The sequence below is a fragment of the Shinella sp. genome (assembly GCF_052438155.1).
GTDB lineage: Bacteria > Pseudomonadota > Alphaproteobacteria > Rhizobiales > Rhizobiaceae > Shinella.
The window spans coordinates 173,429-228,175 of sequence record NZ_JBQVPI010000005.1; the positions used below are offsets into that span (position 1 = coordinate 173,429).

Below are 54,747 nucleotides of genomic sequence, written 5' to 3' on the forward strand. Positions count from 1 at the left end.
GGCACTGCCCGCCGTCTTCCGCCCGGTGCTGATCGACGGCCGCGTGATGATTGACGGCGGCCTGTGGAACCCGGTGCCCTTCGATCATCTGAGAGGCCACGCGGATATCACCATCGGCGTCGACGTGATCGGCCACCCGCCGGCCGGCACCGCGGGCCTCCCGAACAGCATCGACAGCCTCTACGGCGCGACTCAGCTCACCATGCGCTCCATCGTCACGCTGAAGCTGGAAAAAGGCGCACCCGACATCTTCCTGCAGCCCGATGTCGGCCGTTTTCGCGTACTCGATTTCGCCAAGGCCGAGGAGGTGCTCGCCGTCTCCGCCGGTATCCGCGATGAATTGAAGCGGGCGCTCGACGCAAAGCTTTCCGCTTTGGCCTAGCCCAAAATGTAATTTGCTAGCCGAGCTGACGGCCGGCCAAGGCCCGCAAGGTCGATGACGCAGCCCTCTACTCTTCTGTGATTGTCGGAGGGGCCACGCTCAACACTTCAAGGCATTCGTTGTCACTTGCGACCACGAACGACCATCCGTCCGTGACCAGGAAAGAAAGCAGGCTTTCACGGGTCCAGGCATGATTGCGAACACGGAATGTCGTTTGGCCGGGGCGGCTCCCAAGTTCTTTTGTTTTTCCCCAGAATTCCAGTAATCCGCCTTCATCAAGCAACCTCATTGCCGAAACCCAAGGAAAGGCGACGCGGTAAATCTTGTTCGCATCGTATGAATAGATCCGGGCGACGAGATCGCTGTCATCGTGCTCACGCAGCAGGGAGTTTGTACGATAATGCGGGAGTTGGTTTGCCGGCCAAGGCCGTCTCGGGGCATAGGCAACTTCGAGTATTTCAATGCTAGCGTCGGTGAATGGTGTAGCCCATTCGCCGAACTCAAATTCGCCGGATCCGAAGATAAGTTCCGGAGCATCTCTTTCAGAATCATTCATTTGGCATCACTCGCTGAAGTTAGGCGCTTTCTTCCTCGTCGACTTCGGCCTGCGTCTTGTTCTTCGGCTTGACCAGCGGCTCCGGCTTGACGGGCTTGAAGTGCAGCATGTGCCGGCCGGCCGTAAGACCCTCGACGGCCTGGAGTTCCAGCCGTGCGACGTCGCGCCGGCGGATGTCGTCGCCGATCGCCAGTGCATCTTCCGGCTCGACGCCGAGTTCTTCCAGCGTTTCGCGGCCGAAGAGCAACGCCGATTCGAAGGTCTCGCGCACGTCGTGCTGCACGCCGCGGGCGCGGAGCGACAGCGTGTGCACCCGGTCGTAGGACCGGGCGAAGATCGTGGCATTCGGGTACTCCGATTGCACGAGATCAACGATGCGGTCCGTGGTCGCCTTGCCCTGCGTGCAGATGGCGACGATCTTGGCGCGCTCGATGCCAGCGGCGCGCAACACGTCCTTGCGTGTGCCGTCGCCGAAATAGATGCGGAAGCCGAAACTCGCCGCCTGGCGTACGCGGTCGGTCGAATGGTCGATGACGGTCACCTCGCGCCCGCCGGCCAGCAGGATCTGCGCGGCGATCTGGCCGAAGCGCGAAAAGCCGATCATCAGCACGTCGGCACCGGCCCCCTCGAAATCCTCCTCCATCTCCTCCTCGATATCCTCGACCAGCAGGAAGCGGGACAGTGCTGCCGCAATCGGCGTCAGCGCCATGGAAATGGTGACGATGGCGACGAGCAGCGAGGCGAGCCCGCCGGAGAAGATGCCGGCGGCAGAGGCTGCCGTGAACAGCACGAAGCCGAATTCACCGCCCTGCGGTAGGACGAGCGCGATGCGCACCGCATCATTGTGCGAGGAGCCGGTGAACCGGCAGAGGCCGTAGATCACGAAACTCTTCACCAGCATGACGGCCGGCGTGGCGATGAGGATGGTCAGCCAGCCGGAAAAGATGACGTCGAGATGCAGCGACAGGCCGACGGCCATGAAGAACAGCCCAAGCAGGATGCCGCGGAACGGCTCCACATCCGCCTGCAACTCATGGCGATAGGAGGAATCGGCAAGCAGCACGCCGGCCAGGAACGCGCCCATCGCCATGGAGAGGCCGGCCATCTGCAGCAGCATGGCGGCGGCGAGCACGACGAAGAGAGCCGCCGCAATCATCGCTTCGCGTGCGCCGGTGCGGGCGATGATCTGGAACAGCGGGTTGAGCAGGTAGCGGCCGGCCACCAGCAGCGCGGTGATGGCGGAAAGGGCGATCATGAAGTCCTGGAAGGCGGTTGTCGTGTCCTCCGGCGCCTGCTCCGCCAGAAGCGGGATCAGCGCCAATAGCGGCACGATGGCAAGATCCTGGAAAAGCAGCATGGAGAAGGCACGCTGGCCATAGCGCGTGTTGGTGTCGCCCTTCTCGTCGAGGATCTGCATGGCGAAGGCGGTGGAGGAAAGTGCCAGGCCGAAACCGATGATGAGCGCCCCGTCCCAGTGTTCCATGCCTGTCACGAAGGTCAGCCCGGCCAGCACGAGCCCGGTGATGACGACCTGCGCCAGGCCGAGCCCGAAAATATCATGTCGCATCGCCCACAGGCGGGACGGTTTCAACTCCAGCCCGATGAGGAACAGCAGGAAGACGACGCCCAATTCGGCAACACCCAGAAGCTCTTCGCCGTCGCGGATCTGGTGTAGGATCGGGCCGATCACCACGCCCGCGGCGAGGTAGCCGAGGATGGTGCCAAGCCCCAGCCGCTTGAAGATCGGCGCGGCGAGAAGCGCGCCGCCGAGCATCAGCAGGACCTCGTTATAGGGGCTGTGGGTATAGGGCATGCGGAGGGCTTTCTTCGAGGGGCGAGGGTCCACCGGGCAAAAAAGGGGCGGCTGCCCTTGATGCCTGTGCTACTGCACAATAAATGGGGCAGCAAAGAAAGGCCAAGTCATGTCAGAGACGATCGATTCCGCAAGCCTTCTCGCGCGCGCCGGCGAACTTATCGACCGCGCCATCCAGGCGGGGGCGGATGCGGCCGATGCTGTCGTCGTTCGCGGCCGCTCCTCGTCCGTCAGTGTGCGCCTCGGCAAGGTCGAAGGCACCGAAGCCTCGGAGGGCGATGACTTCTCGCTGCGCGTCTTCGTCGGCAAGCGCGTCGCCAGCGTCTCGGCCAATCCCGGCTTCGATCTGAAGGTGCTCGCCGAGCGCGCTGTCGCCATGGCGAAAGCCTCGCCGGAAGATCCCTATGCGACGCTTGCCGATGAGGCCGACCTCGCGCGCGACTGGCCGGACCTCGAACTCTATGACCCGACCGAAGTCTCCGTCGAGCAACTGACCGAGGCAGCGCTTGCCGCCGAAGCTGCGGCCCTTGCCGTCTCCGGCATCACCAACTCTGGAGGCGGCGGCGCCTCCGCCGGCATGGGCGGCCTCGTGCTTGCCACGTCGCACGGCTTTTCCGGTGCCTACAGCGCCAGCCGTTTCGGTCACTCCGTCAGCGTCATCGCCGGCGAGGGCACGAAGATGGAGCGCGACTACGATTTCGATTCGAGCCTCTATTACGCCGATCTGCGCGACGCGGAAGACATCGGCCGTGAGGCGGCAGCCCGTGCCGTGCGTCGGCTGAACCCGCGCCAGGTGCCGACGGCGAAGAATGTCACGGTCATCTTTGACCCACGCGTGGCGCGGGGCATTGCCGGCCACATCGCCGGCGCGATCAACGGTGCCTCCGTCGCCCGCAAGACGAGCTTTCTGCGCGACCGCATGGGCAAGCAGGTCCTGAAGGCCGGTCTCACCGTTACCGATGACCCGCTGATCGTGCGCGGCTCGTCCTCCCGTCCGTTCGATGGCGAAGGCATCACCGGCAAGCGCCTTGCCATGATCGAGGACGGCGTGTTGCAGCACTGGTTCCTCTCGACCTCCACCGCCAACGAACTCGGCCTCAAGACCAACGGCCGCGGCGCGCGTGGTGGCACCTCGGTCAATCCGGCCTCCACCAATCTCGCGCTGGAGCCGGGCGAGATTTCGCCGGAAGACCTGATCCGCTCCGTCGGCGACGGCTTTTACATCACCGAGCTGATCGGCCAGGGCGTCAACATGGTGACGGGCGAATACAGCCGCGGCGCCTCCGGTTACTGGATCGAGAACGGCGAGCTGACTTTCGCGGTCTCGGAAGTCACTATCGCCTCCAACCTCGTCGACATGTTCATGCGCATTACACCTGCGAATGACATCGATCGCTCGTTCGGCGTTGCCGCGCCGACGCTTGCCATCGAAGGCATGACGCTTGCCGGGACGTGAGGCCATGACAAGCCCCGCCAACGACTGGAAAGCCGATCTCAAGCTTCTCACCGCCGCCGCAAAGCTTGCCGGCGCGCGGGCGCTGGAATTCTTTCGCAAGGAGCCGGAAGTCTGGTGGAAGAACGGCGGCCATTCGCCGGTGAGTGCCGCCGACTTCGCGGCAAACGACATCCTCAAGAAGGAGTTGCTTTCCGTCCGGCCGAATTATGGCTGGCTCTCGGAAGAGACCGACGACGATAGTGCGCGGCTCGGTTGCGAGACGGTCTTCGTCATCGACCCGATCGACGGCACGCGCGCCTTCATAGCCGGCAAGGACATCTGGTGCGTCAGCGCCGCCGTCGTGCACAAGGGCCGCCCCGTTGCCGGCGTGCTCTTCGCGCCGTCGCTCGATGAACTGTTCACCGCGGCCGCCGATGGCGTGGCTCTGAAGAACGGCCAGCCGATCAGGGTGACGGAAGCGGATGTCGGCCGCCCGACCCGCATGGCCGTGCCGGAAGACATGCTGCGTGACCTCGACAAGCGCGTGGCCGGCGGCGTGCACCGCATCTCGCATGTGCCCTCGCTTGCCTACCGGCTTGCCATGGTCGCTGACGGGCGGATCGATGCGACCTTGGTGAAGCGCAATGCCCATGATTGGGATCTCGCCGCCGCCGACCTCATCCTGGCGCGGGCCGGCGGATCGCTCGTCACGCTCGATGGCGAGCCGCTTTCCTACAACCGGCCAAACGTCACCCACGAGACGCTGGCCGCGGCCGGTTTATCCCGGCTTTCCAGCCTTGTGGACGCCTCCCGCCGCTTTGCCGGCCATTGACCTTTGGTGCGGAATACCGCAAACCGTGTGCCAAAATCCGACAAGAAAAAGAGAGAAGTCATGACCGAAACCACCGAATCGAAACAGCTCCTCCATCTGGTGTTCGGCGGCGAACTGACCACGCTGACGGACATGCAGTTCCGTGATCTCGACAATCTCGATATCGTCGGAATCTTCCCCGATTATGCGACCGCGCTCACAGCCTGGAAATCCAAGGCCCAGCAGACCGTCGACAATGCGCATATGCGCTATTTCATCGTGCACATGCACCGGCTTCTGGACCCGCAGAACGGCTGAGACGCGTTTCCTGACACCGTTTCGCGCGGGTGAGCCCGCGCTGGACAGAAAGACCGGACATTCCATGACCCCCACCAGCCCGAAAGCCGTAACGAAGGTGCCCTGCTTATGAGCAGACGGCTCGCCCGTTTCGCGCTTTCGCTGTATCGCTGGGGCGGCGTCGCGCTCTATCCGATCGTCGGTCCCTATCTGGCGCTGCGGGTGGCCAAGGGCAAGGAAGAGCGTTCCCGTCGCCGCGAGCGTTATGGATTTGCGAGTGTCGAGCGCCCGGCGGGGCCGCTCGTCTGGTTCCATGCGGCAAGCGTCGGCGAGACCAATGCGGTGCTGCCGCTCATCAAGGAAGTGCGCCGCCGCGGCATCGCCGTCCTGCTCACCACAGGCACCATCACCTCCGCCAAGGTCGTGCGCGACAGGCTCGGCACGGACGTCATCCATCAATATGTGCCGCTCGACCTGAAGCCGGCGATCAGCCGTTTCCTGGAATATTGGCATCCCGATCTCGCCATCATGGCGGAGTCGGAAATCTGGCCGATGACCATCCTGGAGCTTAGCAAACGCCATATCCCGCAGGTTCTGGTGAACGGTCGTATTTCGGACCGCTCCTTCCCGCGCTGGAAGCGTCGCATGTCGATCGCCGACGCCCTCTTCGAGAATTTCGCCCTGGTCATCGCGCAGTCGGATGTGGATGCGGAGCGCTTCCGCACACTCGGTGCGCTCCCGGTCATGGTCTCCGGCAATCTCAAGGTCGATACGGATGCGCCGCCGGCCGATGCCGCCGTGCTGAAAACCTATCTCGACCAGATCAAGGGCCGTCGCACATGGGCGGCAATCTCGACCTTCGAGGGCGAGGAGGCGGCCGCCGGCAATGTGCACCGCGTGTTGAAGGAGCGCACACCAGGCCTCCTCACCATCATCGTGCCGCGCCATCCCGAGCGCAGCGATGCCATCGCCGACATGTTGACGGCGCGCGGCCTGAACGTCGCCCGTCGCACATTGAACGACCCGTTGACGCCGGAAACCGATATCTTCCTCGGCGATACGATCGGCGAGATGGGGCTTTACCTGCGCATGACGGAAATCGCCTTCGTTGGCCGTTCGCTGTTTGCGGAAGGCGGACAGAACCCGCTGGAGCCGGCCATGCTTGGCTGCGCGATCCTATCCGGCAGCAACGTGCAGAATTTCCGCGAGGCCTACCAGCAGCTCGCCCGCAACGGCAGCGCCAAGATGGTGCGCGACGTCGAGATGCTGGCCAAGGGCGTGCACTACCTCCTGAGCAACGACGAGATGCGCAAGCAGATGATCGAGGCCGGGCAGGAGACCGTGCAGGAAATGCGAGGTGCCTTGCGCGCCACGATCAAGGGGCTGGAGCCCTATATCAATCCGCTTACCGTGAAGGCGCGCCTCCACCCGCGCCAGACCTCCTGAAAGGACGGCACATGACCAAGGCAGCGACGATTTCCGGCATCCTCTTCGACAAGGACGGAACGCTGCTCGACTATGCCAGGAGCTGGGTGCCGGTGAACTACGAACTCGCCCGCGTTGCCGCTCTCGGCGACGAGGATCTGGCGCGCAAGCTGCTCGTGGCGGGCGGCATGGACCCGGACACCGGCCATGTCATGCCTGATAGCCTGCTTGCCGCCGGCAACACGGTGGAAATCGCCGAGGGCTTCGTTGCGGCCGGCGCACCCTTCACCGTGGAGGCGCTGACAATCCATTTCGACGGGCTCTTCGCCAATTCCGCGCAGCTTGCCGTCGCGGTCACCGATCTTGCCGACTTTTTCGCCACCATGCACGCCCGTGGCTACTGGCTGGGCGTTGCCTCCAGCGACAACGAGGCCTCGATCCGCGCAACGGCAAAGCGCTTCGGCTTCGAAAACTACCTCCACTACGTCGCCGGTTATGACAGCGGCTTCGGCATCAAGCCGGAACCCGGCATGGTGCTCGGCTTCTGCGCCGCGACCGGCCTCGAGCCGCACCAGGTCGCCGTCGTCGGCGACAACAATCACGACATGCATATGGGCCGCAATGCCGGCGCCGGCCTCACCGTGGCTGTGCTGACCGGCACGGGCTCGCGGGAATCGCTGGCGGACGCCTCCGATTACTGCCTCAACGATATCACCGAACTCGTGCCGCTTTTTTCCGAAGCGGCCGCCGCACGTCCGGCAGCGTGAGACGCCGCAACCGTCTTGCCGGGCGAACCGTCTCTCATGGTTGATTTTCCGCGCCTTCTCGCGTTTCTTGACGCAATGACCGGGCAGAAGGCCCGCTGGGGAGCCGCATGGTAAGTGAAGCACCGCCTTTCTGGTGGACGAAACCGGACTGGCGGGCCTATGCGCTCTGGCCCGTCTCGCGCCTCTATGGCCTGGTCGCCGGCCAGCGCATGCGCAAGAAGCGGCGCGGGGAAGTGCCGGTCCCGGTCATCTGCGTCGGCAACTTCACCGTCGGCGGTGCCGGCAAGACGCCGACGGCGATCGCCATTGCCCGTGCGGCCAAGGCGCGCGGCCTCAAACCCGGTTTTCTCTCGCGTGGTTACGGCGGTTCGCTCGACGTGACCACCGTCGTCGATCCACCCCACCACTATGCCCGCGCCGTCGGGGACGAGCCGCTGCTGCTTGCCCGCGAGGCGTTGACGGTCATTGCCCGCAAGCGGATCAAAGGTGCGAAAAAGCTGGTGGAGGAGGGCGCCGACCTCATCATCATGGATGACGGCTTCCAGAGCGCGCAACTGACCTTCGATTATGCGCTGCTGGTCATCGACACCCGTCGCGGCATCGGCAACGGCCACCTCGTGCCGAGCGGGCCGGTGCGCGCGCCGATTGCCGAACAGATGCGCCAGGCGAGCGCGCTTCTGGCGATCGGCGATGGCAACGCGGCCGACCGGCTGATCCGCCAGGCGGCGCGTGCCGGCAAGGCGGTCCACTCCGCCACGCTCGTCACCGTCGGTGCGGAGGATCTGGAGGGGCAGGTCGTCATGGCCTGGTCGGGCATTGCCGACAACGAAAAATTCTTTCGCACCGTCAACGAGACCGGCGCGCATCTCTACGTGACCCGCAGCTTCCCCGACCACCACTACCTGAGCGACGACGAGGTGGAGGAAATCCTCGACCACGCCGAAGGGCTCAGCTACCAGCTCGTCACGACATCCAAGGACAGTGTGCGCCTTGCCGGCGGGCACGGCCGTTCGGAGGAGCTGAAGGAGAAAAGCCGGGTGATCGAGGTGGAAATCCGCTTCGATGACCCGAAGGGACCGGACGCGATCATCGACGCGGCGATCGCGAATGCAAGGCGGCGGAAATTGAAGACGTCGGGTGCGGGTAAGGCCTAGCGCTTCTGGTTGGGCAGTGCGCCGGCGCGTTTCTCCGCGTCCAGTGAGGCGGCGCAGCTGACATAGGCTTCCTGCCGCGCGACGCTCCAATAGCGCAACTCGTCGACCGGGATCGTCTCGCCGGTCATCGCGCAGGTGACGTGCGAGCCAGGCATCAGGATCTGGAAATCGCCGTCGAGATAGCGGATCTTCGCTTCGCGGTTGCCGCGTCCTTCAAGACGGTTCATCATCGATCTCAATATCCGTGTCATCTGGTCGTCATGCTGCCATATCGCGGCAAGGGTGAAATTTCCAGCATTTTCGCTGTTGTCAGCTGCGTCCGAACAACCGTTCGATGTCCGAAAGCTTCAGTTCGATATAGGTCGGCCGTCCATGGTTGCACTGGCCGGAGCCGGGGGTCGCCTCCATCTGGCGCAGCAATGCGTTCATCTCTTCCGGCCGCATGCGCCGGCCGGAGCGCACAGAGCCGTGGCAGGCCATGGTGGCGGCGAGGTATTCGAGCTTGGCCTTGAGGCCGCTCGCCGTGTCCCATTCCGCCAGTTCATCGGCAAGCTGCCGGATGAGGCCGCTCGCGTCCATCTCGCCGAGCATGGCGGGGGTCTCGCGCACCGCGACCGCGCCGGGGCCGAAGCGCTCGATGCCGAGGCCGAGCTTTGCGAATTCCTCGGCATGCGAGACGAGTCGGTCGCAATCATCCTCCGGCAGGTCGACGATCTCGGGAATGAGCAGCACCTGCGCCGGCACGGAACGGGAATGCAGGGCATTGCGCATCGCTTCGAAAACCAGGCGCTCGTGCGCCGCGTGCTGGTCGACGATCACCAGCCCATCCTCGGTCTGCGCGACGATGTAGTTTTCGTGCAGTTGCGCGCGCGCCGCGCCGAGCGGATGGCGTTGCGGCTGTTCTTCCTCGCGAGCGGTGGAAGGCGTGAAAGCGGGCTCGCTGCGCGCCGACGGCGTTGCAAATTCCGCAAAACCCGCCTGCCGTTCCCGAAGTGGGACCGGGGAGGCGGTAGCCTCGAAGGGGCGGTAGGGTGAGGCGGACGCTGTCCAGGGTGCTGTGGGTTGGGGCGCTTCGGGCCGGAAGGCGCGCATCAGGCCGCTAGCGCCCGTGGTTGCAGCGCGGTCGCCCTCGCGAGCGAGCGCCTCGCGGATCGCGCCGATGATCAGGCCACGCACCAGCCCCGGGTCGCGGAAGCGCACGTCGGATTTGGCCGGATGCACGTTGACGTCGACCAGCGCCGGGTCGATGTCGATCGCCAGCACCGCCACGGGATAGCGGCCATGCGGGATCGTTTCGGCATAGGCGGCGCGTAATGCCGTCCAGACCAGCTTGTCCTGCACCGGGCGGCCGTTGACGAAGGCGAACTGGTTGAGGCTGTTGCCGCGGTTGAAGGTCGGCACGCCGGCAAAGCCGGTGAGCCGCACGCCCTCGCGCGCCGCATCGATCTCGATGGCATTGTCGCGGAAATCGCGGCCGAGCACCTGGGCGATGCGGGCGAGCCGATCCGTGCCGGTCGCCGGAAACTCCAGCGTCGTGCGGTCGGAACCCGACAGCACGAAACGCACATGCGGGAAGGCGATCGCCATGCGGCGCACCACGTCGGAAATCGCCGACGCCTCCGCCTTCTCGCTCTTCAGGAATTTCAGCCGCGCCGGTGTTGCGAAGAACAGGTCGCGCACCTCGACGACAGTGCCGCGGTTGGCGGCGGCGGGGCGCACCGGCACCACCTTGCCGCCCGCCACGGTGATTTCCGCCCCTTCACTGGCATCGGCGGTACGGCTGAGCAGCGAGAGTTTCGCGACGGAGCCGATCGAGGGCAGGGCCTCGCCGCGGAAGCCGAGCGTGCGGATATCGAGGAGGTCTTTGTCGAGCTTGGAGGTGCAGTGCCGGCGGATCGCCAGTTCCAGATCGGCGGGCGCCATGCCGCTGCCATTGTCGGTGATGCGCAAGAGCGTCTTGCCGCCGCCGGCGGTCGCGATCTCGATGCGCGTCGCGCCGGCATCCAGCGCGTTCTCGATCAGCTCCTTGGCGGCACTCGCCGGCCGTTCGATCACTTCGCCGGCGGCAATCTGGTTGATGAGGGTCTCGGAAAGCTGCCTGATGGTCATGGTGCTATTTTCGCGGATTCGGCCGGGCCTTGCCAGTGGCAAGTTGCCTTATCCCGCATCGTACACAGCAACGGCCTGAAATCGTTTAATCAGGCTTTAATAAAATGCTGCGAACGTGCCCGAACGCTCGTATGAACACGAGCCGGCCGGTTTCCCGGTGGACAAATTTCAGCGTCGCTGGCCGCTGTCATTCCCTCACGTCCAAGGTGCGACGAGCACCGATCAGCATGTTTCCGGGGAATGCCAGACAGGCGAGGACTGCCACAATGAATGATGTAGCGTCGCCTGACGCGAACATCCGGCTGGGAATGTTTGAGGCCGCGTGCGATATCCTCGCCGCCGCCGTAATTGTCTATGACAAGAACGACTGCCTCGTCTTCGCCAGTCGCCAGGTCCTGCGCTACTTTCCGATCCCGCCCGACACGCTGAAGCCCGGCACCCGGCTGCGTGACGTGCTCGGTGCGATCTTCGACAGCGGCGTGCGCTATGGCATAGCGCCGGAGCAGCGTCACAAGGCGGTCAACCGCGAGGAATGGATCTCCGCCCGCATCTCCGCGCACTGGCGCGAACAGCATGATGCCGTCGAGCGGCTTGGCCGCGACCGCTGGATCCATTTCCGCAAGCGCCGCCTGCCGAGCGGCTACAATGTCACGACGCTGGTCGACGTTTCCGAGCAGAAGAAGCAGGAAGAGCAGTGGCGCGTCGATCTCGAGCGTATCGCGCTGACCGAGGCAATCCTGGAGAGCCTGCCGTCGCCGGTGGTCATCAAGGACCGCAACCTCACCTATATCGCCGCCAACAAGGCTTTCTGCACCATCTATGACACCAGTGCCGACAGCATTGTCGGCCGCTCGATCTGGACGCTTGCCGATGCCGAGAGCGCCGAGCGTATCGAGAGCAGCGACCGCGCCGTGCTGGAGACAGGCGAGCCCTATACGCTTGCGGAACATGTCATCCGCGCTGACGGGTCTGATCTCTACGCCATTACCCGCAAGTACCGCATCGGCGCGCCGGGGCACCATGCCCTGGTGACACTCATGGAGGATGTGACGGCCTTCGTGACGGGTGAACGGGCCGTGACGGATGCCGACGATGCGGTGCTGCGCGTACCGGGCGGCTTCGTGGAGGCACAGAACTGCTTCGACCCCGTGCGCGATGCGGAGCGCCGCCTGTTGCTGGACCAGTTCAATCCCGAGGAACTGAGGCTCGCCGCCGGCAAGCGTATCCTCGTCGTCACCCCCAATCCGCATATCGAGGACATCCTTGTTGCGGAATTCAAGGCACGTGGCAGCGATTGCTGCGCCGTCAGCAGCGCGCGGGAATATGATGCCTTTCTTGCCCTTGCCGCAAGGCAGGGGCTGACGATCGATCTCCTCGTCATCGACGACAACATGTCAGGCCACGGCGCCATCTTGGAGAACGGCCGCGGCATCGCCACGCGGCTGATCAGCCCCGACGGCATCGGCCCGGATTTCATGCGCGCGCTCGTCGAAGAGCATGAGCTGTTGTCGGAAGACGGCTCGCCGCTCGGCGACATCATCACGCCCGCCTCGTTTTCCGACGACTGGTACATCGCCACCGACATCTCGACCATGCTGCCGGCCGCCGTCGGCGACATCGAGGTCCTGGTCGCCGAGGACAATCAGATCAACCAGTTCGTTTTCTCGCAGATTCTCGAAGGCATGGGCATTTCGCACCGTATCGCCGAGAATGGCGAGGAGGCGGTCATGTTATGGCGCAAGCACCTGCCGCGCCTCGTGCTGATGGATATTTCCATGCCCGTCATGAACGGCATCGATGCCGCGATGGAAATCCGCGAGGCGGAGAAACTGACGGGCACCCGCACGCCAATCGTCGCCGTTACCGCCCAGGCGCTCAATGTCGACATGCAGAACTGCATGGATGCGGGCATGGACGACTACATCACCAAGCCGGTGAGCCCGGACATGATCGAGGCCATCTATCGGCGCTATGCCGCCGCCAAACCGGAGAAGATAGTCGCGTAAGTTGAAAAGGGGCGGTCAACTCCCCAGAAATGGGGAGGCACGTGGGGAGGACTGAGGATCGCTTGCTATGCATTTGTTAACGATCATGCCCCATCGTGGATCGGTCGGCGGAGATCGGGCGCAAGTACGGGAAATCATTGATGAAGTCTGCTGAACACGCGGCGCTGGATGTTTCCCAGACTGACCTCCATGCCATGGCTTATACCGACCCGTTGACCGGGCTCGGCAACCTTTACCGGCTGCGCGACAAGGTGCGCCAGATCGCCAAGGAGCGCGAGGAGGACCCGGCCCCCTTCGCCATCGGCATGGCCAATCTCGACGGCTTCAAACCGATCAACGACCTTTTTGGCCCGCGTGCCGGCGACGAGATCCTCTGCCAGGTCGCCCACCGCCTGAAGGCCTGCATCCCGGACGGCGCAACCGTTACCCGCCACGGCGGCGACGAGTTCGCCTTCGTGCTGCCGCTGGTCTTCGAGCGCAAGGGCGCGGAAAAGATCGGCCAGATGCTGCGCGAGGTGCTGTCGGCGCCGTTCGATCTCGGCGATCGCAATGTGCGGCTTTCCGCCTCCTTCGGCTTTGCCATCTATCCCTTTGCCGGGGAGGATTTCACGGAGCTTCTGAAGAGCGCCGATACCGCGCTCTACCGTTCGAAGCGTCGCGGCCGTGGCCAGATCACCGTCTATTCGCAGGAAATCGCCCAGGAGATGAAGCGCGCGACGCAGCTCGAACAGGCGCTGCGCAATGCCATCATCGCCAACGAAGTGGACGTGCATTTCCAGCCGATCGTCAGCCTGCGTGACGATACGGTGCTCGGTTTCGAGGCGCTCGCGCGCTGGTGCGACGCGGACCTCGGCTACGTCTCGCCCGCCGTCTTCGTGCCGCTTGCCGAAGAGCGTGGTTTCATCGATGCGCTGTCGGACACCTTGCTGCGCAAGGCCGCCGAAACCGCCTTGTCCTGGCCGAAGGAACTTTTCCTCTCGTTCAATCTTTCATCCGCCCAGTTGATGGACCCGAAGACGGCCTTCAACACGCTGGCCATTCTTAACCGCGTCGGTCTCGATCCGCGCCGGCTGGAACTCGAAATCACCGAAACGGCGATGATGACAGACGCGGACACCGCGCAGAAGATCGTCGGCGAGTTGCGTGGCGCCGGCGTGCGCATCTCGCTCGATGATTTCGGCACCGGCCAGTCGAGCCTGGGACGCCTTCGCGATTTCACCTTCGACAAGGTGAAGATCGACCGCGCCTTCGTCTCGCGCATCTCCAACGACAAGGCGTCCGAACATATCATCAAGGCGATTGTCACGATGTGCGAGGGCCTGGACCTTGCGGTGGTCGCGGAAGGCATCGAGGATTTCTCCGAGGCGCTGAAGCTCAAGGCGCTCGGCTGCGGCATGGGGCAGGGCTATTTCTACGGCAAGCCGGCGGATGCCGTCGCCACCATGCGTTTTCTCGCCGACCGCTATGTCAGCATCGACGGCCGCGCCGCGTCCGCCTGAAAATCGTCCCTGAATAAACCAGTTCGCTAAAATTGCATGTTTCGGTTTAGCCGGACTGCAAACACTCGCCGGTATGGTGACTGCATAGAAGAGGTTCAGGGGATGGAGCCAGGAATGTCGAACATCAAGGATATGCCCGTCAGGACGACCGATCGTTCAAGAGTCCGGATTTTCGCCACCGTGCACGTCATGCACCAATCGACACGCGGCCGGGTGGTCGACCTGTCGCCGAGCGGCATGGCGCTCGATCTGGAAAAGCCGGTGCAGGCGATACCCGGCCAGATGGTAACCATCGAGAGCGAGGAACTGGGCCGTCTCAGCGGCACGATCCGCTGGCTCAGCAATGGCCGCCTTGGCATCCAGTACAAGCTGTCGACCAATGCGCTGGCGCAGATCACCTCATACTTCCGCTTCTTCCACGAGGAAGTGCGGCCGGTCCTCCGCCGCTAGAGGTCAGGGCTCCTCGGTCCGGCCCACCCGGCCTTCCTCGACGAGCCAGTCGCGCACGCGCCGTGCCGGGCCGTTGAGTTCGCGCGACCGCGGCCAGACGACGTAGAAGGCATCGTCCATGCGCAGCACATGGCCGCCGACGGTGACGAGTGCGCCGGAGCGCACCTGCCGCTCGATCAGGTGCTGCCAGCCGAGTGCCACACCTTCCCCCGCCAGCACCGCCTGGATCACCAGCACATAGTCGTTGATGGAGAGCCGCCGCGCCTGTGCCGGATAGCGAAGGCCGGCGCTGGCAAACCATTCCGGCCAGTCGCAGGCCGAGCGCACTGGCTCCTCCAGATGGATGAGCGGCAGTTTCAACAATTCCGCCGGCGTTGCCGGATGCCCCCGGCTTTCCACGAAGGCGGGGCTGGCCACGGCGGTGATCACCTCCGGTGCCAGGAGAGCGGCGTGATAGCGCGGCCATTTCCCCGGATTGCCGCCGCGAATGCCGAGCGGGATCGGCTCTTCGTCGAGATCGAGGTCGCGCACGCTGGTCTGGATGCGAAGGTCGATGTCCGGCAGATCGGCCCGGAGCTTGGCAAGCCGCGGCAGCATCCACATCGAGGCGAAGGCAGTGGAGGCGGCGAGCGTCACATTTGCCTCGCGCCCCTTGGCGCGAATGTCCTCCGCCGATTTCTGGATGCGCGAGAGGCCGAGCGTCACATCGACGTGGAAGCGCTCGCCCGCATCGGTCAGTTCCACCGCGCGGTGGACGCGGTGGAAGAGCGCCACGCCCAGCTGTTCCTCCAGATTGCGCACCGCATAGGAGACGGCAGCCTGCGTCATGCCGAGTTCGCTGGCGGCACGGGTAAAATTCTGGTGCCGTCCGGCGGCCTCGAAGATGATGAGGCTGGAGGCGGAGGGAAGCAGGCGGCGGAGCGTTTCCATAAACTCAGCTTATAGTGTCGAATAGATTTTTCCAGCGTTACAACCGGCCTTTTCGCGCTTAGCCTCGCTCCAAATTATGGAGGAATGCATGGCCGAGGCAGCGACGATCGAGGCGCCGGTACGGCGCAGCAGAGGCACACGGCGGGACAACGCGGCAAAGCCGCTCGGCGTGCCCTATATCGTGCGCGGCATCCCGACCTACGACGTGCTCTCGGAAGAAAATCTGCAGAAGATCGAGCGGGTGGCGGATCGCATCCTTGCCGAAGTCGGCATCGAGTTTCGCGACGACCCGGCCACGCTCGACCACTGGAAGCGCGCGGGCGCCAAGGTCGATGGCGTGCTGGTCCGCTTCGAGCCGGGCATGCTGCGCGAGATCGTCTCCTCCGCGCCCGCCGAATTCACCCAATATGCCCGCAATCCCGCAAACAATGTGCAGATCGGCGGCAACAAGGTGGTCTTTTCTCCCGCCTATGGTTCGCCCTTCGTCATGGACCTCGACAAGGGACGGCGCTACGGCACGCTGGAGGATGTTCGCAACTTCATCAAGCTCGCCCAGTCGAGCCCCTGGCTGCATCATTCCGGCGGCACGATCTGCGAGCCGGTCGACGTCCCGGTGAACAAGCGCCACCTCGACATGGTCTACAGCCATATGAAATATTCCGATCGCCCCTTCATGGGGTCGATCACGGCGGAAGACCGCGCCGAGGATTCCATCGACATGGCGCGTATCCTGTTCGGTGCCGACTTCGTCGACCAAAACTGCGTCATCCTCGGCAATGTCAACGTCAACTCGCCGCTCGTCTGGGATGGCACCATGACGAAGTCGCTGCGCGCCTATGCCCGCGCCAACCAGGCCGCCGTCATCGTGCCCTTCATCCTCGGCGGCGCCATGGGTCCCGTCACCAATGCCGGCGCCATCGCGCAGTCCTTTGCCGAAACGCTCGCCGGCTGCGCGCTGACCCAGCTGGAGCGCAAGGGTGCGCCGGTCATCTTCGGCAACTTCCTGTCCTCCATGTCGCTGCGCTCCGGCTCGCCGACCTTCGGCACGCCGGAACCCGCCATCGGCTCCATGGTCGTCGGCCAGCTCGCCCGCCGCCTCAAGCTGCCGCTGCGCTGCGCCGGCAATTTTTCCAACTCCAAGCTGCCGGACGGGCAGGCGATGCAGGAAGGGCTGATGTCGATGCTGTCGGCCGTGCATTGCGGCGCGAATTTCATCCTGCATTCGGCCGGCTTCCTCGATGGCCTGCTCGCCATGTCCTACGAGAAGTTCGTGATGGATGCGGATCTCTGCGGCGCGCTGCATTCCTATCTTGCCGGCGTCGTCGTCGACGACAACACGCTCGCCATGGATGCCTTCCTGCAGGTCGGCCCCGGCAGCCATTTTCTCGGCTGCGATCACACGATGCGCAACTACCAGACCGCCTTCTGGGACTCGACGCTTTCCGACAACGAACCCTTCGAGAAATGGAGCGAGGAGGGCGGCTCGACCGACATGGCGACACGCGCCAATCGGCAATGGAAGAAGACGCTCGCCGAATACGAAGCACCGCCGCTCGATGTCGCCATCGACGAGGCGCTTTGCGACTACATGGATCGCAAGAAGGCCGCGATGGCCGACGCCTGGTACTGACGCTTTTCGGATTCCGAACAAAGAAAAACCCGATGGCGCAGGGACGCCATCGGGCTGGAGGTCAGAAGTACCCGCCGGTTTATTCGACCGGCTGGGTCGTGGCCGGAGCCGTGCCCGTATCTGTCGTCGACGAGGTGGTCGAGGTATCGACCGGCGTCGTGGCCTGGCGTTCGGCGACCTGCTGCGACTTGGTCTTGAATTCCGGCGCAGCCTGCAGGCTTTCGGCGGTTTCGCTCGTCGTCAGCTTGACGTCGTCCGAATCCGGGGTCTGCGTGATCGAGACCTTCTCGAACGGAACGGCGACCCACTTTTCACCGATGCCCAGGAAGCCACCGACACCGACGACAGCAGCGGTGATACCGCCGTCCTTTTCCATGATCAGGTCGGAGATCTTGCCGATGCTTTCATCGGCGCTGTTGTAGACCGCCTGACCGATATAGGTGTTGGCGCTGATCTGCTCGTCCGACTGGGCGGTCAGATAGTCACCACCGGCGGCCGGAGCCTGGGCGGTGTCTTCGCTCGGCGTGGTGGCCGGGGTCTGAGCCGTATCTTCGGTCGGCGTCGTGCTCGGGTTTGCGGCGGTGTCGCCGGGCGTCGTGCCCGTTGCGTCATCGCCCGGCATCACTGCCGGCTTGTCCATGGTCTGGGTTTCGCCGGCGGCCGGCTGGGTGGTGTCCTGCGCATAGGCTGCCGGAGCAAGGGCCGCGCCAAGGAAAATTGCACCAGCGGCAACGGAGGTAAGAAGTTTGTTGGTCATTGGAAACCTGCCTTTCGTCTCGTTGGTATCAAGGCGCGGCGGAGGTTTTGAAGTGCCCGTCCACACCGGTTGATGGACAAGGAACGGCGACACCCGGCTTTGGTTCCGATGAAAATTGCCTTCTTTTTCGTTGCCGCCATGCTTTTTTGACGTGGCTCTGCTGGCAAAATGCCCGCTGGACGGGCGCCTAAAGCCGGAATTTCGGCTCGAAACGTCCCTTGACCGATATGCCCAGCTCGAAGGTCTGGCCGGCATGCGGATCGGCAAGGTGCCCTTCCGCCTCCAGATCCTGCCAGGCGGACGTCACCAGCAGCCGGTCGGCCTTTTCGCCGATGAAGGCCGGGCAGCTCGCCTGCGAAGCCGGCACCAGATAGCGCGCGATCTTCGTACCATCCGGTCTATAGACGTCGACGGCGCTCGAGCCCCAGCGCGCATTCCAGATGAGGCCATCGGCATCGCAGACCGCACCATCGACGCCACCCGGCGTGACGCTCTCGTCGCTGAGCACTTCCGGTGCGCCGGTGGGGAGGCCTGTCTTCGGGTCGAGCGCGACCCGCATCAGATGGTTTACGTCAGTATCGGTGAAGTAGCCGGTGCTGCCATCCGGCGAAAAGCAGATGCCGTTCGGGATGGTGATGTTGGAGTAGAGCACCGTCACCCGGTCGCCTGCGACGTGGTAGATCGTGCCCGAATGCTTTTCCGCCTTGCGCCCCATCGTACTCGCCCAGAGCGCGCCGGACGGGTGGACGCGGCCGTCGTTGGAGCGGTTCTGCGCCTTGTCTTCCAGTTTTACGAAGGGCGTCAGCCGGCCGTCGGCGACCTGGCGGATGAACAGCCCCTGGTCGGAGACAATCAACTGGCGCTCCGCATCGATGACGGCGAGCACGCTGCCGAGGAAGGGCAGGTCGTGTTGGGTTTTCGTCATGCTCGAAAGGTGCAGCTCATGCAGCTTCTGGCCGCGGATATCGAACCAGAAGGCCTTGCCGGTCGCAGGATCATAGGTCGGCCCCTCGCCGAGCTGGCAGGCGATATCGCTCAGAACGCGACCGGTGAAGGAATGCGTCTCGGTCATTGGCCCGCTCCATAGACGGCATCATAGGCTTCGAGGGTGGTTTTGGCGCGCGCACGCACCTCATCGGCAGCCATGCCCATCTTGTAGAGGCTGGAGCCGAGGCCGAAGCTGCGCAGGCCGATGGCGGCATAGTCGGCAAAATTCTTCTCCGACACGCCGCCGACGGCGGCAATCTCCAGTTCCGCCGGCAGCACGGCGCGGATCGCCTGGATGCCGGCCGGGCCGAGCACGCTGGCCGGGAAGAATTTGAGGCCCGTCGCGCCAGCGCTGGCGGCGGCCAGCGCCTCGGTCGGGGTGAAGACGCCGGGCATCGTCACCATCCCCTTGGCGGCAGCGGTGGAGATGACGTCCGGTTCGACATTCGGGCTCACCATCAGCCGTCCGCCGACATCGGCAAGGCGATTGACGTCTTCCACGGTCAGAACGGTGCCGGCGCCGATCAGGCAGCCATCAGGCGCCATCTTCACGGCGGTCTCGATGGACTTGAACGGCTCCGGTGAATTCAGCGGGATTTCGATTGCCGTAAAGCCGCTTTCGATCAGCGCGTCGACGACACCTTCGGTTTCGCTCGGCTTCAGGCCGCGCAGGATGGCGATCAGCGGATATTTCATCGGGGGAAAGGGAATGCGGTTCATGGTGTTTGCTTTCTCAGAGGGACCAGAGCGCCTTGGCGCCTGCGGCTAGGCCGTTTCGCACGGCGGTATCAGCGTCGATGATAGAGGGGGAGAGGCCGGCGGCGGCCAGCGCCTCGCTGTAAAGGTCGCCGAGCCCGCCCGAGACGACCAGCGTCACGGGCGTGCCTTCCGCAACCAGCGAAAGCGCCCCGGCAATTTCCAGCCCGATCAGTGTGCCCGAGAGCCGCGCCTTGGCATCTTCGGGTGAAAGCCCGGCAATCAGCGATCCGGCCCGTACGGAAAACAGCTGGCTCGTCGCGAGCGCCGGATTGGCGACCATGCGCGCTACGGCCGCGCGGAAGGCTGCGGTCCCGCCGGAAATCGCACCGGCCTCGGCGATGGCATGGCTGAGGATCGTGTTTTTCGCGATGGCCTCGAACAGTTCGCCGGTCATGAAGGTGGAGAAGCCCAGAACCTTGCCGCCGGACAGGCGAACCCATTTGCTGTGCGTGCCTGGCATGCAGACGAGGTGGTCGCCATCGCCGAGCGCGCCGGCGGCACCGAGAAGCTGGGTTTCCTCGCCGCGCATGACATCGGGCGCGGCCGCATCGCGCTGGGCAAGGCCGGGCAGGATGCGGATATCCGCCGCGACACCGGGAATGCGCACGGCCGCGGCCGGGATGTCGGCAAGGGCTGCGGGCGTGTCGATATAGCCGGCCTCGATCCAGCCCTGCTTGGCGCCGGCCATGCCGCAGACCAGCACGGGCAGGCCGTCGGGCGCGGAAACTGCGGCAAGATGGCTTGCCAGCACCTCGGCAAAGCCGGTGCGCGCGGCAGTGGTCATGCCTTCGCCGCTGCGACGTTCGGCGATGACGCTGCCATCCTTGCCGATGAGCCAGAGGCGGAAGCTGGAGGTTCCCCAGTCGACCGCGACATAGGCGGGTTCGGGGGCGGGGTTGGTCATCAGAGCATGCCTCCATCGACGATGAGTGATTGGGCGGTGATGGCGGCGGCAGCATCCGACGCCAGGAAGAGGGTAGGGCCGACCATGTCCTCGGCCAGCAGCGAGCGCTTCAGGCACTGGCGGTCGATGCCGCTGGCCTTGGCGTCGTCGTCGATCCACAGGCGCTTTTGTCGCTCCGTCAGCACCATGCCGGGCAGGATGGCGTTGACGCGGATCCTGTCCGGGCCGAGCCTGCCGGCGAGCGACTTGGTGAGGCCGATGATGCCGGCCTTGGCCGTCGCATAGCCGGGCAACTCGCCCATGTTGAGCAGGAAGGCGATGGAAGAGAAGTTGACGATCGCGCCACCGCCGCCCTTGCGCATATGCGGCGCGACCGCCTGGGCGGCGAAGAAGTGGTGGCGCAGGTTCACCGCCTGGTTCTCGTCCCAATAGTCGGGTTCGACGGTTTCGAGATCGTGGCGGTCGTCGCGCGCCGCATTGTTGACGAGCACGCGAATGCCGCCGAGCGCAGCCGCCGCTGTCTCGATGGCTATCCGCAATGCCGCGATGTCGCGCAGGTCCGTGCCTATGAAGAGCGGAAGATGTTCGACCTTGCCGTCCAGTTCGGAAACCAGCGTGCGGCTCTCCGCCTCGGCAATGTCGAGGAAGGCGACGCGTGCGCCTTCAGCTGCGAAACCCGCCACCAGCGCCGCCCCGATGCCCGAGCCACCGCCGGTGATGATCACGCCCTGTCCTGCGAGGTCCGGATAGCGACCCGTCATCGCTGTTCTCCCGATATGAATTCCATTATTTGGAACTGAGTTTGATTATTCGGAATTATTCCGCTACTGTGCCGGAGTGTCAAGGGATCAGCGGGGCTGCGACAATGACGACGGCAAACGAAACCGGTGCAGGCACCGGCACGCTCGGCAAGGCGATGGACGTGCTGGAGACGGTGGCGCTCGCCGACCGGCCAATGCGCTTCACCGACGTGCTTGCCGTCAGCAGCCAGCCGCGCGGCACGCTGCATCGCCAGCTGTCCCACCTGGTGCAGGAAGGGCTTCTGGAGTTGCGCCCCGACCACGCCTATATGCCGGGCCTGCGCCTTCTCAAGCTCGCCTCTGCCAGCTGGGCGCGCAACGAATTCCGTGCCGTCGCGGCCCCCTTTCTCGACGCCCTGCACCGGGAAACCGGCGAGACCGTGCATCTCGGCGTGCTGCGCGGGCGGGAAATCATCTATCTCGACAAGGTGGAGAGCCGCCAGGCGGTGCGCATGAATTCGCAGGTCGGCAATGCCTCGCCCGCCTATTGCACGGGCGTCGGCAAGGCCGCACTCTCCGTGCTCGATTCCGAGGCCTTGGAGGCGGTTCTGTCGGTGACTGAATTCCGCCGCTTCACGCCCCAGACGATCACCGGGCGAGCCCAACTCCTCGCCGAACTGGCGGAGATTCGCCAAAGCGGCATCGCATTTGACCGGGAAGAACACGAACCTGGCATACGCTGTGTCGCCGCCCCGGTTTTCGATGCCGGACGGTCGCTTGTCGCGGGCGTTTCCGTGACGGGACCGGCCTATCGCGTTGGACAAACAGAGCTTGTCGACTGGGCGCCGCGCGTCCGCCACGCGGCCGGCGCCATCATGGCGGAACTCGCCGCGCGGCTCGGTCCGCAACGATAAGGTGATAATGAGGTACGTAAGTGATCGCGTGGTTGTCTTCTTGCCCCATTTTACGGTAAATTAGAAAATCGCGCTGGACGTGGGAAAGGGGCATCAGTAGCTTCCGTCACGACCAGCTCTTGAGTTGCGTCGCTTTCCGCGGTCTTGAGACGCGGTTCATCGAACATACTTGCATTGGGATACGGGGGTTCCTGAGGCAAGCAGTGCATTGTGTCGGCAGGTTATTTTGCCGCACGGTTGCGTGCGTGCTGAAGGAAGATAGGGATATGGCGGATCGATTCCATACGACGTCTGCACAATTCCAGCATCGGTGGGGAACAACCCCGTCGGCCCTGGGGTCGGAGGAAGATGTTGCCGAGATGCTGAGCGGCATCGTCAAGCGTTTCGGCCTGCGCGGCTATCTGCTGATCAACATTCCGTCCGAAACCTCGACCGATTTCTCGTCCAACGTCCTTCTGACCTCCTGGCCGGATGAGATGCTTGAAACCTATGACGACGCCGGCCTGATCTTCGGCAGTCCCGTCATCGGGCGCCTGCGCCAGAGCACAAACCCCTTCACCTATGATGCGGACCGCACGAACCGCCGCCGGGCCGATGGCAAGGCGACGATCGCGGCGAGCCTGTTCGACCGGCACGGCCTGTCGCGCGGGGCCTATTTCCCGGCGCACAATTCGGCAGGTCTACGCGGCGCGCTCGCCTTCGGCGGCACACGCGAAGCGCTCAATCCGCGCGAGATGGCGGAACTCAACGCGCTTGCCAACCACATCTTCACCGAGGTGGTGGATCTGCGTGCCGGCCGCCGGCAGAATGTTACGCTTTCGCGCCGCGAGACCGAGTGCCTGTCCTGGGCATCGGCCGGCAAGACGAGCGTTGAAATGTCTGAAATTCTTGGTCTGTCGGAATATACGGTCAATCATTATCTCAACCGGGCGACGCGCAAGCTTGATGCAGTCAACCGGGTCCAGGCGGTCGTCAAGGCGATTCGTGCCGGACTTTTGAACTGATGTATAAAAGAACCTTGCGACTTTCTGGAATGCGCGCAGTGCCGCTCCAATTGCCCAAGGCAAAAAACAAAATTGCGGGGAATCATGACGGCTGACGAAACGAGCAGCACCGAAAACCAGCTACAGGACGAGGGCGTCGAGATCGCCGCCCTCGAAACGCAGTTCGATATCGTGCGCTATATGCGGCGCAAGTGCGAAGAATACGGGCTCAAATACTTCATCGTTTTCAACCTGCCGGGTTTCGAGGCAGAAAAGCTGTCGGCCTATTCCATCGTCAGCAACTGGCCGCAGGAAGTGCTCGCCAAATACGATGCCTTGCGCATGGTGCGTCAAAGTGCCGGCATCCGTAAGCTGCGGCTGACCACGGTGCCGTTTTCCTACGATATGCGGGAATGGATCGGCGAGTCGTCCGAGCAGTCGGATTTCACCGAGTTGCTCGACCTGATGAACAATCATGGCATGCTCGTCGGCCACTTCTTTCCAGTGCATGATGCACTCGGCAATCGCGGCGCCGTCGTCTGGGGCGGCGAAAGCCCGACGATCGGCCGTGACGACCGGCTGATGCTGCAGATGATCTCCGTGCACCTCTTCAACCGGCTCGCCGAAATCGGTGCCGCGTGGAAATCGGGACAGGTGGTGCTCACGGAGCGCGAGATCCAGTGCCTGAGCTGGACGGCGGCGGGCAAGACCAGCCTGGAGATTGCCGAAATCCTCGGCCTTTCCGAGCACACGGTGAACCACTACCTCAACCAGGTCACCCGCAAGCTCGAGGCGGTCAACCGCACCCAGGCCGTGGTCAAGGCGATCCGCCGTGGGCTGATCGCCTGAAGCGGTTTGCGTCCACCCACGCCTGGGCTGAGGCAACCTGCCGCAAAGCCGAAGCCTTCCGTCGCCGGTAAATTCGTTTGGCGACGGCCTTTCCGTGCACTATCTACGGGAGAAGGCGGCGGCCAGACGCCGCGAAGGCTATCGAGGGTTTCATGACGGATGTAAGCAAGGAACAGGTGCTGGAACGGCTGCGCACGGTGCGCGGCCCGGACATGGACGGTAACATCGTCGATCTCGGTCTCGTCTCCGACGTCTTCATTTCCGACGGCAAGGCCTATTTCTCGATCACCGTGCCGGCCGAACGCGCCCGTGAACTCGATCCGTTGCGGGCGGCTGCCGAGCGCGTCGTCAAGGAAATCCCCGGCATCAAGGCCGCCATGGTGGCGCTGACGGCGGACAAGCGCGCCGCCTCCGGCCCCGCTGCTGCGCGTTCGCCTGCACCGCCGGCGCCCGGTCGCGGCGAGCCTGCGCATTCCCACGCCGGCCATTCGCATGCAGGCCATGCCCATGCTGCCCCCGCGCAGCCGCAGCAGCGCACGAAATCCGGCATTCCGGGCGTCGAAGCCATCATCGCGGTCGCCTCCGGCAAGGGCGGTGTCGGCAAGTCGACGACATCGGTCAACCTGGCGCTGGCACTGAAGGCGAACGGCCTGCGCGTCGGCATCCTCGACGCCGATATCTACGGCCCCTCCATGCCGCGGCTGCTGAAAATCACCGGCCGGCCGCAGCAGCTTGAAGGCCGCATGATCAAGCCGATGGAAAATTACGGCATCAAGGTCATGTCGATGGGCTTCCTCGTCGACGAGGAAGTGGCGATGATCTGGCGCGGCCCGATGATCCAGTCGGCGCTGATGCAGATGCTGCGCGAGGTCGCCTGGGGCGATCTCGACGTGCTCGTCGTCGACATGCCGCCCGGCACGGGCGACGCCCAGCTCACCATGGCGCAGCAGGTGCCGCTCGCCGGCGCCGTCATCGTCTCGACGCCGCAGGATCTGGCGCTGATCGATGCGCGCAAGGGCCTCAACATGTTCAGCAAGGTCGAGGTGCCGGTGCTCGGCATCGTCGAGAACATGAGCTACTTCATCGCGCCCGACACCGGCAACCGCTACGACATTTTCGGCCATGGCGGTGCGCGCAAGGAGGCCGAGCGCATCGGCGTGCCGTTCCTCGGCGAAGTGCCGCTGACCATGGACATCCGCGAGACCTCGGATGCCGGCACGCCCGTCGTGGTCTCCAATCCCGAGGGCGCGTCGGCCAAGACCTACCGTGCCATCGCCACGCGGGTCTGGCAGGAGCTGGAAACCGTGCGGGGCAAGGGCACGCGGGAAGCGCCGGCCATCGTTTTCGAATAGGCGAACCTTTCGCTCTGTGGGGCGTTCGGGGCATGCGCTTGATTTTTATGTTGCACCGCGCAATATGCGCGGCCATCCGCTGACGGGTGGCGTTCAATCAGGAGTGTGAGCGATGGTCCGTTCCGGAGCCATTCGCCGGTGATCACGGTTTTCCGTCCCAATGGCGAGGCTTGCGCCCTGCCCACAGCGACCGATTCTGCCGCCGCCGACGCACTCGACGGCGCCGTGTGGATTGATCTGCTGGAGCCCACGCGAGACGAGGAAGCGCTCATCGAGCGTGTTCTATCGATCGAAGTGCCGACGCGCGACGAACTGAAGGACATCGAGCCGTCGAGCCGTCTCTATACGGAGGGCAATGCGGCCTATCTGACCGCTTCCCTGATGGTGAAGGCGGAAAGCGATCTGCCGCACCTGACAGACGTCGCCTTCATCCTGACGCCAAACAAGCTTCTGACGGTGCGCTATGCCGAGCCGCGCTCGTTTTCGCTTTTCAAGAGCGCCATGCATCGTATTCCGGGTGGCTGTTCCTCGCCGACCGTGATGATCACGCGCCTCTTGGAAACCATCGCGGACCGCACGGCCGAAATCCTCGAAACCGCCGTGTCGCGCGCCGACCAGCTCTCCCTGGAGGTATTCGGCGACAAGCGTCATCTTTCCCGTCGTCCGGCACGCTATCTCGAAGATCGCATTGTCCAGATCTCGGCGCTGCACCGCCTGCTTGCCAAGACGCGCGACAGCCTGATGTCGCTCTCCCGCGTGCTGACCTTCCTGCACGGGCTTCCCGCCCTGCAATCCGACCGCGAGAGCCTGGAACGGTGTCGCACGGTGACGCGTGATGTGCAGTCGCTCTCCGAACACGCCAATTTCGTTGCCGGCAACATAACCTTCCTGCTCGATGCCTCGCTCGGCCTCATCAATCTCGAGCAGAACGCCATCATCAAGATCTTTTCGATCGCCTCCGTCGTGCTGCTTCCGCCGACGCTGATCGCATCGACCTACGGTATGAACTTCGAATTCATGCCGGAACTGCGCGTGGCCTCCGCCTATCCGCTGACGCTTGTCGCGATGGGGCTGTCGGCAATTCTCCCGTTCTTTTTCTTTCGCTGGAAAGGCTGGCTCTAGAGCCAGATCGCGCCCCATGCAGTCACACGCCGGTCACGCGCCGCTACCCCGCAGCAGGGCGCGCACGCTGTTTGTTCTTGCCCTTGGCTCCGTCGGCGTCGTCTATGGCGACATCGGCACCAGCCCGCTCTATGCCTTCCGCGAGGCGCTGCGCCCCGTGGCGGATGACGGCGTTTCCCGCATGGAGGTCGTCGGCCTGATCTCGCTGATGATCTGGACGCTGACGATCATCGTCACACTCAAATATGTGCTCTTCCTGTTGCGCGCCGACAACCACGGCGAGGGCGGTACACTCTCGTTGCTGGCGCTGCTCGCGAAGACGGCGGGGCGTCGCGCCACCGTGCTGTTCTTCATGGGGGCCGTCGGGGCCGCTCTGTTCATCGGCGATGCGATGATCACGCCGGCGCTCTCCGTTCTGTCCGCCGTCGAAGGCCTCAAGCTGGTGACGCCGACGCTCGCCGACTATGTCGTGCCGATTTCGGTGGTCATCCTCGTCATGCTGTTTGCCGTGCAGTCCTGGGGCACCGCCGCCGTGTCGAAGTTTTTTGGTCCGATCACAGCGGTCTGGTTCATCGTCATGGGTGTTGCCGGCCTCAACCATATCAGCGACGATCTCGGCATCCTTGCCGCCTTCAATCCCTATTACGCCGTGCTTTTCATGATCAATGAAGGCTATGTCGGCCTGGTCGTGCTCGGTGCGGTGTTCCTCACGGTCACCGGCGCGGAAGCGCTCTATGCCGATCTCGGCCATTTCGGCCGCCGGCCCATCCAGTGGGCCTGGTTCTGTCTGGTCTTCCCGGCGCTGACGCTGAACTATCTGGGGCAGGGCGCGCTGGTGCTGGCGCATCCCGAGACGATCGAAAATCCGTTCTTCCTGATGTTCCCGAAATGGGCGCTGTTGCCCGTCGTCATCCTCGCGACCGCCGCCACCATCATCGCCAGCCAGGCGGTCATCACCGGCGCCTTCTCGCTGACGCGCCAGGCCATCCATCTCGGCTTCCTGCCGCGCATGGAAATCTTCCACACGTCGGAAACCCAGACCGGGCAGATCTACCTGCCGGGTGTCAACTCGGTTCTGCTGTTCGGTGTGATGGCGCTCGTCTTCATCTTCGGCTCGTCCGAGGCGCTTGCCACGGCCTACGGCATCTCGGTCACCGGCGCGATGGTCGTGACGACCGTGCTCGCCTTCGAATTCCTGCGCAAGCGCTGGCGCTGGACGAAGCTCGCCGCCACCGCCGTGCTTTTGCCGCTCTTCCTGCTGGAACTCACCTTCCTCGGCGCGAACCTGCTCAAGGTGCATGACGGCGGCTATGTGCCGGTGATGATCGCCGCGGGCGTCGTCATCGTGATGTGGACCTGGACGCGCGGCACGCGCATCCTGCGCGACAAGACGCGCCGCATCGAGGTGCCGCTACCGGCCTTCGTGAAGTCGGTGGAGAGGCAGAGCGCCCATGCGCCGGTGCAGGTTCCCGGCACGGCGATCTTCCTGACCAGCGATCCGGATTTTGCGCCTGCTGCCCTGTTGCACAATCTCAAGCACAATCATGTGCTGCACGAGAAGAACTTCATCCTGACGGTCAAGACGAACAACACGCCGCGCGTCGCGCGTGCCGAGCGTTTCAAGGTCGAGAAGATTTCCGAGCGCTTTTCGCGCATCGAAATGCATTTCGGCTTCATGGAAACGCAGAACGTCTCGCAGGTGCTCGGTCTGATGCGCAAGGCGGGGCACAAGTTCGACATCATGTCGACCTCCTTCTATCTCGGCCGCCGCAAGCTGGTGCCGGATTCTGACTCCGGCATGCCGATGTGGCAGGATCGGTTGTTCATCGGCCTTGCCAATCTCGCGACCGATCCGTCCGACTATTTCCGCCTGCCGACCAACCGCGTGGTCGAACTCGGCTCGCATGTCGTGATCTGAGCAATTCCAGCAAAAGTGTGCAGCGGTTTTGCGTTCGGAATTGCGCCGGTCATTGACGTAATCGTGAAGGGGAGGTGATGACCTCCCCCAAAGCGGTTTATGAGCATTAACCAAGCATCAAGGTTAATGCTTCATTTTACCCTGACAACGAGCCGCTTAGGGCCCGTGCTTCGGCGCGGCGGGGCTCCCATACGAATATTTCCGGGCAGGAAGAGACGCCGGTCGTTGATCGGCGGCAGCGCCTGCGCATGCGTGCGGAGTAGACAGTTGCGTAAGCGTAGCATTCGTCATGCAGGGGCAGGCCGCTTCCTTGAGTTTTTGAAGCGGGAATGGAAAATCCCTCTCGCCCTCGGTCTTGGCCTTGCGGCCAGTTTCCCCACCCAGTCCGCCCATACGGACCTCGCCACCTATCTCGCCGGCTTGAACCGCAAGGGCGGCAATCAGACTATGGTGCTGACCCGCTCGCCGGCCGGCTCCGTTCATGAAGTCGAGATCGAGTTTGCCGATGCCATGATCACCGGCGGCGTCGAAAGCGGGGCAGGGGTCGAACTGCCGGGCGGCGTCACGGCGGCGCTGCGCAGCGAACACAAGGGCCAGGGCGCCATTCCCGACGAAGACCGCGTCAACCGCCGCGACAAGAAGAACCGAATCGTCGCTGTCCTGCCAATGTCGCCGCCGAAGGACTTTACCGCCGGCTCCATCCTGGAGCGCACCAGTTCGCTTCTCTCGCCAGCCTTCGACATCGGCGAGCGCATGGCCTTCGCCAAGTCGCAGCTCGCCGGCAAGGAAATCGAGATTGCCACGGCATTCTACAAGAAGACGCCGGTGCACAAGGATCCGGGCGTCTCGCCGATGATCGCGGACCTCGTCACCAACGACAAGGCCGACGTGCTGGCGACCGCCTATGCCCGCGTCGAGCCGGATTACGCCCGGGAATCACCGTTTGATTCGATCCTGAAGCCGAACAAGGAACTTGGCCGCTTCATTCCCGATATTTCGGCGGAAGACCACGCCTGGGCCGCAACGCCGCTGCCGGCCGAGGTCTTTACCGCCAAGGAACAGAAATGCCTTGCCGAGGGCATCTATTTCGAGGCGCGCGGCGAGGAACTGAAGGGCCAGGCCGCCGTTGCCCAGGTCATATTGAACCGTGTCCGCAATCCCGCCTATCCGAACACGATCTGCGGCGTCGTCTACCAGAACGAAAACTGGCGCAACCGCTGCCAGTTCTCCTTCGCCTGCGACCGCATTCCGGACCTCATTCTCTCACCCTGGCACTGGAAGACCGCCAAGGAGATCGCCATGGCCGTCACGGCCGGCAAGATCTGGTTCGAAGAAGTCGGGTCCTCCACCCACTATCACGCGACCTATGTGAACCCGCCGTGGGGCCGCACGATGAAGCGCGTGGCAAAGATCGGCAAGCACATCTTCTACCGCACCTATGGCGGCGGCTGGAGCTGACGGCTTTCGCCCGGTGCTTGCTGAGTCTGCGCCACGGCCTGGCCGATTCCCGGGACGATCTGCCGCGGTCGCGATGGAAATCCCCATAATCAATTGATTTTTCTCAATATATTTGCTGTTGTACAAAGCTCCGCCATGCCTTGACTATGCTGGCACCTAAAACTATGTTGCGGCCGACTTCGAAAGGGGTCGGATATGGCTTGAATCCTAGCCTTCAATATGTCCGCAATGGGGCGAAAGCTTCGCGGGAAAGCGAACGGGGAGCGTGCCATGACCGATCAGCAAAAGGAAAGTCTGGAAGACCGGCTGAAACGCCTGGACGCGGAACTCGCGGAACGGCGCAAGGATGACGGGGCGGAAGCAGCCGCCGAGGCACGGGCATCGACAAGCCGCCAAGGCTACGCGGTTGCCATGAAGCTCTCGAGCGAGTTCGTCGCGGCCGTTATTGTCGGGGCGCTTCTGGGCTATCTTTTGGACCATTTTGCGGGTACACGGCCGTGGGGGATGATCATTCTTCTGCTCCTTGGCTTCTGTGCCGGCGTTCTGAACGTCATGCGCGCGGCTGGTATGGTGGCATCGCCCCATCCGGTCGACAGGCTGGCCGGTCGTGAGCCCGGCAAGGCCGCAGGCGGACGGGACGAAACCAAGACGAAGGACGGTGCCTGAGGGGACTGTTCGATAAACAAGGTCGGGAAAAGCGCGCAGCGGTTTTCGTCCGGGATTGTACAGAATAAAGAGATAGAGCCTTTTCGTTTTTCGAGAAAAACTGGATAGGCTCCAGGGGTGACTTCCGCCGCAAGGCGGGCAAGCGAGAGAGATACGCGGTGTCAAACGATCCGACCCATCAGTTCCTGGTCAACAAGATTGTTCCGATTGAAATCGGTGGCATTGATTTCTCGTTCACCAACGCTTCGCTGTTCATGGTCGCCACCGTTGCGGCCGGTATCGGCTTCCTCTACTTCACCACGGGCCAGCGTGGCCTCGTTCCGAGCCGCATGCAGTCGGTCTCGGAAATGTCCTACGAGTTCATCGCCTCGATGCTCCGGGAAGGGGCGGGCAGCCACGGGATGAAGTTCTTCCCGTTCGTCTTCTCGCTCTTCATGTTCGTGCTGACCGCTAACATGCTCGGCATGGTGCCTTATTTCTTCACCGTCACCAGCCAGATCATCGTCACCTTCGCGCTTGCCATGCTCGTCATCGGTACGGTCGTCGTCTACGGTTTCTACAAGCACGGTTTTGGCTTCCTGAAGCTCTTCGTGCCGTCCGGTGTTCCGGGCATGCTTCTTCCGCTGGTCGTCACGATCGAGGTCATCTCGTTCCTCTCGCGTCCGATCAGCCTCTCGATCCGTCTTTTCGCCAACATGCTGGCGGGTCACATCACGCTCAAGGTCTTCGCCGGCTTCGTCACCTCGCTCAGCGCCCTTGGCGCCGTCGGTGTCGCCGGTGCGATCCTGCCCCTTCTCATGACCGTCGCTCTGACCGGTCTCGAATTCCTCGTGTCGTTCCTGCAGGCCTATGTCTTCGCAGTTCTGACATGCATGTACCTGAACGATGCCGTGCATCCGGGTGGTCACTAAGGAAACAGTCGTTGGCGCCCTCGGGCGCCGCTCATAAGCCGCAACATCCCATTCAAGGAGTTCAACATGGAAGCGGAAGCAGCAAAGTACATCGGCGCAGGTCTTGCCACGTTCGGTCTCGCCGGCACGGCTCTCGGTCTCGGCAACATCTTCGGCAGCTACCTTGCCGGCGCTCTGCGCAATCCGTCTGCTGCTGACAGCCAGTTCGGCCGTCTCGTATTCGGCTTCGCCGTTACGGAAGCTCTGGGCATCTTCTCGCTGCTCATCGCTCTCCTCCTCCTCTTCGCCGTCTAATACCGGCTGAGGACTGGACCATGGCCCCGCAAGGGCCATGGTCCATCGTACGTTTCGTACATATCTGAGAATGCCCCCTGGAGGTCAGCATGTCCGTGACCTTGGCGTTGGCCGAGTCCACCCCTTTCGAAATCGCCCAGGCGGAAACCTCTGCGACATCGCATGAGACCCCTGCGGATACGCATGCGGCTCAGCCGACAGGCGAAGTGCACACCGAAACCGGTGTGGCTCATGGCGAAGAAGCCGGTTCCGGCGTCTTTCCGCCGTTCGACCAGACCACGTTCGCATCGCAGCTCCTGTGGCTCGCGATCACCTTCGGTCTTTTCTATCTTCTCATGTCGAAGATCGTCATTCCGCGTATTGGCGGGATCCTCGAGACCCGTCATGACCGCATCGCACAGGATCTCGACGAAGCGTCGCGCCTGAAGGCCGAAGCGGATGCCGCGATTGCGTCCTACGAGCAGGAGCTTGCAAGCGCCCGCGCCAAGGGCAATGCGATCGCCTCGACGGCCCGCGACGAAGCCAAGGCCCGTGCCGATGCCGAGCGCGCCAAGATCGAAGCCTCGCTGCAGGACAAGATCGCCGGTGCCGAAGCCCGTATCGCCGAGATCAAGGCAAAGGCGCTTGCCGACGTCGGCACGATTGCCGAGGAAACCACGGCAGCCGTGGTCGAGCAGCTGATCGGCACCAAGGCCACCAAGGCCGAAGTCGCTTCGGCCGTCAAATCGGCCGCAGGCAAGTAAGGAGCGCACCATGGCATTCGACGCAACATTCTATGCCTTTGTCGGCCTCATCCTGTTCCTGGCCCTCATCGCCTACCTCAAGGTTCCGGCCATGATGGCCAAGGGCCTCGACGCCCGCGCGGAAAAAATCCAGAACGAGCTGGCGGAAGCCAAGCGTCTTCGCGAGGAAGCCCAGCATCTGCTCGCTGAATACCAGCGCAAGCGCAAGGATGCCGAGGCGGAAGCCGCAAGCATCGTCGCCGCCGCTGAACGCGAGGCGAGCGCACTGACGGCAGAAGCCAAGCAGAAGACCGAGGAATACGTCACCCGCCGCACGGCGCTCTCCGAGCAGAAGATCGGCCAGGCCGAAGCCGACGCGATCAACGCCGTTCGCGCCGCCGCCGTCGACCTCGCCGTCGCCGCCGCCGAAAAGGTTATCGCCGCCAAGGCCGATGCCGCCGTTGGCAAGGCCCTGTTCGACAACGCCATCGGCGAAGTGAAGACCCGCCTCAACTGAGGCTCTTCCACCGCGTGATTTGAAAAGGCCGGCAGTGATGCCGGCCTTTTTTGTTGGAAATGGCGTAAAGGCGCGGCCGACCGGCCATGGGCACCGTAGCGGATCGTGGTTCAGGTGCCGGTCTCTTGCCTCGCGCCGACTTCGCGCTCGGTGAGAATGCGGTCGATCAGTCCCCACTCCAGCGCCTCTTCCGCCGTCATAAAACGATCGCGATCCATTGCCTGCTCGAATTCTTCATAGCTGCGTCCGCAATGCTTGGCGTAGAGCCGCGTCATGCGCTGCTTGGTTCTGAGGATTTCCTCGGCATGGATGAGCATGTCCGCCGCTCGACCTTGGAAGCCGCCTGACGGTTGATGGATGAGGATGTTGGCGTTCGGCAATGCGGCGCGTGCACCGGGCTCGCCTGCCATCAACAGGAATGATCCCATCGAACGGGCAGTGCCCATGCAGAGCGTGTGAACGGGCGCGCGGATGTAGCGCATCGTGTCGTACATCGCGAGACCACTCGTGACGACGCCACCGGGCGAATTGATATAGAGTTGGATCGGCTGCTTGGGGTTTTCCGCTTCCAGGAACAGCAACTGCGCGCAGACGAGGGCGGACATGGCATCGTTCACCTCACCGTTCAGGAAGATGATCCTTTCCCGAAGCAGGCGGGAATAGATGTCGAACGAACGTTCGCCTCGGCTGGATTGTTCGACGACCATAGGGACGAGTTGCATCGCTTCGCGCATGGGCGAACTCCTGTTTTCCGGAATTTTGTGATGGTGGATCGAGGTGTCAGGCCGCGCGCATCAGCCAGGGTCCATTGCTGTTTGCGGCTGGCGGCATCGACTGAGCCACTGGAGCGTCCAAAAGTCGGTGGACAATTCTCAGTGTCGTTCCGCCCTGGTTGTTGGGCCTGATCTGAAACGTTGCGATGCTGTCAAGGAAGGGTGGCTCGTCGTCCCGTATCCGGAAGCAGATTTCCTCGCCCGCTGCGATGGAAATGGGCTCGGCATTGGCCGGTTTGCCGTGGGGCAGCCATCTCTCGCGAAATGCGGGAATGCTGATCGCTCGCCAGACTTTTTCAGGCGGCGCGTCCAGCTCGTATTCCTGCACCAGGTCCGTCACCTGCTTCATAGCCGCCGTGTCGTTCATTGATCCATATCCTTCAGCAGGGTCTTCAAGGCATAGATCCGCGCTGGCCAATAGGCGCGATACTTCGCAAGCCATCCGGCTATGAGCGCCAGCCCGTCCGGATCGACCTCGTAGTTCACAAACCGCCCCTGCCGTTCTTCCCGCACCAATTGAGCGCTGCGAAGCACGGCGAGGTGTTGGGACATGGCGGGCTGACTGATGTCCATGCCGTCCCGCAAGGCGCTGGCATTCATGCTGCCATTCGCCAGCTTCTCGAAGATCGCGCGGCGTGTCGGATCGGCCAGAGCCTTGAATATATCGTTTTCAATCATGCAAATCAGATAAGCACACACTTATCTTATTTGCAACGCCGATCCGCTGTTCATCAATCCTGCCGGAGCGGGCGGAAACTCATGCGGTGCAGACGGCAGGGGCCGATCGCTTTGATGGCATCGCGGTGGACCTGGGTGGCGTAGCCGGCGTGGAGTGCGAAGCCGTAGCCGGGGAAGGTGGCTTCGGCGCGGGCCATCATGCGGTCGCGCATCACCTTCGCGACGATGGAGGCGGCGGCGATGGAGAGCGAGCGGGCGTCGCCCTTGACGACGGCGCGGCCTTCGCAGGCGAGGCCGGGCGGTACGTCGCGGCCGTCGGCGAGCACGAGTTGCGGCTTGACCTCAAGACCGGCAACGGCGCGGCGCATGGCGTCGAGACTTGCCTTGCGGATATCGATGACGTCGATGCGGCGCGAACAGCTGGAGGCGACCGAGACGAAGGCCGATTGCATGATGAGCGTGAAGAGGAATTCGCGTTTTGCCGCGCTCAACTGTTTCGAATCATTGAGGCCGCCCGGAATGTTTTCCGGATCGAGCACCACCGCAGCGGCAACCACAGGCCCAGCGAGCGGCCCGCGGCCGGCTTCGTCCGTGCCGGCGACCGGCCAAAGGCCGCGCTTGCGGGCAGCAAGCTCCATCGAGAAGTCCGGCCCTTCGGGCAGGTCGAAAAGAAGGCGGGAATCGGAGGATGCGACACGGGACATGCGGCGAACCTCGCACATCCGTCCGATTCCCTGCAAGCCCTCCGGCAGGAGGCAAATGCCGGAGGAGCAACCGGTGCGCCCGGGGAAGACGGACCGGAAGAGGATGGCGTCTTTTCCCGAGCCGTCCGGCCCGAGAAACTGCGCAGAACTTTCAAACCATGGCCGCGGCCTTGGCGGCGATGCAGGCCTTGGCTTCGTTTGCCGTGGGACAGGCCGTCTTGTCAGGACGCCGAACGGGGAAGCTGGTCAAACCCTTTCCCGCCCCGGCATCAGAGCAAGGACAGCTGCACCCCGCTGCCTGACGGCGGCACGAACTGGTCGCTGGCCAGACTGCGCCGGGTGCGGGTCAAGCCCAGCCGTTTGCCCGCCATCTCGAAACGCCGGGCGATCTGCCAGGCATAGGGACCGGCGCCCTTCATGCGCTTGCCGAACTCGGCGTCGTAATCCTTGCCGCCGCGCATGGAGCGCACCAGCGACATGACGTGGCGGTAGCGATCCGGATAGTTGCGCAGCAGCCAGTCGCGGAAGAGCGGGCTGACCTCCAGCGGAAGGCGCAGCAGCACGTAGCTCGCCTCCACAGCGCCAGCCGCCTTGCCCGAATCCAGCACGCGCTCGATCTCGTGGTCGTTGAGGCCGGGAATGATCGGCGCCATCATGATGGCGGTCGGGATGCCGGCTTCGGAAAGTGCGCGGATCGTCTCCAGCCGGCGCGGCGGGGTCGCGGCGCGCGGTTCCATGGTGCGGGCGAGCTTGCGGTCGAGCGTGGTGACGGACATGCCGACCCAGGCAAGGCCACGCGCCGCCATGCGGGAGAGAATGTCAATGTCGCGCATGACCAGCGCCGACTTGGTGACGATCGAAACCGGGTGATTGGCCTTGTCCAGCACCTCGAGGATCTGGCGCATGATGCGCCACTCCTTCTCGATCGGCTGGTAGGGATCGGTGTTGGTGCCGATGGCAATGGCGCGCGGCTTGTAGCCGGGCTTCGATAGTTCGCGCTCCAGCAGCTTCGGCGCATCCGGCTTGGCGAACAGCTTTGCCTCGAAGTCGAGGCCAGCGGAAAGGCCCATGAAGGCATGCGTCGGCCGGGCGAAACAATAGATGCAGCCGTGCTCGCAGCCACGATAGGGATTGATCGAGCGGTCGAAGGGGATGTCCGGCGAATCGTTGCGAGTGATGATGGTGCGGGGCTTCTCGACCTGAACTTCCGTGCGGAAGGGCGGCAGATCCTCCAGTGTCTGCCAGCCGTCGTCGAACCCCTCGCGCGTCACCGGCTCGAAGCGGCCGGTGAAATTGAGCCCTGCGCCGCGGCCGCGCCGGCGATCCACCTCGATGCGCATGCCAGCCTGTGCCATCAGCGCTTCGGCAACGTCTTTCGTGTGGCCGGGCGCTAGCGCACCCTGCCTGAGGTCAGCAAGATCGTTCATGGCTGTCTCCGCGGGGCGAGATCGCCCCTGCTTCAGTGACTATATTCCTATCGCGGCAATGAGAACAATGCAAGAACAAATTTCTGCGCAGCGCTAACCATGCCGCCTAACCATGCAGTGAGATGCCGGTCGGTAGCGGTGGAATTCGATGTTGCATTGCGGTATTGAAGGGGGATGCTGACAATCATCATGGAATGCCGGGACAACGAAGCGGAGCTGGTGCAGACGCTGTCCGCGCTCGTCTCCGGCGCGGTCGAGGGCATCGTCCGCGACGTGATCGTGCTCGACCACGGCTCGCGCGACGGCTCCGCCATGGTGGCGGATGCGGCCGGCTGCCGCTTCCTGACGAGCTGGGATATCAAGGATGTGGTGCGCTCGGCCCGCGGCGACTGGCTGCTGCTGCTGGAGCCCGGTGCCCGGCCGATGACGGGTTGGGTCGATGCGATCGTTGATCATGTTTCGGTCAATGCCGGCACGGCGCAGTTCCTCGCCTCGCGCAGCCATCGTCGGCCGTTCTTGCAACGTATCGGCCGAAAAACCCCGCCGCTGGAGCAGGGTTATCTCGTCACCAAGCAGCAGTTTATGGCGTCCATACGCACCGGAATGGCGCTCGCCGATGTCGCGGCGGGCAAACGCTCGCGCACGCTCGTTGCGGAAATCGTGCCCGCCTGGGCGGTGAAGGCCATGCGGGCGCAAGCCCTGGGTTGACGCGCTGATGAGGCGGCGGCTGTACGACCGACTCTCGATTCTTTTGTTTTCGTTTGTCTTTTCGGGAAAACCGGACCCCACTTTCCCCTGACAAACTCTAAAGTACGAAATCGCTCGCAACCATGGCGCTGATGTCCTGCACCCCGATCTGGAAATCGGCCCGGCCGTCGCCGGTGATGTCGCCGGATACGATGCCGTCCTTGAAGCGAAGCTGGCCGGCGCTGCTCGAAAAATTGCTGTCACCGATGAAGGTGAAGGTCTGATTGCCGGCCTGGGTGGTGTTCGCGTCGATGTCGCGCACGTCGATCCGGTCACCCTGGTTGTGATTGAAGTCGAGGATGACGTCGCGGTTGGCACCGACAGCTGATTCGGCGCGGAAGTTGAAGTCGAAGCGGTCGGCGCCACCGTCGCCTTGCAGGAGGTCGTGCCCGAGGCCGCCCACCAGCACGTCGTTGCCGCCGCGGCCGGCAATCGAATCATCGCCGGCAAGGCCCTTGAGCACGTTCTTGACATTGGAGCCGAAGAGTGCGTCGCCGGCATTCGTGCCGTCCGCATTCTCGATGCTGATCAGGGTCTCGAAGCGGTTGGCGCCGGTCTGGGCGAGCCCTTGCAGCAGGTCGATGCCGATGCCGGAGCCACCCACAATCGCATCGTCGTCACGGGGCAGGAAACTGATCGAATCGACGCCGCTGCCGCCATTGAAAGTGTTCTGCCGGCCGACAGAGAAGAAGCGGTCGTTGCCGGCCTCGCCGAGATAGGTGCTCTTGAACGTGCTGACGGCGATCTTGTCGTTGCCGTCTCCGGCCTGCACGAGGTCGGCGCGCTCGGTCGAGAAGGAGCCGAAGCCAGTGCCGACATACGTATCGTTGCCGGCACCGAGAAGGATGACATTGCCATCCTCCTTCATGTTGACGACATTGTCGTTGCCCGCACCCGCATCGACGCCGTTGCGGCCGCCGAAGTCGTCGGTGCGGTTGAGGATGATCGTGTCGTTGCCGGCAAGCGCCCGGATGGTCAGCTCGACATTGTTGATGTTGCCGCCCTGGACGATGCGGTCTGCACCATTGGTTCCGGTGATCGTGCGTGCCATGTTCGCTCTCCTCTTCTCTCTGTTGCCGGCAAAGTCATAGAGGCACTGCGGGATGGACGCAGTCTCCTATGGAACAGGTCAGCCGGCAGAACGCTTCAGGTGCTCGTCGAGGCGCGGCATGATTTCCACGAAGTTGCAGGGCATGTGGCGATAGTCGAGCTGCGCTTTCAGAATGCCGTCCCAGGCGTCCTTGCAGGCGCCGGGCGAGCCGGGCAGCACGAAGATGAAGGTGGCGTTCAGCACGCCGCCGGTCGCGCGCGACTGGATCGTCGATGTGCCGATCTTGTCGTAGGAAATGCGGTGAAAGACCGCGGAAAACCCGTCCATGCGCTTTTCGAAGATCGGTTCCAGCGCTTCGGGCGTCACGTCGCGGCCGGTAAAGCCCGTACCGCCGGTGGTGATGACGACGTCTATGGCGGTGTCGCGCGTCCAGGCTTCCACCTGGGCACGGATCTCGTCGATATCGTCCGGCACGATGGCGCGTGCCACAAGCCGGTGGCCGGCTTCCTCGATGCGGGCGACGAGCGTGTCGCCGGAGCGGTCCGTTTCGGGCGTGCGGGTGTCCGAGACCGTGAGCACGGCGATGCCGACCGGGAGGAAGGGCCTCGTCTCGTCAATGCGTGCCATCATCAGCTCCAAGGGTGCGGGTGGCGGTGAAGAACCAGGACGGGTGCCGGCGTGCGAGCGCCACCGCAGCGGCTTCTGCCGCCGGATCGGAAGGGTATAGCGCGAAACAGGTTGCGCCGGAACCGGACATCCGCACCAGGGTCGCGCCGGTGGCGGCGAGGCTTTCTGAGATCGCCGGGATATCGGGGCACAGCGCGCGGGCAGGGGGCTCCAGGTCGTTGCGCAGGCGGCCGATCGCCGCCGGCCAGTCGGCGGGCGCGCTATCGAGGACGAGCGGCGGATTGTGTTTTGAAGCCAATGCCTTGAAGACGGCGGGCGTCGAAACCCCGACAAGAGGATTGGCGAGCACCATGGGCAGGGATGGCATCGGCACCGGCGTGATGTCCTCGCCAACGCCGCGGGCGACAAGTGGGCGGCTGGCAAGGCACATCGGCACGTCGGCACCCAGGCTGATCGCGATGGCGTCAAGCTCGGCTTTTGGCGCGTCGGCCTGCCACAGCTTGAGAAGGCCGCGCAACGTGGCCGCAGCATCCGCCGAGCCGCCGCCGATACCGGAGGCGATGGGAAGGTTCTTTTCGAGGTGGATGTGGACCGGGGGCGCCACCCGGCCGACTTCGGCCAGGGCAGTGCGCAACAGATCGCGGGCGCGGGTGACGAGGTTGTCGGCGTCCGCGGCAAGTGCATCGCCAAAACGGCCGGAGAGCGTGAGGCGATCTTCCGCCGCCGGCGACAGGCCGATGCGGTCGCCGAAGGCGGTGAAGGTCACAAGGCTATCGAGGAGGTGGTAGCCATCCTCGCGCTGGCCGATAACGGCGAGCGCGAGGTTGATCTTGGCCGGAGCCTGCTCGATGACGGCAAAGCCCGGCAGGCTGTCGGCGCTTGGCATTTACGACTTGCGGTCTGTGGCAGCGCCTTCCGGAGAGATGTTCTGCACCGGCTTTTCATCCTTGGCCTCGGCCGAGGCCGGTTCGGTCTTCTTCAGTTCCGGCAGGCCGTTCTCGACCTTCAGCTTGATCTTCGGGATTTCCGTTTCTTCCGGCTTCAGGCTGAGCGCACGGTTCCACTGGAAGGTTGCCTCCAGCTTGCGGCCGACGCGCCAATAGGCATCGCCGAGATGGTCGTTGATCGTCGGGTCGCCGGCCTTCAGCTCCGCGGCACGCTCCAGTTCCGCCACAGCGTCGCTGAAGCGGTTGAGGCGGAAATAGGCCCAGCCGAGCGAATCGACGATGTAGCCGTCATCCGGCTTGAGGGTGACGGCGCGACGGATCATGTCCAGACCCTCGTCGAGGTTCTTGTTCATGTCCACCCAGGAGTAACCCAGATAGTTCAGCACCTGCGGTTGCTCGGGGTTGAGTTCCAGCGCCTTGCGGAAGTTCGGCTCGGCCTTCTCCCATTCCTTCAGCCGCTCATAGGCGATGCCGCGCTGGAAGAAGACGCTCCAGTGGTTGCGCGTCGGAACCGCGCCGATCGCGTCCACAGCGCGGTCGTAGAGCGCTGCCATGTCCTTGTAGTCCTTGGCATCGGAAAGCACGCTGCCAAGCGCCAGATAGCTGCGCAGATCCGAGGGATCGGCATCGATCAGCGCCTGAAGATGCTTCTTGGCTTCCGGGACCTTGCCCGTATCGGCAAGGTTGAGGCCGAGCTGCAACTCGGAAATGCGCCGCATCGGCGACTTTTCCGGCACGGCGCGATAATAGTCGATCGCCTTTTGCGGCTTCTTCTGGTTCTCGGCGAGGCCGCCGAGCAGCACCAGCATGTCGTCGCTATCCGGATCGAGCGCGCGCGCGACCTGGAGATAGAGCGAGACGATGTCTTCCGCGCCATCGCGGTTGAGCGCCCCGCCGATCGAGAAGAGCACGGCGGCGGCACCTTGCGCGGCGGTGCGCACCTGCTGCTCCTGCTTTTCGCCGGCGTCGATGCTCTGGCGCAGCGCCTTCAGCGGTGCGTAGCTGGTGATGAAGTTGTCACCGACCGAAATCGCATCGAGCGCCTTCTGCTTGTTGCCGTCGCGCGCTTCGAGGCGCGCGAGCGCCATCACGGCGCGAATGAACGTGTCGGGCGCCGCACCCGCACCATTGCGGTCGAGGATTGCCTCGTTGAGGCGCGTGCGCGCGGTCGCCTTGTCACCGGCTGCGGCGGCAAGCGCGCCGGCATGGTAGTTCTTGAAGATGGCGAGCCATTCAGGCCCTTCCATCCCGTCGATCAGCTTGAGCGCGTCCTTCGACTTGCCGTCGCCGAACTTGGCCCAGGCGAGCAGCAGGTCGTTCATCATCTTGTCGAGGTCGTTCGGCCCCTTGTAGACGAGGATCTTTTCCGCAGACTTGTATTCCCGCTTGCGGATCGCCTCCATGCCGCGCACGACCGAGGTGATGCGCTCGACGGACGAATCGTTCTTCAGCGTGTCGGCGAGTTTCACGCCTTCCTCGAAGTCGCCGTTCATCAGCTGCGTGATCATCAGGCGCTGCTTGACGTCCGGGTTGGTCGGGTCGAACTGCAGCGCGATCTTGTAGAGCGTGACGGCGGTCTCGTAATCCTTGTCGAAATCCGCCGTGCGGGCGGCAAGGAACGCGCCGGAGAAGGTGTTGACAGCCAGGGGGTCGAACGGCGTTTCCTCGGCGGCTACCGCTGCGGGCTTTTCTTCCGCGAAGGCCGCGAGAGGCCCGGTCAGCACGAGGCTGGCCGCAATCGCCACGCCGGAAAGAAGCCGAAGGAGAAGGGAATGCCGCATCAAAATGCCTTTCCAGCAGGTATGATATAAGCCCCGGAGGCCATGCATGACAAATCCTGCCACGATGGCGCCCAAATCAGTCACGGACTCATGACGGTAGAGAATGGCTTTTTTGGCGCGGTGCGGCAAGAAAATCCTGCCGGACCGTTTTGGGCTGTCCCGATCAGCTGACGCGGGCGATGGAGAAGTCGATGACTTCGAGCAGCGCGTTCTTCCAGGGGCTGGCCGGCAGGGGGGCGAGCGCATCGCGGGCGATCATGCCGTAATGCTGGGCGCGGGCGATGGTGTCCGTCAGGCCGCCATAGCGGGTGATCAGGCCAAAAGCGCGTTCCAGGTTGGCGTCATCGCTCTGGCCGCCTTCGATGGCGTCCCGCCAGAAGGCGCGGTCTTCCGCCGTGCCGCGGCGCCATGCGAGGATGACCGGCAGGGTGATCTTGCCCTCGCGAAAATCGTCGCCGGTGTTCTTGCCGAGATCGGCCGCCTTGCCGCCGTAATCCAGCGCGTCGTCGACGAGCTGGAAGGCGAGGCCGAGATTCATGCCATAGGATTTCAGCGCATTGCGCTCCGCCTTGGGCGTATTGGCGATGATAGGGCCGACTTCGGCGGCGGCAGCGAAGAGCGCGGCCGTCTTGGCACGGATGACCTGGAGATAGTCGTCCTCGGTCGTCTCCATGTTCTTGGCAACGGAAAGCTGCAGCACTTCGCCTTCGGCGATCACGGTCGCTGCCGTCGAGAGCACGTCAAGCGCCTCCAGCGAGCCGACCTCGACCATCATCTTGAACGCCTGGCCGAGCAGGAAGTCACCGACGAGCACGCTCGCCTGGTTGCCCCAGATCATGCGCGCGGTGGACTTGCCGCGGCGCAGGTCGCTTTCGTCCACCACGTCGTCATGCAAAAGCGTTGCCGTGTGCATGAACTCGACGCTGGTCGCGAGCTTGATGTGATGGTCGCCATCGTAGCCGAACATCGCGGCCGAGGCGAGCGTCAGCATGGGGCGCAGGCGCTTGCCGCCGGACGAGATCAGGTGGTTGGCGACCTCCGGGATCATCTGCACGTCGGAACCGGCCTTCGACAGGATGAGCTGGTTCACCCGCTCCATGTCGGCCTTCGTGAGGTCGACGAGCGGCTTCACCGACGCCTGTTTGTTTTTGCCTTCTTCAAGCGGTATCACGACGCCCAAATGCCCGGACTCCTGTTCATTTTTGTTGAAAGACAATAGAAAGCGGGGCTTGCTGCGGCAAGAGGCGAATTGTCCCGCCTCGTCAATAATGGCTGGAAAAAGACCGGAATGATCGAACTGATCCGCACCAACGACGCCGTGCTGCTTTCCTTCGCGGAAAGCCTGATGAAGGAAGCCGGCATCCATTGCCTGATCGCCGACGAGGCGATGAGCATCCTCGAAGGCTCTCTCGGCATGCTGCCCCGCCGCTTCCTGGTGGAAAGCGACCGGGAGGACGAGGCCCGGGGCATTCTCACGGATGCGGGGCTGGCGGCGGAGTTGCGTCCGTGAACGATGCCGGCCCGACGTTCGCGCAGACGGCTGTCACCGAAACCATCGATGCCTTCCACTACGGCCGGTTCCACGTCGTCCAGCCGAAGGGTATCGGGCACCGCTCCGGCATGGATGCGATGCTGCTCGCCGCCCTCGTCGCCGGTGAAGGGCCGATGCGGGTGGCGGATCTTGGTGCAGGCGCCGGGGCCGCCGGGCTGGCCGTTGCATCACGCATTGAGAAGGCCGAGGTACTGCTCGTGGAGCGTTCTCCCCTGATGGCCGATTTCGCCCGCAAGTCTGTCGCCTTGGCGTCCAACGCTGCCTTCGCCGGCCGTGTTTCCGTTCTGGAGGCGGATGTGTCGCTGTCCGGCAGGGCACGCATTGCTGCCGGCCTTATCGACGACGTGCACGACCACGTCATCATGAATCCGCCCTTCAACGACGGCGCCGACCGCCGGACGCCGGACGCGCTGAAGGCCGAGGCGCATGCGATGGACGATGACCTGTTCGAGCGCTGGATCAAGACGGCAAGCGCCATCATCAAACCAGGAGGCCAGCTTTCGCTGATCGCCCGGCCCGAATCGATCGCCGACATCATTGCCGCCTGCGGCCACCGCTTCGGCGGCATCGAGATCACCCCCATCCATCCCCGCGCGGGCGAAAGCGCCCACCGTATCCTTGTGACCGCCATAAAAGGCTCGCGCGCGCGCCTCGCCTTGCGCATGCCGCTCGTCATGCACGACGGCCCGCACCACGCCTTCACATCCTTCGTGAATGATCTCAACAATGGGCGTGCCAGCTATCCGCGCCTGTCAAAAACCCGAAATTGAGGGCGCGCCATTGTGTTTTCGCCCGTCGTGCATACATCAGCCGGGCAGATAAACAGGAGACAGGATCGCGCAATGGCCGGATTTTTGAAGACGCTGGTGCCGAAGAGATTTCGCAAGGAAGGTGTCGCGATCCCGGTCGTCAGGCTGAGTGGAGCGATCATGGCGACGGGCAGCCAGTTTCGGCCGCCGCTCAATCTCGCCACGGCTGCACCCGCGCTGGAAAGGGCTTTTGCCTACAAGAATGCACCGGCGGTGGCGATCTCCATCAACTCGCCCGGCGGGTCGCCGGTTCAGTCGCGCCTGATCTTCCAGCGTATTCGTGATCTGGCAGCCGAGAACAACAAGCGCGTGCTCGTCTTCGTCGAGGATGTCGCGGCGTCCGGCGGCTATATGATCGCGCTTGCCGGTGACGAGATCTTTGCCGACCCCACCTCGATCGTCGGTTCCATCGGCGTCGTCTCGGGCGGCTTTGGTTTTCCGGAAATGCTGAAGAAGATCGGTGTCGAGCGCCGCGTCTATACGGCCGGCAGCAACAAGGCGATCCTCGATCCGTTCCAGCCCGAGCGCGAGAGCGACATCGAGTATCTGAAGTCCCTCCAGCTCGAAATCCACAAGGTTTTCATCGACATGGTGAAGGAGCGTCGCGGTGCAAAACTCGCCGACGACCCGGACCTGTTTTCCGGCCTGTTCTGGACCGGCGGTCGCGGGAAGACGCTCGGCCTCGTCGACGGGCTCACGGACATGCGCTCGGAGTTGAAGCGGCGCTATGGGCCGAAAACGCGGCTTGAGCTGGTTTCGGCACCCAAGGGCCTGTTCGGCCGCAAGGCGCCGGGCATCGGGGGGCTTTCCGAAGACATGGCAGGCCGTATAGGCTCGGCTGGTGTCGCGGCGGTCGCCGGGCTCGCGGAAGAAAAGGCGCTGTGGGGCCGCTTCGGGCTTTCCGGATAAGGCGCAATAATTTTTGGGGGAGGGGCTATGGCCCAGATCATCTTTCTGCTTCTGGTCGTCGGGCTTGCCTGGTTCGGCTACCGCAAGTTCATCGCGGATGCCGAGCGGCTGAGCAAGATCAACAAGCGTGCCCAGGAAGAGCGCCGCACCGGCGCCACCGGCACGCTCGTCAAGGATCCGGAAACCGGGGAATACCGCGTGCGCCGGGACGACGAGTAGCGTTGCGGCACAGCCGCGTGTCGTCGTGGGACCGGCAAAACGGGCCGGTCGTGCCGGCCCGGTACATTAACCATTCTACGTAAGGTTAATATCGGATTTACGCACATGCAGCCTGGGGTTTTACTTGCCCTCGCGCGCAGGAAGACCGATCTAGCGGTCAGGGTCGCCATGAGGGTGCACCTCTGATGCGCCTGCAATGAACGGAGTAAACCATGGCCTCGCTCGACCTCGATCGGATTCGCACCATCGTCGTGACGGGTGGTGCTGGCTTCGTCGGTTCGCACATCGTCGATGATCTTCTCGCCCATTGCCCGAATGCGCGCATCCGCGTGCTCGATTCCGTCACCTATGCTGCCGACATGTCGCATCTCGATGCGGCCTTCCGCACGGGCCGCGTGACGTTGCAGGAAGGTGACGTCGGCAATCTCGACCTCGTGACCGAGGTTTTGAAGGATGCCGATCTCGTGGTCCATACGGCGGGCGAAAGCCATGTCGAGCGGGCCTTTTCCGTGCCGGAACGCTTCACGCTCGCCAATGCGCTCGGCACCCAGGTTCTGGTCGAGGCGATGGGCCGCCGCCGCGTGCCGCTGATGATCCATATCAGTTCCGCCGAAGTCTACGGCGCCGGCAACGGCCAGCCGATCGGCGAACTTGCGCCGCTTCTGCCCGACAATCCGCACGGCGCCTCGAAGGCCGCCGCGGAAATGCTGATCGCCGGCCTGCGCCGGTCCTTCGATCTCGATATCCGGGTGCTGCGCCCGGTCAACATCGTCGGCACACGCCAGAACGCGGAAAAGCTGCTGCCGCGCTTCATGGAATTTGCGACCGTCGGCCGGCCACTTCCGGTGCATGGCGACGGCGCGCAGAAGCGGGCCTTCGTCACCGCGGCGGATGTCTGTTCGGCGTTGCGCGCCGTCGTTTCCAGCGGCGCGGAAAACGCCACCTACAACGTCGCCGGCGACGAACTGTACGATGTCCTCTCCATCGCCCGCATGGTGCTCGATACGGTTCAGGATTCCGTAGCGGGCGTCAGTTTCACCGGCGGTCGGCCCGGCAATGTCACCCGCTCGCCGCTTGATACGCAGGCGCTGCGCGCACTTGGCTGGCGGGCGTCAGGTTCGCTGCGCCGCGAACTTCCGGTGCTTGCGGCCTGGTACGGTTCACGCGTGCCGGGCGGTCTTCGCCGGCAGATGAGCCAGGTGCCGGACTTGGCACCCCAGCGGGTCCAGGCCGTCACGCAGGTTGCCGGCTCGGGCCTCTTCCGTTCGCTCGAACGGCATTGAGCGCATTGCAGGTCGCCGCCCGAAACCCTTGACCCCTTGGGCGCATCGTGGCACCAGTCCGCCAGCTTTTCCAAAGAATGCTGGACGAAACCGATGACCTCTGCCGCCCTGCCTGACCATATGAACCCGACCCGCTCCTTCCAGGGGCTGATCCTGACGCTGCACGCCTATTGGGCGGACAAGGGCTGTGCGGTGCTTCAGCCCTATGACATGGAAGTGGGTGCCGGCACGTTCCATCCGGCAACGACGCTGCGTGCACTCGGCCCCCGCCCGTGGCGCGCCGCCTATGTGCAGCCGTCGCGCCGCCCGTCCGACGGCCGCTACGGCGAAAACCCGAACCGTCTTCAGCACTACTACCAGTACCAGGTTATCCTGAAGCCGAACCCGTCGAACCTTCAGGAACTCTATCTCGGCTCGCTCGCTGCCATCGGCCTCGATCCGCTGCTGCACGACGTGCGCTTCGTCGAGGACGACTGGGAAAGCCCGACACTCGGCGCCTGGGGCCTCGGCTGGGAATGCTGGTGCGACGGCATGGAAGTCTCGCAGTTCACCTATTTCCAGCAGGTCTGCGGCATCGAATGCTCTCCGGTTGCCGGCGAACTGACCTACGGCCTCGAGCGCCTCGCCATGTATGTGCAGGGTGTCGACAATGTCTACGACCTCAACTTCAACGGCCGCGAGGGCGACGAGAAGATCACCTATGGCGACGTCTTCCTGCAGGCCGAGCAGGAATATTCCCGCCACAACTTCGAATTCGCCGACACGGCGATGCTGCACCGCCATTTCATCGATGCGGAGAAGGAGTGCCAGGCACTGCTCGCCGCCGGTGCGCCGGGCGATGCGGATAACCAGCGCCTGCACAAATGCGTGCTGCCGGCCTATGACCAGTGCATCAAGGCATCGCACATCTTCAATCTGCTCGACGCGCGCGGCGTGATCTCGGTCACGGAACGCCAGAGCTATATCCTGCGCGTGCGCACGCTGGCCAAGGCCTGCGGTGAAGCCTTCCTGCTGACGGATGCCGGTGGCATCAACTGGACCAAGAGCGCGGCCTGATTGGTTGTTCAGCGCCGCCGCGCGAGATCGATGACGGCTTCAGCGAAGGCGTCAGGCTTTTCCTGCGGCAGGTTGTGGCCCGCGCCGGAAACGACGCGCCGCTCATAGGCTGCCGTGAAGTGCCGCCTGTCGTGATCGACGGGCGAGGGCGGGTCGACGCCATCGTCGGCCCCCATCAGCACGATCGTCGGAACGGAAATATCCGGCTGCCGTGCCAGCCGGGCCTCTATGCCCGCCAGTGCCGGATCACCCGGAATACCGCCGAAGCGGTGCCGGTAGGAATGGATCACGATCTCGACGAAATCCGGATTGTCGAAGGCGGCCGCCGAACGGTCGAATGTCGCCGCGTCGAAACCCCATGTCGGTGACCAGAGTTTCCAGATGAAAGTGCAGAGCCCCCGGCGGTTTTCCTGCAAGGCCCTGCGACCGCGCTCCGAATGAAAATAATACTGGTACCAGTACCGCGCCTCTTCCTCCGGCGCGGCCGGCGTGCCCGCCTGCGCGATGTTCTGGATGTTGTATCCCTGGCCGCAGCTGACGAGCCCCTGCACCCGCTCCGGCCAGAGTGCCGAGACGATGCAGGCGGCACGCCCGCCCCAATCGTATCCGCCAAGATAGGCCTTTTCGATGGACAGCGCGTCCAGCAGGGCGAGGAGGTCCGCGCCGAGCGCCGCCTGCTCGCCGGAGCGGGGCGTCTCTGCGGAGAGAAAACGCGTGGCGCCGAAGCCGCGCAGGAACGGCACGATGCAGCGATGGCCGGCGGAGGCAAGCGTTTCGCAGACCGCGTCATAGGCGTGACCATCATAGGGAAAGCCGTGCAGCAGCACGGTGGCAGGCCCATCGGCAGGCCCGGCCTCGATATAGGCGATCTCGAGAGACCCGGCGGCGACAGTTTTCATCCCATGCTCCTCCGTCACGGACAGGCAGACCGCAACGGCGGCACCGCCAATTCAATATGACCGGCGGGATCGTTTCGGCAAGGGTGGCGGGCGGAGAGAGCGGCGCCTCAAGCGATCGTCGTGACCTTCACGCCCAGTTCCCAGACGGGCTTCAGCGTGGGGAAGGTGCCGGTGGGGAGCTGGCCGGCATAGGTCTGGAGCGCCCGGCGTACACCCTTCGGACGGTCGACCGCAGCGCCCATCGTGTAGGCGAGGAACAGGGCGGTGAAACCGAGAACGTTGATGGTGAGGACGAGGGCTTTCATGACGGTCGCTTCGGGGTTCGTGTTGTTGATGAGCGACTATCGGGCAAAGCACGCCGCCGCGCGGTTCCCGCGGTGACAGGGTGAAAGCCCCCTCATCCGGCCCTTTCGGGCCACCTTCTCCCCGAGGGGAGAAGGGAACGGAGGCGCGGGCAGGTTTTCCCCTTCTCCACAGCGGGGAGAAGGTGCCGGCAGGCGGATGAGGGGGCTTTCCTGCGCCGGCGCGAATGCTAAGTTCACAGGCAACACACAGAAGGAGCGGAGAACCCATGATCGGTCTGGGAATCGCGGCGGTGGTCGTCATCTACGCCATCATCATCTACAACGGCCTGGTGCGCGCCCGGCAGGTGAAGGAAGAGGCCTGGTCCGGCATCGACGTGCAGCTGAAGCGCCGCGCCGATCTCATTCCCAACCTCATCGAGACGGTGAAGGGCTACGCGAGCCACGAGAAGGAGACGCTGGAAAAGGTCGTCGAGCTGCGCAACCAGGCGCAGGCCGTGCCAGCAGGCGATGTCGCCGGCCGCGCCCAGGCGGAGGGCCTGCTCAGCCAGGCGCTCGGCCGCATCTTCGCCCTTGCCGAGGCCTATCCGGACCTCAAGGCCAACCAGAACTTTGCCGAGTTGCAGCAGTCGCTGGAAACGCTGGAGGACGAGATCCAGATGTCGCGCCGCTACTACAACGGTGCCGCCCGCGATCTCAACGTCAAGGTCGAAAGCTTCCCGTCGAACCTCGTCGCCAGCCTCTTCAAATTCATCAAGGCGCCCTATTTCGAGATCGAAAACCCGGCCGACCGGGCTGTGCCGACGGTAAAGTTCTAGATTTGGGGTTCCCTATGATGCGGATTGCCGCTCTCCTGACGCTGTGGCTCTGCCTTCTGGTCGGGGGTGCTGCCCGGGCGGAAGAGTATTTCGACCGCTACCATTCCGATATCGCGCTCGCCAAGAACGGCACGCTGACGGTGGCGGAAACGATCCGCGTCTATGCCGAGGGCAACCAGATCCGCCGCGGCATCTACCGCGATTTCCCGCTGACCTTTGTCGATGCCGAAGGGCGGGAGCGCGAGGTCGGCTTCAAGATCTTGAGTGTCGAGCGTGACGGCCGACCGGAACCCTACCGCACGGAAAGCATCCGTCGTGGCATCCGCATCTATTTCGGCTCGGCGGACGTGCTGCTCGATCCCGGCTTCCACCAGTACCGGCTGACCTACGAGACGACCCGGCAGATCCGCTTCTTCGACACGCATGACGAACTGTTCTGGAATGTCACCGGCACCGAATGGGCCTTTCCCATCCATCGCGCGAGTGCAACCGTGACCCTGCCGGAGGGTGTGCGTGCCGAGGAACTGACCGTCTTTACCGGCCCGCTCGGTGCAACGGGCAAGGATGCGCGCGCGGAAAACCGCGGCAATCAGGCAAGCTTTGAGACGACGCGCGAACTGGCGGCCCAGGAGGGCCTGACGATCGGCGTGAAGATGCCGGCCGGCAGCATCAGCCGCCCGACGCCGGAGGAGGAGCGGGCGCTCTTCTTCCAGGACAACCGCAATCTCTTCCTCGCCTTCGGCGGCCTCGTTCTCGTCGTCGGCTATTATCTGTGGGCCTGGCTTTCCGTCGGGCGCGATCCGCCGCGCGGCGTCGTGGTGCCGCGCTGGGATGCGCCGGAGGGCATGTCCCCCGCACTCGTCAACTATATCGACGAGAAGGGGTTTGGCGGGCAGGGCTGGACGGCGATTTCGGCCTCCTTCCTCAACCTTGCGGTCAAGGGGCTGGTCGAGCTTCAGGACCTGAAAAAATCGATCGTCGTCACCCGCACGGACAAGACAGCCGGCGACCTGCCGACGGGCGAAAAGGTGCTGCTCGGCGCACTGGGTGCTGCCGGCACGAGCCTCGCCATCGACAAGTCGAACGGCAAGCGCGTGCAGACACTCGGCGGCGATTTCCGCGATGCGATGGAAAAGGAGCACCGGCGCAAATATTACCTCGCCAACTGGCCGCAGGCGATCGGCGGCATCCTGCTGTCGCTTGCCTGCCTCGCCGGCCTGCTGGTCTTCGGCTCGCTGCCGGAGGAGGGCATCGTGCTCGTCATCCTGCCGGTCTTTGCCTCCGTCTTCGTGTCGATCTTCGCGGTCGCGCTCGGTCAGAATTTCAGGCGGTCGAAGTCGCTCGGCGCGCGCATTTTTGCGGTCGCCATCATCGCCTTCATCAGCTTCGTCTTCCTCACGGTGTTCGGCGGCATCGTGCTCGCGCTCTTTGCCACCGGTGCTGCAACCGGCCAGTTGCCGCTGTTTGCCGCCATCGGCGGCATCGTCGTCACCAATCTCGTGTTCTTTTTCCTGATGGGCGCGCCGACACCGCTCGGCCGCAAGATGATGGACGGCATCGCGGGCCTGCGCCAATACCTGACGCTCGCCGAAAAAGACCGCATGAACATGGCCGGCGCGCCAGAAATGTCGCCCCGCCATTTCGAGACGCTGCTGCCCTATGCCGTGGCGCTCGGCGTGGAAAAACCCTGGTCGGAAACCTTCGACCACTGGCTCCTCGCCGCTGCCGGTGCCGCCACCACCTACCAGCCCGTCTGGTACCACGGCGACAGCCTCTCCTCCGGCAATTTCACCGACCGCATGGGCGGCTTCGCCGGCTCCATGGCGGGCACCATGACCTCCTCATTGCCCGATCCGCCGAAAAATTCTTCGTCCGGGTTTTCTTCGGGCGGTGGCGGCTCCTCCGGCGGTGGAGGCGGCGGTGGCGGTGGTGGCGGATGGTAGAGGCTTTGCCGTCTATCTGACTTTTCGGGCTTGGACGGATGACATTTGCGCCACAGCTTGCTAAGTCCCGGCCAGTCGAAAAATCATCAGTCAGTGACCCCCATGCCCGATCTCCTGCTTGAACTCCGCTCCGAGGAAATTCCCGCCCGCATGCAGCGCAAGGCGGCGGGGGACCTGAAGAAGCTTGTCACCGACGCGCTGGTCGAAGCGGGCCTGACCTATGAGGGCGCGCGCGAATACTGGACGCCGCGGCGCCTGACGCTCGATATTCGTGGCCTCAAAGCCCGCTCGAGCGACGTGCGTGAGGACATCAAGGGACCTGCGACGTCGGCGCCCGAGCCGGCGATCCAGGGTTTTCTGCGCAAGGCAGGCCTGGCCTCGGTCTCAGAAGCCCATGTGCACAGCGATCCGAAGAAGGGTGACTTCTACGTCGCCCATCTCGTGAAGCCCGGCCGTCCCGCCGACGAGATCATTGCGGACGTCATGCCCGGCATCATCCGCAACTTCCCCTGGCCGAAGTCGATGCGCTCCGGTACCGCCTCGGCAAAACCCGGCGCGCTGCGCTGGGTGCGCCCGCTGCAATCGATCGTCTGCACCTTCGGCTCGGAAACGGAAGAAACCCGCGTCGTGCCCTTCGAGGTCGACGGGCTCGTTGCCGGCAATACTACCTACGGCCATCGCTTCCATGCGCCGGAGCCAATCACCGTGCGCCGCTTCGAGGACTATGCCGCCAATCTGGAGAAGGCAAAGGTCGTGCTCGATGCCGAGCGCCGCAAGCAGATCATCGCCACCGACGCCAACACCGTCGCCTTCGCCAACGGCCTCGAACTGGTCGAGGACGAGGGCCTGCTGGAAGAAGTTTCGGGCCTCGTCGAATGGCCGCAGGTGCTGATGGGCACCTTCGAGGAAGAGTTTTTGGCGATCCCGTCGGAAATTATCCGCCTGACGATCAAGACGAACCAGAAGTGTTTTGTCACCCGCAAGCCGGGCGCCGAGACACTCTCCAACCACTTCATCCTCATCGCCAACATCGAGGCGAAGGATGGCGGCAAGGAGATCGTGCACGGCAACGGCAAGGTCGTGCGTGCGCGCCTTTCTGACGCCAAGCATTTCTGGCTGCGCGACCAGGGCGACCTGCCGGACCTCGAGACCCTCAAGGCCTCGGCTGAAAAGTTCGACCTCGACCTGAAAAAGCCGCTCGACCAGCGCATGGCCAAGCTCGATGCGCTGAACGTGACGTTCCACGCCAAGCTCGGCACGCAGGGCGAGCGCGTCGCGCGTATCCGCAGGCTTGCCGCTGAACTCGCGAAGGTCACCGGTGCCGATGCTGCGCTCGTCGACCGCGCCGTCGTGCTCGCAAAGGCGGACCTACGCACGGAAGCCGTCGGCGAATTCCCGGAACTCCAGGGCATCATGGGCCGCAAATACGCGGCGCTGCAGGGCGAGGACGCCGCCGTCGCCGAAGCCATTGAAGACCATTACAAGCCGCAAGGCCCGTCCGATCGTGTTCCCGCCGGAAAGGTCGGCCTCACGGTCGCGCTTGCCGACAAGCTCGACACGCTGATCGGCTTCTGGGCGATCGACGAGAAGCCGACCGGCTCGAAGGACCCCTATGCGTTGCGCCGTGCCGCACTCGGCGTCATCCGCATGCTGCTAGAAAAGAACATCCGTCTGCCGCTCGGCTCCGTCGCAAAGGATCCGGATCTCATTGCCTTCTTCCAGGACCGCCTCAAGGTCTATCTCCGCGACATGGGCGCGCGCCATGACCTGATCGACGCCGTGCTGACGCCGGAGGCCGATGATCTGTTGATGGTCGCCCGCCGTGTCGAGGCGCTGACGGCGTTCATCACCTCCGAAGAGGGCCAGAACCTGCTCGCCGGCACCAAGCGCGCCACGCAGTTGCTGGCGGCGGAAGAGAAGAAGGGTACTGTCGTTGAAGGCGCGGTCTCGGCCGATCTCCTGAAGCTCGATGCGGAAAGGGCGCTTTACGCCGCCGTGGAGACGGCCTCGAAGAATGCGGCTGCCGCCGTCGCAAAGGAAGACTTCCGCTCCGCCATGGAAGCGCTGTCCGCCTTGCGCACGCCAGTCGACCAGTTCTTCAACGACGTGCTCGTCAATGATGAAGACCCGGCCATCCGCGCCAACCGCCTCGCCCTCCTCGCCGCCATCCGTGCGGCGACCGGCACGGTTGCGGATTTCTCGAAGATCGCGGGGTGAGGGACGGGCGCTGATGGCCGGAAAGATCCTCATCAGTGCCTGCCTTGCCGGCCTGCCGGTGCGCTATAACGGCTCGGCGAAGCCGTTGATCCATGATGCTGTCGACCGCTGGAAGGCGGAGGGGCGGCTGGTCACGCTTTGTCCGGAGCTGGCGGGCGGCTTCCAGGTGCCACGGCCGCCGGCGGAAATCGAAAACGGTTTGAACGGGGACGACGTGCTCGACGGACGGGCGCGGGTGCTGGAACTATCCGGTGCGGATGTGTCCGCGGCCTATATCGCCGGTGCGCAGATCGCGCTCGATGTGGCGCGGGAGAACGACTGCCGGCATGCGCTGCTCATTGATGGAAGCCCGTCCTGCGGGTCCGGCTTCGTCTATGATGGCAGCTTTTCCGGTGTGCGGCATGCGGGGCAGGGCGTGACGGCGGCGTTGCTGCGCCGGAACGGCGTCGCCGTCTACTCCGACCGGGAGGTCGAGCAACTCGCACATGATTTTGCAGAGGGCGTCTGACACGCCTGCGCCCCCGCTTGAGGTCAGGGGCGCAAAACGTCCGTTTTCACGGATCCATCAGCCTGGAGGGACTGAGGGGCAGGGTCCCTCCAATATGGGGTCAATTGACCCGAAGCGCAAATTTCGACGGATCAAACTCGCGTGAGGAGGTCATCGTCGCCGTTGCGGCCTCGTGTGCGGCGGTCTCGTCCACCGCGCTCGTCTTGGCGCTGGCATCGACGGTTTGCGTCACCGCGGCATTCTCGTCCAACGTTTTTTCGACTTCTGCCGCCTGTAGCGCTTCAACCGGCGCCTTGCTGACGAAGAGCACCGGCGAACCGCCCATCCAGGCCTCGGTACGGAAGATCTTGCGCTCGCCGTCCGCTTCGCGGATCTCGACC

The 54,747-nt window shown here is 63.9% G+C and carries 57 protein-coding genes (2 of these 57 only partly in view); 34 read left to right on the forward strand and 23 right to left on the reverse strand.

The features are described 5' to 3' along the window. On the forward strand, positions 1-382 hold the final stretch of the coding sequence (locus ACT6VE_RS11660; protein WP_444798773.1) for a patatin-like phospholipase family protein. 488 nt of this gene lie to the left of the window's left edge; the window shows 382 of its 870 coding nt (coding positions 489-870); its start codon lies beyond the left edge, outside the window; the stop codon is at positions 380-382. 67 nt (positions 383-449) lie between these two features. Here ACT6VE_RS11660 and ACT6VE_RS11665 read toward each other — a convergent pair whose 3' ends face one another. Then, on the reverse strand, positions 450-938 hold the full coding sequence (locus ACT6VE_RS11665) for a hypothetical protein (protein ID WP_444798774.1): 489 nt from the start codon (positions 936-938) through the stop codon (positions 450-452). Between the two features lie 19 nt (positions 939-957). Continuing rightward, positions 958-2,751, reverse strand: coding sequence for a monovalent cation:proton antiporter-2 (CPA2) family protein (locus ACT6VE_RS11670; RefSeq protein ID WP_444798775.1), 1,794 nt, complete (start codon positions 2,749-2,751; stop codon positions 958-960). Positions 2,752-2,860: 109 nt separating this feature from the next. Between ACT6VE_RS11670 and ACT6VE_RS11675 the strand changes: the two genes are divergently transcribed. The 6 genes from ACT6VE_RS11675 to lpxK all read left to right on the forward strand — a co-directional run bounded on the left by ACT6VE_RS11675 (position 2,861) and on the right by lpxK (position 8,640). Continuing rightward, the gene (locus tag ACT6VE_RS11675; protein ID WP_444798776.1) at positions 2,861-4,207 is read left to right on the forward strand and encodes a TldD/PmbA family protein; all 1,347 of its coding nucleotides are present in this window, start codon (positions 2,861-2,863) and stop codon (positions 4,205-4,207) included. A 4-nt stretch (positions 4,208-4,211) separates the two neighbouring features. Next, complete coding sequence (locus ACT6VE_RS11680; protein WP_444798777.1) at positions 4,212-5,018, forward strand: 3'(2'),5'-bisphosphate nucleotidase CysQ; 807 nt, start codon at positions 4,212-4,214, stop codon at positions 5,016-5,018. Between the two features lie 60 nt (positions 5,019-5,078). Next, positions 5,079-5,315 (forward strand): DUF4170 domain-containing protein, encoded by a 237-nt coding sequence (locus ACT6VE_RS11685; RefSeq protein WP_444798778.1) that lies wholly within the window; start codon positions 5,079-5,081, stop codon positions 5,313-5,315. 108 nt (positions 5,316-5,423) lie between these two features. Further along, the gene (waaA, locus tag ACT6VE_RS11690) at positions 5,424-6,740 is read left to right on the forward strand and encodes a lipid IV(A) 3-deoxy-D-manno-octulosonic acid transferase (protein WP_444798779.1); all 1,317 of its coding nucleotides are present in this window, start codon (positions 5,424-5,426) and stop codon (positions 6,738-6,740) included. Positions 6,741-6,751: 11 nt separating this feature from the next. After that, entirely contained in the window at positions 6,752-7,486 is a 735-nt protein-coding gene (locus ACT6VE_RS11695; protein ID WP_444798780.1) for an HAD family hydrolase, read from the forward strand. A 107-nt stretch (positions 7,487-7,593) separates the two neighbouring features. Further along, entirely contained in the window at positions 7,594-8,640 is a 1,047-nt protein-coding gene (gene lpxK, locus ACT6VE_RS11700) for a tetraacyldisaccharide 4'-kinase (RefSeq protein WP_444798781.1), read from the forward strand. Here lpxK and ACT6VE_RS11705 read toward each other — a convergent pair. After that, positions 8,637-8,867 carry a DUF2093 domain-containing protein gene (locus ACT6VE_RS11705; RefSeq protein WP_444798782.1) on the reverse strand — a complete coding sequence of 77 codons (231 nt, stop codon included), beginning with the start codon at positions 8,865-8,867 and terminating at the stop codon, positions 8,637-8,639. The genes lpxK and ACT6VE_RS11705 overlap by 4 nt on opposite strands. 82 nt (positions 8,868-8,949) lie before the next feature. Then, a complete protein-coding gene (gene mutL, locus ACT6VE_RS11710) occupies positions 8,950-10,749 on the reverse strand; it encodes a DNA mismatch repair endonuclease MutL (RefSeq protein ID WP_444798783.1) in 1,800 nt (599 codons plus the stop codon). Positions 10,750-11,015: 266 nt separating this feature from the next. Between mutL and ACT6VE_RS11715 the strand changes: the two genes are divergently transcribed. The 3 genes from ACT6VE_RS11715 to ACT6VE_RS11725 all read left to right on the forward strand — a co-directional run bounded on the left by ACT6VE_RS11715 (position 11,016) and on the right by ACT6VE_RS11725 (position 14,704). Continuing rightward, entirely contained in the window at positions 11,016-12,755 is a 1,740-nt protein-coding gene (locus tag ACT6VE_RS11715; RefSeq protein ID WP_444798784.1) for a response regulator, read from the forward strand. A gap of 140 nt (positions 12,756-12,895) precedes the next feature. Continuing rightward, positions 12,896-14,254, forward strand: a complete 1,359-nt coding sequence (locus ACT6VE_RS11720; RefSeq protein WP_444798785.1) for a putative bifunctional diguanylate cyclase/phosphodiesterase — start codon at positions 12,896-12,898, stop codon at positions 14,252-14,254. A 114-nt stretch (positions 14,255-14,368) separates the two neighbouring features. Continuing rightward, on the forward strand, positions 14,369-14,704 hold the full coding sequence (locus ACT6VE_RS11725; protein ID WP_444798786.1) for a PilZ domain-containing protein: 336 nt from the start codon (positions 14,369-14,371) through the stop codon (positions 14,702-14,704). A gap of 3 nt (positions 14,705-14,707) precedes the next feature. On the opposite strand, the gene ACT6VE_RS11730 is transcribed toward ACT6VE_RS11725, so the two are convergent. Beyond that, entirely contained in the window at positions 14,708-15,634 is a 927-nt protein-coding gene (locus ACT6VE_RS11730) for a LysR substrate-binding domain-containing protein (RefSeq protein ID WP_444798787.1), read from the reverse strand. A gap of 88 nt (positions 15,635-15,722) precedes the next feature. Here ACT6VE_RS11730 and ACT6VE_RS11735 point away from each other — a divergent pair, with 88 nt between their 5' ends. After that, positions 15,723-17,264 carry a trimethylamine methyltransferase family protein gene (locus ACT6VE_RS11735; protein ID WP_444798788.1) on the forward strand — a complete coding sequence of 514 codons (1,542 nt, stop codon included), beginning with the start codon at positions 15,723-15,725 and terminating at the stop codon, positions 17,262-17,264. A 79-nt stretch (positions 17,265-17,343) separates the two neighbouring features. Here ACT6VE_RS11735 and ACT6VE_RS11740 read toward each other — a convergent pair whose 3' ends face one another. The 5 genes from ACT6VE_RS11740 to ACT6VE_RS11760 all read right to left on the reverse strand — a co-directional run bounded on the left by ACT6VE_RS11740 (position 17,344) and on the right by ACT6VE_RS11760 (position 21,432). Next, the gene (locus ACT6VE_RS11740; protein ID WP_444798789.1) at positions 17,344-18,021 is read right to left on the reverse strand and encodes a PRC-barrel domain-containing protein; all 678 of its coding nucleotides are present in this window, start codon (positions 18,019-18,021) and stop codon (positions 17,344-17,346) included. Between the two features lie 187 nt (positions 18,022-18,208). After that, positions 18,209-19,093, reverse strand: coding sequence for an SMP-30/gluconolactonase/LRE family protein (locus tag ACT6VE_RS11745; RefSeq protein ID WP_444798790.1), 885 nt, complete (start codon positions 19,091-19,093; stop codon positions 18,209-18,211). Then, a complete protein-coding gene (locus ACT6VE_RS11750) occupies positions 19,090-19,728 on the reverse strand; it encodes a 2-dehydro-3-deoxy-6-phosphogalactonate aldolase (RefSeq protein ID WP_444798791.1) in 639 nt (212 codons plus the stop codon). Before ACT6VE_RS11750 ends, ACT6VE_RS11745 begins: the two co-directional genes overlap by 4 nt. A gap of 13 nt (positions 19,729-19,741) precedes the next feature. Beyond that, complete coding sequence (locus ACT6VE_RS11755; RefSeq protein ID WP_444798792.1) at positions 19,742-20,671, reverse strand: 2-dehydro-3-deoxygalactonokinase; 930 nt, start codon at positions 20,669-20,671, stop codon at positions 19,742-19,744. Continuing rightward, on the reverse strand, positions 20,671-21,432 hold the full coding sequence (locus ACT6VE_RS11760; protein ID WP_444798793.1) for an SDR family NAD(P)-dependent oxidoreductase: 762 nt from the start codon (positions 21,430-21,432) through the stop codon (positions 20,671-20,673). The genes ACT6VE_RS11755 and ACT6VE_RS11760 overlap by 1 nt, the downstream gene beginning before the upstream one ends. Before the next feature lie 104 nt (positions 21,433-21,536). Between ACT6VE_RS11760 and ACT6VE_RS11765 the strand changes: the two genes are divergently transcribed. The 12 genes from ACT6VE_RS11765 to ACT6VE_RS11820 all read left to right on the forward strand — a co-directional run bounded on the left by ACT6VE_RS11765 (position 21,537) and on the right by ACT6VE_RS11820 (position 33,117). Then, a complete protein-coding gene (locus ACT6VE_RS11765; RefSeq protein ID WP_444798794.1) occupies positions 21,537-22,325 on the forward strand; it encodes an IclR family transcriptional regulator in 789 nt (262 codons plus the stop codon). Positions 22,326-22,591: 266 nt separating this feature from the next. Next, positions 22,592-23,329 (forward strand): helix-turn-helix transcriptional regulator, encoded by a 738-nt coding sequence (locus tag ACT6VE_RS11770; RefSeq protein WP_444798795.1) that lies wholly within the window; start codon positions 22,592-22,594, stop codon positions 23,327-23,329. A gap of 84 nt (positions 23,330-23,413) precedes the next feature. Next, the gene (locus tag ACT6VE_RS11775) at positions 23,414-24,157 is read left to right on the forward strand and encodes a helix-turn-helix transcriptional regulator (RefSeq protein WP_444798796.1); all 744 of its coding nucleotides are present in this window, start codon (positions 23,414-23,416) and stop codon (positions 24,155-24,157) included. 152 nt (positions 24,158-24,309) lie between these two features. After that, a complete protein-coding gene (gene apbC, locus ACT6VE_RS11780) occupies positions 24,310-25,509 on the forward strand; it encodes an iron-sulfur cluster carrier protein ApbC (RefSeq protein ID WP_444798797.1) in 1,200 nt (399 codons plus the stop codon). A gap of 138 nt (positions 25,510-25,647) precedes the next feature. Beyond that, entirely contained in the window at positions 25,648-26,631 is a 984-nt protein-coding gene (locus tag ACT6VE_RS11785; RefSeq protein WP_444798798.1) for a magnesium transporter CorA family protein, read from the forward strand. Positions 26,632-26,647: 16 nt separating this feature from the next. After that, positions 26,648-28,549, forward strand: coding sequence for a potassium transporter Kup (locus tag ACT6VE_RS11790; protein WP_444798799.1), 1,902 nt, complete (start codon positions 26,648-26,650; stop codon positions 28,547-28,549). A 282-nt stretch (positions 28,550-28,831) separates the two neighbouring features. Then, the gene (locus ACT6VE_RS11795) at positions 28,832-30,007 is read left to right on the forward strand and encodes a cell wall hydrolase (protein WP_444798987.1); all 1,176 of its coding nucleotides are present in this window, start codon (positions 28,832-28,834) and stop codon (positions 30,005-30,007) included. Between the two features lie 270 nt (positions 30,008-30,277). Further along, on the forward strand, positions 30,278-30,673 hold the full coding sequence (locus ACT6VE_RS11800) for an AtpZ/AtpI family protein (RefSeq protein WP_444798800.1): 396 nt from the start codon (positions 30,278-30,280) through the stop codon (positions 30,671-30,673). 158 nt (positions 30,674-30,831) lie between these two features. Next, the gene (locus ACT6VE_RS11805; RefSeq protein ID WP_444798801.1) at positions 30,832-31,584 is read left to right on the forward strand and encodes a F0F1 ATP synthase subunit A; all 753 of its coding nucleotides are present in this window, start codon (positions 30,832-30,834) and stop codon (positions 31,582-31,584) included. A gap of 66 nt (positions 31,585-31,650) precedes the next feature. Continuing rightward, positions 31,651-31,878 (forward strand): F0F1 ATP synthase subunit C, encoded by a 228-nt coding sequence (locus tag ACT6VE_RS11810; RefSeq protein ID WP_444798802.1) that lies wholly within the window; start codon positions 31,651-31,653, stop codon positions 31,876-31,878. Positions 31,879-31,967: 89 nt separating this feature from the next. Further along, entirely contained in the window at positions 31,968-32,621 is a 654-nt protein-coding gene (locus ACT6VE_RS11815) for a F0F1 ATP synthase subunit B (protein ID WP_444798803.1), read from the forward strand. Positions 32,622-32,631: 10 nt separating this feature from the next. After that, complete coding sequence (locus tag ACT6VE_RS11820) at positions 32,632-33,117, forward strand: F0F1 ATP synthase subunit B (protein WP_444798804.1); 486 nt, start codon at positions 32,632-32,634, stop codon at positions 33,115-33,117. 110 nt (positions 33,118-33,227) lie between these two features. Here the strand turns inward: ACT6VE_RS11820 and ACT6VE_RS11825 are convergent, their stop codons facing one another. The 5 genes from ACT6VE_RS11825 to ACT6VE_RS11845 all read right to left on the reverse strand — a co-directional run bounded on the left by ACT6VE_RS11825 (position 33,228) and on the right by ACT6VE_RS11845 (position 36,699). Then, positions 33,228-33,851: an ATP-dependent Clp protease proteolytic subunit gene (locus tag ACT6VE_RS11825; RefSeq protein ID WP_444798805.1), complete on the reverse strand. Its 624-nt coding sequence runs from the start codon at positions 33,849-33,851 to the stop codon at positions 33,228-33,230. Positions 33,852-33,897: 46 nt separating this feature from the next. Then, positions 33,898-34,257, reverse strand: coding sequence for an SRPBCC family protein (locus tag ACT6VE_RS11830; protein ID WP_444798806.1), 360 nt, complete (start codon positions 34,255-34,257; stop codon positions 33,898-33,900). Then, positions 34,254-34,568 (reverse strand): ArsR/SmtB family transcription factor, encoded by a 315-nt coding sequence (locus tag ACT6VE_RS11835; protein WP_444798807.1) that lies wholly within the window; start codon positions 34,566-34,568, stop codon positions 34,254-34,256. Before ACT6VE_RS11835 ends, ACT6VE_RS11830 begins: the two co-directional genes overlap by 4 nt. Before the next feature lie 53 nt (positions 34,569-34,621). Further along, positions 34,622-35,290 (reverse strand): ribonuclease HII, encoded by a 669-nt coding sequence (locus ACT6VE_RS11840; protein ID WP_444798808.1) that lies wholly within the window; start codon positions 35,288-35,290, stop codon positions 34,622-34,624. 251 nt (positions 35,291-35,541) lie between these two features. Beyond that, positions 35,542-36,699: a PA0069 family radical SAM protein gene (locus tag ACT6VE_RS11845; RefSeq protein ID WP_444798809.1), complete on the reverse strand. Its 1,158-nt coding sequence runs from the start codon at positions 36,697-36,699 to the stop codon at positions 35,542-35,544. Between the two features lie 174 nt (positions 36,700-36,873). On the opposite strand from ACT6VE_RS11845, the gene ACT6VE_RS11850 reads away from it, so the two are divergent. Further along, the gene (locus ACT6VE_RS11850; RefSeq protein ID WP_444798810.1) at positions 36,874-37,407 is read left to right on the forward strand and encodes a glycosyl transferase; all 534 of its coding nucleotides are present in this window, start codon (positions 36,874-36,876) and stop codon (positions 37,405-37,407) included. A gap of 97 nt (positions 37,408-37,504) precedes the next feature. Here ACT6VE_RS11850 and ACT6VE_RS11855 read toward each other — a convergent pair whose 3' ends face one another. From ACT6VE_RS11855 to ACT6VE_RS11875, 5 genes are all read right to left on the reverse strand, one after another. Then, a complete protein-coding gene (locus ACT6VE_RS11855; RefSeq protein WP_444798811.1) occupies positions 37,505-38,497 on the reverse strand; it encodes a calcium-binding protein in 993 nt (330 codons plus the stop codon). Positions 38,498-38,575: 78 nt separating this feature from the next. After that, the gene (gene moaB / locus ACT6VE_RS11860) at positions 38,576-39,124 is read right to left on the reverse strand and encodes a molybdenum cofactor biosynthesis protein B (protein WP_444798812.1); all 549 of its coding nucleotides are present in this window, start codon (positions 39,122-39,124) and stop codon (positions 38,576-38,578) included. Then, positions 39,111-40,010: a 4-(cytidine 5'-diphospho)-2-C-methyl-D-erythritol kinase gene (locus ACT6VE_RS11865; RefSeq protein WP_444798813.1), complete on the reverse strand. Its 900-nt coding sequence runs from the start codon at positions 40,008-40,010 to the stop codon at positions 39,111-39,113. Before ACT6VE_RS11865 ends, moaB begins: the two co-directional genes overlap by 14 nt. Continuing rightward, a complete protein-coding gene (locus ACT6VE_RS11870; protein ID WP_444798814.1) occupies positions 40,011-41,852 on the reverse strand; it encodes a tetratricopeptide repeat protein in 1,842 nt (613 codons plus the stop codon). Positions 41,853-42,015: 163 nt separating this feature from the next. Further along, the gene (locus tag ACT6VE_RS11875; RefSeq protein ID WP_444798815.1) at positions 42,016-43,032 is read right to left on the reverse strand and encodes a polyprenyl synthetase family protein; all 1,017 of its coding nucleotides are present in this window, start codon (positions 43,030-43,032) and stop codon (positions 42,016-42,018) included. 108 nt (positions 43,033-43,140) lie between these two features. On the opposite strand from ACT6VE_RS11875, the gene ACT6VE_RS11880 reads away from it, so the two are divergent. The 6 genes from ACT6VE_RS11880 to ACT6VE_RS11905 all read left to right on the forward strand — a co-directional run bounded on the left by ACT6VE_RS11880 (position 43,141) and on the right by ACT6VE_RS11905 (position 47,680). Next, positions 43,141-43,362, forward strand: coding sequence for a putative signal transducing protein (locus tag ACT6VE_RS11880; RefSeq protein ID WP_444798816.1), 222 nt, complete (start codon positions 43,141-43,143; stop codon positions 43,360-43,362). Then, positions 43,359-44,174, forward strand: a complete 816-nt coding sequence (locus tag ACT6VE_RS11885) for a tRNA1(Val) (adenine(37)-N6)-methyltransferase (RefSeq protein WP_444798817.1) — start codon at positions 43,359-43,361, stop codon at positions 44,172-44,174. Before ACT6VE_RS11880 ends, ACT6VE_RS11885 begins: the two co-directional genes overlap by 4 nt. Positions 44,175-44,246: 72 nt before the next feature. Continuing rightward, positions 44,247-45,122, forward strand: coding sequence for a S49 family peptidase (locus ACT6VE_RS11890; protein WP_444798818.1), 876 nt, complete (start codon positions 44,247-44,249; stop codon positions 45,120-45,122). Between the two features lie 27 nt (positions 45,123-45,149). Continuing rightward, positions 45,150-45,341, forward strand: a complete 192-nt coding sequence (locus ACT6VE_RS11895; RefSeq protein WP_444798819.1) for a hypothetical protein — start codon at positions 45,150-45,152, stop codon at positions 45,339-45,341. 212 nt (positions 45,342-45,553) lie between these two features. Further along, positions 45,554-46,624, forward strand: a complete 1,071-nt coding sequence (locus ACT6VE_RS11900) for a dTDP-glucose 4,6-dehydratase (protein ID WP_444798820.1) — start codon at positions 45,554-45,556, stop codon at positions 46,622-46,624. A 120-nt stretch (positions 46,625-46,744) separates the two neighbouring features. Continuing rightward, positions 46,745-47,680: a glycine--tRNA ligase subunit alpha gene (locus ACT6VE_RS11905; protein ID WP_444798988.1), complete on the forward strand. Its 936-nt coding sequence runs from the start codon at positions 46,745-46,747 to the stop codon at positions 47,678-47,680. Between the two features lie 8 nt (positions 47,681-47,688). Here ACT6VE_RS11905 and ACT6VE_RS11910 read toward each other — a convergent pair whose 3' ends face one another. Then, positions 47,689-48,579, reverse strand: coding sequence for an alpha/beta fold hydrolase (locus ACT6VE_RS11910; RefSeq protein ID WP_444798821.1), 891 nt, complete (start codon positions 48,577-48,579; stop codon positions 47,689-47,691). A gap of 107 nt (positions 48,580-48,686) precedes the next feature. Beyond that, positions 48,687-48,884: a hypothetical protein gene (locus tag ACT6VE_RS11915; protein ID WP_444798822.1), complete on the reverse strand. Its 198-nt coding sequence runs from the start codon at positions 48,882-48,884 to the stop codon at positions 48,687-48,689. 266 nt (positions 48,885-49,150) lie between these two features. On the opposite strand from ACT6VE_RS11915, the gene ACT6VE_RS11920 reads away from it, so the two are divergent. The 4 genes from ACT6VE_RS11920 to ACT6VE_RS11935 all read left to right on the forward strand — a co-directional run bounded on the left by ACT6VE_RS11920 (position 49,151) and on the right by ACT6VE_RS11935 (position 54,367). Next, a complete protein-coding gene (locus tag ACT6VE_RS11920) occupies positions 49,151-49,699 on the forward strand; it encodes a LemA family protein (RefSeq protein WP_444798823.1) in 549 nt (182 codons plus the stop codon). Positions 49,700-49,713: 14 nt separating this feature from the next. Then, entirely contained in the window at positions 49,714-51,642 is a 1,929-nt protein-coding gene (locus ACT6VE_RS11925; protein WP_444798824.1) for a DUF2207 domain-containing protein, read from the forward strand. 102 nt (positions 51,643-51,744) lie between these two features. Beyond that, positions 51,745-53,859: a glycine--tRNA ligase subunit beta gene (gene glyS / locus ACT6VE_RS11930; protein ID WP_444798825.1), complete on the forward strand. Its 2,115-nt coding sequence runs from the start codon at positions 51,745-51,747 to the stop codon at positions 53,857-53,859. A gap of 13 nt (positions 53,860-53,872) precedes the next feature. Continuing rightward, positions 53,873-54,367, forward strand: coding sequence for a DUF523 domain-containing protein (locus tag ACT6VE_RS11935; protein WP_444798826.1), 495 nt, complete (start codon positions 53,873-53,875; stop codon positions 54,365-54,367). A 100-nt stretch (positions 54,368-54,467) separates the two neighbouring features. On the opposite strand, the gene ACT6VE_RS11940 is transcribed toward ACT6VE_RS11935, so the two are convergent. After that, on the reverse strand, positions 54,468-54,747 hold the 3' portion of the coding sequence (locus tag ACT6VE_RS11940; protein ID WP_444798827.1) for a plant virulence effector HPE1-like domain-containing protein. Its footprint extends 197 nt past the window's final position; the window shows 280 of its 477 coding nt (coding positions 198-477); the start codon falls outside the window, past its right edge — the gene reads right to left on this strand; its stop codon occupies positions 54,468-54,470.

What these genes read in the sequence shown, in the direction of transcription:
- ACT6VE_RS11825 (WP_444798805.1), bottom strand. Translation starts at nt 33,851, where the DNA reads ATGCGCGAAGCGATGCAACTCGTCCCTATGGTCGTCGAACAATCCAGC.
- moaB (WP_444798812.1), bottom strand. Translation starts at nt 39,124, where the DNA reads ATGGCACGCATTGACGAGACGAGGCCCTTCCTCCCGGTCGGCATCGCC.
- ACT6VE_RS11840 (WP_444798808.1), bottom strand. Translation starts at nt 35,290, where the DNA reads ATGTGCGAGGTTCGCCGCATGTCCCGTGTCGCATCCTCCGATTCCCGC.
- ACT6VE_RS11680 (WP_444798777.1), top strand. Translation starts at nt 4,212, where the DNA reads ATGACAAGCCCCGCCAACGACTGGAAAGCCGATCTCAAGCTTCTCACC.
- glyS (WP_444798825.1), top strand. Translation starts at nt 51,745, where the DNA reads ATGCCCGATCTCCTGCTTGAACTCCGCTCCGAGGAAATTCCCGCCCGC.
- ACT6VE_RS11760 (WP_444798793.1), bottom strand. Translation starts at nt 21,432, where the DNA reads ATGACGGGTCGCTATCCGGACCTCGCAGGACAGGGCGTGATCATCACC.
- ACT6VE_RS11670 (WP_444798775.1), bottom strand. Translation starts at nt 2,751, where the DNA reads ATGCCCTATACCCACAGCCCCTATAACGAGGTCCTGCTGATGCTCGGC.
- ACT6VE_RS11810 (WP_444798802.1), top strand. Translation starts at nt 31,651, where the DNA reads ATGGAAGCGGAAGCAGCAAAGTACATCGGCGCAGGTCTTGCCACGTTC.
- ACT6VE_RS11905 (WP_444798988.1), top strand. Translation starts at nt 46,745, where the DNA reads ATGAACCCGACCCGCTCCTTCCAGGGGCTGATCCTGACGCTGCACGCC.
- ACT6VE_RS11745 (WP_444798790.1), bottom strand. Translation starts at nt 19,093, where the DNA reads ATGACCGAGACGCATTCCTTCACCGGTCGCGTTCTGAGCGATATCGCC.
- ACT6VE_RS11835 (WP_444798807.1), bottom strand. Translation starts at nt 34,568, where the DNA reads ATGATTGAAAACGATATATTCAAGGCTCTGGCCGATCCGACACGCCGC.
- ACT6VE_RS11725 (WP_444798786.1), top strand. Translation starts at nt 14,369, where the DNA reads ATGTCGAACATCAAGGATATGCCCGTCAGGACGACCGATCGTTCAAGA.
- ACT6VE_RS11900 (WP_444798820.1), top strand. Translation starts at nt 45,554, where the DNA reads ATGGCCTCGCTCGACCTCGATCGGATTCGCACCATCGTCGTGACGGGT.
- ACT6VE_RS11770 (WP_444798795.1), top strand. Translation starts at nt 22,592, where the DNA reads ATGGCGGATCGATTCCATACGACGTCTGCACAATTCCAGCATCGGTGG.
- ACT6VE_RS11735 (WP_444798788.1), top strand. Translation starts at nt 15,723, where the DNA reads ATGGCCGAGGCAGCGACGATCGAGGCGCCGGTACGGCGCAGCAGAGGC.
- ACT6VE_RS11705 (WP_444798782.1), bottom strand. Translation starts at nt 8,867, where the DNA reads ATGAACCGTCTTGAAGGACGCGGCAACCGCGAAGCGAAGATCCGCTAT.
- ACT6VE_RS11730 (WP_444798787.1), bottom strand. Translation starts at nt 15,634, where the DNA reads ATGGAAACGCTCCGCCGCCTGCTTCCCTCCGCCTCCAGCCTCATCATC.
- mutL (WP_444798783.1), bottom strand. Translation starts at nt 10,749, where the DNA reads ATGACCATCAGGCAGCTTTCCGAGACCCTCATCAACCAGATTGCCGCC.
- ACT6VE_RS11915 (WP_444798822.1), bottom strand. Translation starts at nt 48,884, where the DNA reads ATGAAAGCCCTCGTCCTCACCATCAACGTTCTCGGTTTCACCGCCCTG.
- ACT6VE_RS11880 (WP_444798816.1), top strand. Translation starts at nt 43,141, where the DNA reads ATGATCGAACTGATCCGCACCAACGACGCCGTGCTGCTTTCCTTCGCG.
- ACT6VE_RS11910 (WP_444798821.1), bottom strand. Translation starts at nt 48,579, where the DNA reads ATGAAAACTGTCGCCGCCGGGTCTCTCGAGATCGCCTATATCGAGGCC.
- ACT6VE_RS11815 (WP_444798803.1), top strand. Translation starts at nt 31,968, where the DNA reads ATGTCCGTGACCTTGGCGTTGGCCGAGTCCACCCCTTTCGAAATCGCC.
- ACT6VE_RS11715 (WP_444798784.1), top strand. Translation starts at nt 11,016, where the DNA reads ATGAATGATGTAGCGTCGCCTGACGCGAACATCCGGCTGGGAATGTTT.
- ACT6VE_RS11720 (WP_444798785.1), top strand. Translation starts at nt 12,896, where the DNA reads ATGAAGTCTGCTGAACACGCGGCGCTGGATGTTTCCCAGACTGACCTC.
- ACT6VE_RS11665 (WP_444798774.1), bottom strand. Translation starts at nt 938, where the DNA reads ATGAATGATTCTGAAAGAGATGCTCCGGAACTTATCTTCGGATCCGGC.
- ACT6VE_RS11750 (WP_444798791.1), bottom strand. Translation starts at nt 19,728, where the DNA reads ATGAACCGCATTCCCTTTCCCCCGATGAAATATCCGCTGATCGCCATC.
- ACT6VE_RS11755 (WP_444798792.1), bottom strand. Translation starts at nt 20,671, where the DNA reads ATGACCAACCCCGCCCCCGAACCCGCCTATGTCGCGGTCGACTGGGGA.
- ACT6VE_RS11740 (WP_444798789.1), bottom strand. Translation starts at nt 18,021, where the DNA reads ATGACCAACAAACTTCTTACCTCCGTTGCCGCTGGTGCAATTTTCCTT.
- apbC (WP_444798797.1), top strand. Translation starts at nt 24,310, where the DNA reads ATGACGGATGTAAGCAAGGAACAGGTGCTGGAACGGCTGCGCACGGTG.
- ACT6VE_RS11790 (WP_444798799.1), top strand. Translation starts at nt 26,648, where the DNA reads ATGCAGTCACACGCCGGTCACGCGCCGCTACCCCGCAGCAGGGCGCGC.
- ACT6VE_RS11920 (WP_444798823.1), top strand. Translation starts at nt 49,151, where the DNA reads ATGATCGGTCTGGGAATCGCGGCGGTGGTCGTCATCTACGCCATCATC.
- ACT6VE_RS11870 (WP_444798814.1), bottom strand. Translation starts at nt 41,852, where the DNA reads ATGCGGCATTCCCTTCTCCTTCGGCTTCTTTCCGGCGTGGCGATTGCG.
- ACT6VE_RS11830 (WP_444798806.1), bottom strand. Translation starts at nt 34,257, where the DNA reads ATGAACGACACGGCGGCTATGAAGCAGGTGACGGACCTGGTGCAGGAA.
- ACT6VE_RS11820 (WP_444798804.1), top strand. Translation starts at nt 32,632, where the DNA reads ATGGCATTCGACGCAACATTCTATGCCTTTGTCGGCCTCATCCTGTTC.
- ACT6VE_RS11890 (WP_444798818.1), top strand. Translation starts at nt 44,247, where the DNA reads ATGGCCGGATTTTTGAAGACGCTGGTGCCGAAGAGATTTCGCAAGGAA.
- ACT6VE_RS11925 (WP_444798824.1), top strand. Translation starts at nt 49,714, where the DNA reads ATGATGCGGATTGCCGCTCTCCTGACGCTGTGGCTCTGCCTTCTGGTC.
- lpxK (WP_444798781.1), top strand. Translation starts at nt 7,594, where the DNA reads ATGGTAAGTGAAGCACCGCCTTTCTGGTGGACGAAACCGGACTGGCGG.
- ACT6VE_RS11935 (WP_444798826.1), top strand. Translation starts at nt 53,873, where the DNA reads ATGGCCGGAAAGATCCTCATCAGTGCCTGCCTTGCCGGCCTGCCGGTG.
- ACT6VE_RS11895 (WP_444798819.1), top strand. Translation starts at nt 45,150, where the DNA reads ATGGCCCAGATCATCTTTCTGCTTCTGGTCGTCGGGCTTGCCTGGTTC.
- ACT6VE_RS11765 (WP_444798794.1), top strand. Translation starts at nt 21,537, where the DNA reads ATGACGACGGCAAACGAAACCGGTGCAGGCACCGGCACGCTCGGCAAG.
- ACT6VE_RS11775 (WP_444798796.1), top strand. Translation starts at nt 23,414, where the DNA reads ATGACGGCTGACGAAACGAGCAGCACCGAAAACCAGCTACAGGACGAG.
- ACT6VE_RS11675 (WP_444798776.1), top strand. Translation starts at nt 2,861, where the DNA reads ATGTCAGAGACGATCGATTCCGCAAGCCTTCTCGCGCGCGCCGGCGAA.
- ACT6VE_RS11865 (WP_444798813.1), bottom strand. Translation starts at nt 40,010, where the DNA reads ATGCCAAGCGCCGACAGCCTGCCGGGCTTTGCCGTCATCGAGCAGGCT.
- ACT6VE_RS11800 (WP_444798800.1), top strand. Translation starts at nt 30,278, where the DNA reads ATGACCGATCAGCAAAAGGAAAGTCTGGAAGACCGGCTGAAACGCCTG.
- ACT6VE_RS11850 (WP_444798810.1), top strand. Translation starts at nt 36,874, where the DNA reads ATGCTGACAATCATCATGGAATGCCGGGACAACGAAGCGGAGCTGGTG.
- ACT6VE_RS11845 (WP_444798809.1), bottom strand. Translation starts at nt 36,699, where the DNA reads ATGAACGATCTTGCTGACCTCAGGCAGGGTGCGCTAGCGCCCGGCCAC.
- ACT6VE_RS11855 (WP_444798811.1), bottom strand. Translation starts at nt 38,497, where the DNA reads ATGGCACGCACGATCACCGGAACCAATGGTGCAGACCGCATCGTCCAG.
- ACT6VE_RS11695 (WP_444798780.1), top strand. Translation starts at nt 6,752, where the DNA reads ATGACCAAGGCAGCGACGATTTCCGGCATCCTCTTCGACAAGGACGGA.
- waaA (WP_444798779.1), top strand. Translation starts at nt 5,424, where the DNA reads ATGAGCAGACGGCTCGCCCGTTTCGCGCTTTCGCTGTATCGCTGGGGC.
- ACT6VE_RS11685 (WP_444798778.1), top strand. Translation starts at nt 5,079, where the DNA reads ATGACCGAAACCACCGAATCGAAACAGCTCCTCCATCTGGTGTTCGGC.